General features: G+C 64.7%; 49 protein-coding genes and 1 pseudogene (1 of these 50 cut by a window edge). 33 read left to right on the plus strand and 17 right to left on the minus strand.

What is annotated here, in order from left to right:
• Window positions 1-1,111 precede the first annotated feature (1,111 nt).
• Window positions 1,112-2,149, minus strand: coding sequence for an Ldh family oxidoreductase (locus ACK2SD_RS13425; protein ID WP_412459994.1), 1,038 nt, complete (start codon window positions 2,147-2,149; stop codon window positions 1,112-1,114).
• Window positions 2,150-2,547: 398 nt separating this feature from the next.
• Here ACK2SD_RS13425 and ACK2SD_RS13430 point away from each other — a divergent pair, with 398 nt between their 5' ends.
• The 5 genes from ACK2SD_RS13430 to ACK2SD_RS13450 all read left to right on the plus strand — a co-directional run bounded on the left by ACK2SD_RS13430 (window position 2,548) and on the right by ACK2SD_RS13450 (window position 9,374).
• On the plus strand, window positions 2,548-3,360 hold the full coding sequence (locus ACK2SD_RS13430; RefSeq protein ID WP_412459995.1) for a gamma-glutamyl-gamma-aminobutyrate hydrolase family protein: 813 nt from the start codon (window positions 2,548-2,550) through the stop codon (window positions 3,358-3,360).
• Window positions 3,361-3,745: 385 nt separating this feature from the next.
• On the plus strand, window positions 3,746-4,657 hold the full coding sequence (gene kdgD, locus ACK2SD_RS13435; protein WP_412459996.1) for a 5-dehydro-4-deoxyglucarate dehydratase: 912 nt from the start codon (window positions 3,746-3,748) through the stop codon (window positions 4,655-4,657).
• A 100-nt stretch (window positions 4,658-4,757) separates the two neighbouring features.
• Window positions 4,758-6,113, plus strand: a complete 1,356-nt coding sequence (locus ACK2SD_RS13440) for an MFS transporter (RefSeq protein ID WP_412459997.1) — start codon at window positions 4,758-4,760, stop codon at window positions 6,111-6,113.
• Between the two features lie 56 nt (window positions 6,114-6,169).
• On the plus strand, window positions 6,170-7,723 hold the full coding sequence (gene garD / locus ACK2SD_RS13445) for a galactarate dehydratase (protein ID WP_412462315.1): 1,554 nt from the start codon (window positions 6,170-6,172) through the stop codon (window positions 7,721-7,723).
• A 70-nt stretch (window positions 7,724-7,793) separates the two neighbouring features.
• Window positions 7,794-9,374 carry an aldehyde dehydrogenase (NADP(+)) gene (locus ACK2SD_RS13450; RefSeq protein WP_412459998.1) on the plus strand — a complete coding sequence of 527 codons (1,581 nt, stop codon included), beginning with the start codon at window positions 7,794-7,796 and terminating at the stop codon, window positions 9,372-9,374.
• Between the two features lie 33 nt (window positions 9,375-9,407).
• Here the strand turns inward: ACK2SD_RS13450 and ACK2SD_RS13455 are convergent, their stop codons facing one another.
• Window positions 9,408-10,160: a FadR/GntR family transcriptional regulator gene (locus ACK2SD_RS13455; RefSeq protein WP_039583158.1), complete on the minus strand. Its 753-nt coding sequence runs from the start codon at window positions 10,158-10,160 to the stop codon at window positions 9,408-9,410.
• A 227-nt stretch (window positions 10,161-10,387) separates the two neighbouring features.
• Between ACK2SD_RS13455 and ACK2SD_RS13460 the strand changes: the two genes are divergently transcribed.
• Window positions 10,388-10,717 (plus strand): hypothetical protein, encoded by a 330-nt coding sequence (locus ACK2SD_RS13460; protein WP_412459999.1) that lies wholly within the window; start codon window positions 10,388-10,390, stop codon window positions 10,715-10,717.
• Between the two features lie 136 nt (window positions 10,718-10,853).
• On the opposite strand, the gene ACK2SD_RS13465 is transcribed toward ACK2SD_RS13460, so the two are convergent.
• From ACK2SD_RS13465 to ACK2SD_RS13475, 3 genes are all read right to left on the minus strand, one after another.
• Window positions 10,854-12,068: a YeeE/YedE family protein gene (locus ACK2SD_RS13465; protein ID WP_039577595.1), complete on the minus strand. Its 1,215-nt coding sequence runs from the start codon at window positions 12,066-12,068 to the stop codon at window positions 10,854-10,856.
• Between the two features lie 98 nt (window positions 12,069-12,166).
• Window positions 12,167-12,919 carry a methyltransferase domain-containing protein gene (locus tag ACK2SD_RS13470; RefSeq protein ID WP_412460000.1) on the minus strand — a complete coding sequence of 251 codons (753 nt, stop codon included), beginning with the start codon at window positions 12,917-12,919 and terminating at the stop codon, window positions 12,167-12,169.
• Between the two features lie 50 nt (window positions 12,920-12,969).
• On the minus strand, window positions 12,970-13,833 hold the full coding sequence (locus ACK2SD_RS13475) for a hypothetical protein (RefSeq protein WP_412460001.1): 864 nt from the start codon (window positions 13,831-13,833) through the stop codon (window positions 12,970-12,972).
• Window positions 13,834-13,989: 156 nt separating this feature from the next.
• On the opposite strand from ACK2SD_RS13475, the gene ACK2SD_RS13480 reads away from it, so the two are divergent.
• From ACK2SD_RS13480 to ACK2SD_RS13495, 4 genes are all read left to right on the plus strand, one after another.
• A complete protein-coding gene (locus ACK2SD_RS13480) occupies window positions 13,990-14,691 on the plus strand; it encodes an AzlC family ABC transporter permease (RefSeq protein WP_412460002.1) in 702 nt (233 codons plus the stop codon).
• Entirely contained in the window at window positions 14,688-15,002 is a 315-nt protein-coding gene (locus tag ACK2SD_RS13485; RefSeq protein ID WP_029614140.1) for an AzlD domain-containing protein, read from the plus strand. Before ACK2SD_RS13480 ends, ACK2SD_RS13485 begins: the two co-directional genes overlap by 4 nt.
• Window positions 14,999-15,832 (plus strand): AraC family transcriptional regulator, encoded by an 834-nt coding sequence (locus ACK2SD_RS13490; protein WP_412460003.1) that lies wholly within the window; start codon window positions 14,999-15,001, stop codon window positions 15,830-15,832. Before ACK2SD_RS13485 ends, ACK2SD_RS13490 begins: the two co-directional genes overlap by 4 nt.
• A 64-nt stretch (window positions 15,833-15,896) precedes the next feature.
• The gene (locus tag ACK2SD_RS13495; protein ID WP_029614139.1) at window positions 15,897-16,124 is read left to right on the plus strand and encodes a hypothetical protein; all 228 of its coding nucleotides are present in this window, start codon (window positions 15,897-15,899) and stop codon (window positions 16,122-16,124) included.
• A 47-nt stretch (window positions 16,125-16,171) separates the two neighbouring features.
• Here ACK2SD_RS13495 and ACK2SD_RS13500 read toward each other — a convergent pair whose 3' ends face one another.
• Window positions 16,172-16,654: a copper chaperone PCu(A)C gene (locus ACK2SD_RS13500; RefSeq protein ID WP_304484946.1), complete on the minus strand. Its 483-nt coding sequence runs from the start codon at window positions 16,652-16,654 to the stop codon at window positions 16,172-16,174.
• Window positions 16,655-17,263 carry an SCO family protein gene (locus tag ACK2SD_RS13505; protein ID WP_029614138.1) on the minus strand — a complete coding sequence of 203 codons (609 nt, stop codon included), beginning with the start codon at window positions 17,261-17,263 and terminating at the stop codon, window positions 16,655-16,657. It lies immediately after the preceding gene.
• Window positions 17,264-17,537: 274 nt separating this feature from the next.
• Here ACK2SD_RS13505 and alkB point away from each other — a divergent pair, with 274 nt between their 5' ends.
• On the plus strand, window positions 17,538-18,182 hold the full coding sequence (alkB, locus tag ACK2SD_RS13510; RefSeq protein ID WP_412460004.1) for a DNA oxidative demethylase AlkB: 645 nt from the start codon (window positions 17,538-17,540) through the stop codon (window positions 18,180-18,182).
• A gap of 10 nt (window positions 18,183-18,192) precedes the next feature.
• Here the strand turns inward: alkB and ACK2SD_RS13515 are convergent, their stop codons facing one another.
• Window positions 18,193-18,666, minus strand: a complete 474-nt coding sequence (locus ACK2SD_RS13515; RefSeq protein WP_412460005.1) for a YbjN domain-containing protein — start codon at window positions 18,664-18,666, stop codon at window positions 18,193-18,195.
• A gap of 158 nt (window positions 18,667-18,824) precedes the next feature.
• Here ACK2SD_RS13515 and ACK2SD_RS13520 point away from each other — a divergent pair, with 158 nt between their 5' ends.
• A complete protein-coding gene (locus ACK2SD_RS13520; protein ID WP_412460006.1) occupies window positions 18,825-19,832 on the plus strand; it encodes an aldo/keto reductase in 1,008 nt (335 codons plus the stop codon).
• A 13-nt stretch (window positions 19,833-19,845) separates the two neighbouring features.
• Here ACK2SD_RS13520 and ACK2SD_RS13525 read toward each other — a convergent pair whose 3' ends face one another.
• The 3 genes and pseudogenes from ACK2SD_RS13525 to ACK2SD_RS13535 form a co-directional block, all read right to left on the minus strand.
• Window positions 19,846-20,151, minus strand: coding sequence for a DUF6555 family protein (locus tag ACK2SD_RS13525; protein WP_052192032.1), 306 nt, complete (start codon window positions 20,149-20,151; stop codon window positions 19,846-19,848).
• Window positions 20,152-20,246: 95 nt separating this feature from the next.
• A complete protein-coding gene (locus tag ACK2SD_RS13530; protein ID WP_412460007.1) occupies window positions 20,247-21,470 on the minus strand; it encodes a zinc-dependent alcohol dehydrogenase in 1,224 nt (407 codons plus the stop codon).
• 73 nt (window positions 21,471-21,543) lie between these two features.
• Window positions 21,544-21,702, minus strand: a pseudogene (locus ACK2SD_RS13535) (general stress protein); the annotation flags it as partial.
• 391 nt (window positions 21,703-22,093) lie between these two features.
• Here ACK2SD_RS13535 and ACK2SD_RS13540 point away from each other — a divergent pair.
• Window positions 22,094-26,236 carry a CheR family methyltransferase gene (locus ACK2SD_RS13540; protein ID WP_412460008.1) on the plus strand — a complete coding sequence of 1,381 codons (4,143 nt, stop codon included), beginning with the start codon at window positions 22,094-22,096 and terminating at the stop codon, window positions 26,234-26,236.
• 9 nt (window positions 26,237-26,245) lie between these two features.
• Here the strand turns inward: ACK2SD_RS13540 and ACK2SD_RS13545 are convergent, their stop codons facing one another.
• Window positions 26,246-26,797, minus strand: a complete 552-nt coding sequence (locus ACK2SD_RS13545; protein WP_039577571.1) for an ATP-dependent Clp protease proteolytic subunit — start codon at window positions 26,795-26,797, stop codon at window positions 26,246-26,248.
• A gap of 203 nt (window positions 26,798-27,000) precedes the next feature.
• Here ACK2SD_RS13545 and ACK2SD_RS13550 point away from each other — a divergent pair, with 203 nt between their 5' ends.
• Genes ACK2SD_RS13550 through ACK2SD_RS13570 form a run of 5 tightly spaced genes read left to right on the plus strand, consistent with a single transcriptional unit; the run spans window position 27,001 to window position 31,835 of the window.
• Window positions 27,001-27,918 (plus strand): DUF72 domain-containing protein, encoded by a 918-nt coding sequence (locus ACK2SD_RS13550; RefSeq protein ID WP_412460009.1) that lies wholly within the window; start codon window positions 27,001-27,003, stop codon window positions 27,916-27,918.
• Window positions 27,915-28,700, plus strand: a complete 786-nt coding sequence (locus tag ACK2SD_RS13555; protein ID WP_295487223.1) for an endonuclease/exonuclease/phosphatase family protein — start codon at window positions 27,915-27,917, stop codon at window positions 28,698-28,700. Before ACK2SD_RS13550 ends, ACK2SD_RS13555 begins: the two co-directional genes overlap by 4 nt.
• Entirely contained in the window at window positions 28,697-29,902 is a 1,206-nt protein-coding gene (clsB, locus tag ACK2SD_RS13560; protein ID WP_412460010.1) for a cardiolipin synthase ClsB, read from the plus strand. The genes ACK2SD_RS13555 and clsB overlap by 4 nt, the downstream gene beginning before the upstream one ends.
• Window positions 29,902-30,870, plus strand: coding sequence for a lysylphosphatidylglycerol synthase domain-containing protein (locus ACK2SD_RS13565; protein ID WP_412460011.1), 969 nt, complete (start codon window positions 29,902-29,904; stop codon window positions 30,868-30,870). The genes clsB and ACK2SD_RS13565 overlap by 1 nt, the downstream gene beginning before the upstream one ends.
• A 53-nt stretch (window positions 30,871-30,923) precedes the next feature.
• Window positions 30,924-31,835: a LysR family transcriptional regulator gene (locus ACK2SD_RS13570; protein WP_304484955.1), complete on the plus strand. Its 912-nt coding sequence runs from the start codon at window positions 30,924-30,926 to the stop codon at window positions 31,833-31,835.
• 742 nt (window positions 31,836-32,577) lie between these two features.
• On the opposite strand, the gene ACK2SD_RS13575 is transcribed toward ACK2SD_RS13570, so the two are convergent.
• Window positions 32,578-33,198 carry a pentapeptide repeat-containing protein gene (locus tag ACK2SD_RS13575; RefSeq protein WP_412460012.1) on the minus strand — a complete coding sequence of 207 codons (621 nt, stop codon included), beginning with the start codon at window positions 33,196-33,198 and terminating at the stop codon, window positions 32,578-32,580.
• Between the two features lie 157 nt (window positions 33,199-33,355).
• Window positions 33,356-34,675 (minus strand): Na+/H+ antiporter family protein, encoded by a 1,320-nt coding sequence (locus ACK2SD_RS13580; protein ID WP_317870655.1) that lies wholly within the window; start codon window positions 34,673-34,675, stop codon window positions 33,356-33,358.
• A 254-nt stretch (window positions 34,676-34,929) separates the two neighbouring features.
• Here ACK2SD_RS13580 and ACK2SD_RS13585 point away from each other — a divergent pair, with 254 nt between their 5' ends.
• A complete protein-coding gene (locus tag ACK2SD_RS13585; protein WP_412460013.1) occupies window positions 34,930-37,074 on the plus strand; it encodes a methyl-accepting chemotaxis protein in 2,145 nt (714 codons plus the stop codon).
• A gap of 45 nt (window positions 37,075-37,119) precedes the next feature.
• Here the strand turns inward: ACK2SD_RS13585 and ACK2SD_RS13590 are convergent, their stop codons facing one another.
• Both ACK2SD_RS13590 and ACK2SD_RS13595 read right to left on the minus strand, forming a co-directional pair.
• Window positions 37,120-38,262, minus strand: coding sequence for a glycerate kinase (locus tag ACK2SD_RS13590; RefSeq protein WP_412460014.1), 1,143 nt, complete (start codon window positions 38,260-38,262; stop codon window positions 37,120-37,122).
• Between the two features lie 122 nt (window positions 38,263-38,384).
• On the minus strand, window positions 38,385-39,482 hold the full coding sequence (locus ACK2SD_RS13595; RefSeq protein ID WP_412460015.1) for a sugar diacid recognition domain-containing protein: 1,098 nt from the start codon (window positions 39,480-39,482) through the stop codon (window positions 38,385-38,387).
• A 161-nt stretch (window positions 39,483-39,643) separates the two neighbouring features.
• Between ACK2SD_RS13595 and ACK2SD_RS13600 the strand changes: the two genes are divergently transcribed.
• Entirely contained in the window at window positions 39,644-40,963 is a 1,320-nt protein-coding gene (locus ACK2SD_RS13600; RefSeq protein WP_412460016.1) for an MFS transporter, read from the plus strand.
• Between the two features lie 43 nt (window positions 40,964-41,006).
• Here ACK2SD_RS13600 and ACK2SD_RS13605 read toward each other — a convergent pair whose 3' ends face one another.
• Complete coding sequence (locus tag ACK2SD_RS13605; protein WP_412460017.1) at window positions 41,007-42,707, minus strand: sulfatase-like hydrolase/transferase; 1,701 nt, start codon at window positions 42,705-42,707, stop codon at window positions 41,007-41,009.
• Window positions 42,708-43,088: 381 nt separating this feature from the next.
• On the opposite strand from ACK2SD_RS13605, the gene ACK2SD_RS13610 reads away from it, so the two are divergent.
• The 13 genes in view from ACK2SD_RS13610 to ACK2SD_RS13670 are tightly spaced (at most 17 nt apart) and all read left to right on the plus strand, a layout consistent with a single transcriptional unit that may run on beyond the window.
• Window positions 43,089-44,453 (plus strand): UDP-glucose dehydrogenase family protein, encoded by a 1,365-nt coding sequence (locus tag ACK2SD_RS13610; protein WP_412460018.1) that lies wholly within the window; start codon window positions 43,089-43,091, stop codon window positions 44,451-44,453.
• On the plus strand, window positions 44,450-45,514 hold the full coding sequence (locus tag ACK2SD_RS13615; protein WP_412460019.1) for an NAD-dependent epimerase: 1,065 nt from the start codon (window positions 44,450-44,452) through the stop codon (window positions 45,512-45,514). The genes ACK2SD_RS13610 and ACK2SD_RS13615 overlap by 4 nt, the downstream gene beginning before the upstream one ends.
• A complete protein-coding gene (locus ACK2SD_RS13620) occupies window positions 45,511-46,257 on the plus strand; it encodes a sugar transferase (protein WP_304485140.1) in 747 nt (248 codons plus the stop codon). Before ACK2SD_RS13615 ends, ACK2SD_RS13620 begins: the two co-directional genes overlap by 4 nt.
• Before the next feature lies 1 nt (window position 46,258).
• The gene (locus ACK2SD_RS13625) at window positions 46,259-46,906 is read left to right on the plus strand and encodes a CpsD/CapB family tyrosine-protein kinase (RefSeq protein WP_412460020.1); all 648 of its coding nucleotides are present in this window, start codon (window positions 46,259-46,261) and stop codon (window positions 46,904-46,906) included.
• A 13-nt stretch (window positions 46,907-46,919) separates the two neighbouring features.
• Window positions 46,920-47,987, plus strand: coding sequence for a polysaccharide biosynthesis/export family protein (locus tag ACK2SD_RS13630; protein WP_295485224.1), 1,068 nt, complete (start codon window positions 46,920-46,922; stop codon window positions 47,985-47,987).
• 17 nt (window positions 47,988-48,004) lie between these two features.
• A complete protein-coding gene (locus tag ACK2SD_RS13635) occupies window positions 48,005-49,579 on the plus strand; it encodes a GumC family protein (protein WP_039577546.1) in 1,575 nt (524 codons plus the stop codon).
• Complete coding sequence (locus ACK2SD_RS13640) at window positions 49,576-50,694, plus strand: glycosyltransferase family 4 protein (protein ID WP_412460021.1); 1,119 nt, start codon at window positions 49,576-49,578, stop codon at window positions 50,692-50,694. The genes ACK2SD_RS13635 and ACK2SD_RS13640 overlap by 4 nt, the downstream gene beginning before the upstream one ends.
• Window positions 50,691-52,061, plus strand: a complete 1,371-nt coding sequence (locus ACK2SD_RS13645) for an O-antigen ligase family protein (protein WP_317870662.1) — start codon at window positions 50,691-50,693, stop codon at window positions 52,059-52,061. The genes ACK2SD_RS13640 and ACK2SD_RS13645 overlap by 4 nt, the downstream gene beginning before the upstream one ends.
• A complete protein-coding gene (locus ACK2SD_RS13650) occupies window positions 52,058-53,023 on the plus strand; it encodes a glycosyltransferase (RefSeq protein WP_412460022.1) in 966 nt (321 codons plus the stop codon). Before ACK2SD_RS13645 ends, ACK2SD_RS13650 begins: the two co-directional genes overlap by 4 nt.
• The gene (locus ACK2SD_RS13655; protein ID WP_412460023.1) at window positions 53,016-54,152 is read left to right on the plus strand and encodes a glycosyltransferase; all 1,137 of its coding nucleotides are present in this window, start codon (window positions 53,016-53,018) and stop codon (window positions 54,150-54,152) included. Before ACK2SD_RS13650 ends, ACK2SD_RS13655 begins: the two co-directional genes overlap by 8 nt.
• Before the next feature lie 9 nt (window positions 54,153-54,161).
• A complete protein-coding gene (locus tag ACK2SD_RS13660) occupies window positions 54,162-55,172 on the plus strand; it encodes a polysaccharide deacetylase family protein (RefSeq protein WP_412460024.1) in 1,011 nt (336 codons plus the stop codon).
• The gene (locus ACK2SD_RS13665; RefSeq protein ID WP_412460025.1) at window positions 55,169-56,473 is read left to right on the plus strand and encodes a lipopolysaccharide biosynthesis protein; all 1,305 of its coding nucleotides are present in this window, start codon (window positions 55,169-55,171) and stop codon (window positions 56,471-56,473) included. Before ACK2SD_RS13660 ends, ACK2SD_RS13665 begins: the two co-directional genes overlap by 4 nt.
• Window positions 56,470-56,886, plus strand: partial view of a hypothetical protein gene (locus ACK2SD_RS13670; RefSeq protein ID WP_412460026.1) — the beginning only. The gene runs 1,494 nt beyond the window's last position; the window shows 417 of its 1,911 coding nt (coding positions 1-417); it begins with the start codon at window positions 56,470-56,472; its stop codon lies off the right edge, out of view. The genes ACK2SD_RS13665 and ACK2SD_RS13670 overlap by 4 nt, the downstream gene beginning before the upstream one ends.

Here is a 56,886-nt window from a genome sequence, read left to right on the forward strand (position 1 = left end):
AGGCCCGAGCATACCTGCAGGAGCGAGCGAGGAACATCACTGGATGTGCAAGGTGGGTGTGCGGCGTTGCAATGCCGAGGGTTATGACAGCATGGAAAATTGAGCGGAAACGCACCACGGATCTTTCAGAAAGGGCCGTCTTGCTGTGCCTCCGCAACGATTTATCTTGTTGTCGTTGCAGTATCGACGTTATACAGGCCCCACCAGGAGAGGTCATGAAACCTGAAAGGACGCATCACTCTATCGGTCGTTACGCCATAGCGTTTGATGTAAGTGTATTTATCATAAGACCTGGGGAATGCTGCGACTTCCCCGAAACCAATCTCCCCTCCGTCCATGGAGCACACTATAAAGTGGTGAGTGCCATGCGAGAGCTTTATGAGCGGATGCTTGCTGATGAACGTGTTTGCACCCTGCAAGTCTCTGTTTCCAGGCCTCTCAGCAGACAGCAAGCCGACAGACTTAACGAAAACAAAATCACCGTTGCATAACTGGTCGGCTTGATCGTTGCCCGGGGCGCCGGGTGGGCAATGCCGAAGGTATCTGGCAAATTGGCCAAGGGGGCGGTAGGTGGCGTATCCGGTAGTGCCGCGGGACTCGCGACTCGGAAAGCGTTGACGCCCTACCATGCCGGCGATGTTATGGTAGTTCTCCAGGCTGAGGTTAAAGGTGGTATCGGACCTCAAGTATCAACCACCATGCTCATTATCTAGATTTGAAATGACTGAAATCTACCTGGCACTTGCACTACTACTGATAGGTTTCCTGCTGGAGTGGCTGTGCGAATCGCCTCGCATTCGTAGGCATTTAGGTCTCGCATTAATCATGGTTGGTATAGCCCTTTGGTCAACACTGGGCGTTAAACGATTTCTTCACTTGGACGGTGCTTGGTGGGGCTGGGCTTTGATACTCCTCGGCAGTTTCCTATTGTCTAAGCGTGCCAAGTTTTTTGATCGCTCAGGTGCCAGTTCCCACTGAAATTCCCAGTGCGCATCAGCACATACCTTGCGAACTTTGGCACGAAAAGTCGAAGGCCTGCGCCTTGCTGGAATCGACCAAGAGACCGAGCTGAAGTCATGCTGTCTTGAGCCACTAAAATCAAGCGAACCATTCACTCGTCGACTTGCCTCTCCAGCATCCCTTGCAGCTCCAGCCACTGTACCTCGGTGACCGCTACGCCTTGGTCTGCCGACAACTCACGCTCGATGAACCGCCGCTGCCCCGGCAAACGCGACAAGCCGGCCGCGTGCATCTGCTCCACCAATGCTGCGCTGCGGTAGGAAAACGGTGTGGCTGTGCTCTTGGCCAGGTCGATGACGATGATCAATTGGCCGGTCCAGGGCGTCTTCGCGCCGGGGTGCTGAGACCAGTCGAACTCCCACGAAAAGTGCCCGCCCGTCAGCCCTGCGGCCAGGAGCTCGACCATCATCGACAGCGCCGACCCCTTGTGTCCGCCGAACGGCAGCAAGGCGCCGCCGTCGAGCATCGCCTGGGGATCGGTGGTCGGCTCACCGGCGGCATCAACCCCCACGCCGGTCGGCAGTTGTTCACCCTGACGCGCAGCGATCTGCACATCGCCATGGGCCATGGCGCTGGTGGCCATGTCGAAGACGATCGGCGGATGCCCGGCGCAGGGCGCGGCGAAGGCAATCGGGTTGGTGCCGAACAAGGGTTTGCGCGCGCCATGGGGCACCACGCAGGTCATGCTGTTGACCACGCTCAGGGCGATCAGGCCCTCTTCGGCGAACGGTTCGACGTCCGGCCACAGCGCCGCGAAATGATGGGAGTTGTGTATCGCCAGCACCGCAATGCCAGCACTACGCGCCTTCTGCACCAGCAGTTGCCGGGCCGCAGCCAGGGCCGGCTGGGCAAAACCGCCCTTGGCATCGACCTGCACGAATGCCGCCGCGACATCGTTGACCTCAGGCACCGCACGCCCGTCGACCCAACCGCTGGCCAAGGTCGAAACGTATCCCGGCATACGGAACACGCCATGGCTGTGCGCGCCGTCACGCTGGGCGCTCGCGCAATTAGCGGCGAGCACACCGGCCACCGCTTCGCTGCAGCCGTGACGCTGGAAAACCTGCTGCAACAGCGCCTGCAACTCGGCCAGAGGCACACGAATCAAGGGTTCGATGGACACGGACATACACGGCTCCTTGCAGTGATAGCGGGTCGGTGGCATGGCAGACACTCTTCGGCCAGCACCGCCACATTGTCAAATCTGACGATCACCACATGCGGTCATTGCGCTTCATTGCAACGCTGCAATGATCCAACTGCGTCGTTAATTATTATTGACCCGCGCCCCTGGCAAACCCCTACAGCCTCGGGCATGCAGCCCTGCACACCCCGGAAAACCGCGTTAAACCGCCCGCTCAGTCGTTTGACATATCGAACGGCTCTGGCAAGCTAGATCCCATGCCCCGACCGGTTTCGCAGCCAATCGCTGCGCCGGCAGTGCTCGGGGCTTCAGGCCGCGCACTTCAGGCTTCAGGCCGCGCGCCTGCATAACAACGACAGGTAGTACCTGTCCCAAGGTGACATATGTCCAACAGCAACATTGGCAACAAGCAACCCGCCCTGCGCAAACCCGTCGTCCTGATGACCATGGGCACCCAAGAGCGCAAAGGTCACGACTACCAGGTCATGACCCACAAGTACATCACGCCCCTGGTCGACTTCGCCGACTGCATCCCGGTTCTGGTCCCCACTTGCTGTGGTACCGAGGCGCTCGAAGCCTACCTGGATATGGCAGATGGCGTGTACCTGACCGGCGCTGGCAGCAACATCGATCCGACCCTGTACGGTCAGCAGAACGAAACGCCCGGCAAAGCGCAGGACAAGGATCGCGACCTGTTCGACATCCCCCTGGTACAACTGGCCATCGCCCGTGGCCTGCCCATCTTCGGCATCTGCCGTGGCATGCAGGAAATCAACGTGGCCCTCGGTGGCGACATCTATCAGAAGGTCTACGCCGAGCCCGGTTTCAACGACCATCGGGAAAATCCTGATGATCCGGTCGAGGTGCAGTATGCCGCTTCCCACAGCGTCACCATTGAACCAGGCACCTGGCTGCGCGACACCCTGGGTAGCGATCAGATCCGGGTGAACTCGCTGCACGGTCAAGGCTTGCGCAACCTCGGGGAAGGCTTGCAGCCCATTGCGCGTGCCGAAGACGGTCTGGTCGAGGCCATCCATGCACCAAGCCTTTCGCCCTTCCTGTTCGCGGTGCAGTGGCATCCGGAATGGCAGGCCGCGAAGAACCCGGATTCGATCAAATTGTTCCAGGCCTTTGGCGAGGCGTGCCGCGCCCAGGTACGTAAAGCTCAGGCCGGAAAACGCCATCAGGCGGCCTGATCGCGTGCTTGACACCCTGATCGCGGGACGACGCAATGTCGTTCCGCAGTGGGACTGTCTGCCTTTAACGTGCGAACCAGACCTGGTCAGCACTCATCACGGCCCTACGACTTAGACATACGATGACCTGGCCTAGTCTTGCTTGAACCTTCAAGTAGTCGATCTAAACCTGGACACACGCCTACCCGCCCTTCCCAAATAAATGCAACCGTGCGCACTTAGCTGAAAATGCTCGGTGCTCGTCGAACAGCGGGCCTGCTTGTCATCCTTCCAATCTCCGTCGCCTGGCATCGAAATTTTTCAACAGACCTCTTTGCAGAATTTCAGTTGTACGATAACTTACCTCTAGCCTTGAACCCTCTAGCGCCATAGGATGCTTCCAACAATGAATCCACAAGAACTGAAATCCATCCTCTCCCACGGCTTGCTGTCCTTCCCGGTCACCGACTTCGACGCTCACGGCGACTTCAATCCCGCCGGTTACGTCAAGCGCCTGGAATGGCTCGCCCCCTACGGCGCCAGCGCGCTGTTCGCCGCTGGCGGTACCGGCGAGTTCTTCTCCCTCGCTGCCAGCGAATACAGCCAAGTGATCAAGACTGCCGTGGACACCTGCGCCACCTCGGTTCCGATCCTGGCCGGCGTCGGTGGCGCCACTCGCCAGGCCATCGAATATGCACAGCAAGCCGAGCGCCTGGGCGCCAAAGGGCTGCTGCTGCTGCCGCACTACCTCACCGAAGCCAGCCAGGACGGGGTAGCCGCCCATGTGGAGGCGGTGTGCAAGTCGGTCAAGATCGGCGTCGTGGTGTACAACCGTAACGTCTGCCGGCTGAACGCAACCCAGTTGGAACAGCTTGCCGAGCGCTGCCCGAACCTGGTGGGCTATAAGGATGGCCTGGGCGACATCGAGCGCATGGTGTCGATCCGCCGTCGCTTGGGCGATCGCCTGAGCTATCTGGGCGGCTTGCCGACCGCTGAAGTCTATGCAGCGGCTTACAAGGCACTGGGCGTGCCGGTGTATTCCTCGGCTGTGTTCAATTTCGTGCCCAAGACCGCCATGGATTTCTACAACGCCATCGCCCGCGACGACCACGCGACCGTCGGCAAACTGATCGATGACTTCTTCCTGCCGTATCTGGACATCCGCAACCGCAAGGCTGGCTACGCCGTGAGCATCGTCAAGGCCGGTGCCCGTATCGCCGGCTACGACGCCGGTCCCGTGCGCACACCGCTGACCGACCTGACCGACGATGAATACCAGATGCTCGCCGCACTGATGGACAAGATGGGCCCGCAATAGGCGCAGCCCTGCGGCCAGCACAGGCCGCCGCCGGAGCACAGCTGCTCCGGCCTACAATTCGACCGCCCCGCACAACAATAACTAGTGGGAGTTCAACCGCATGCAAGCGACGAAAACAACGCACGTGCGCTACTTGATCCTGTTCATGCTGTTCCTGGTGACCACGATCAACTATGCCGACCGCGCCACCATCGCGATCGCCGGCTCCAGCCTGCAGAAGGACCTGGGCATCGACGCAGTCACTCTGGGCTACATCTTCTCGGCATTCGGCTGGGCCTACGTGGCCGGACAGATTCCCGGTGGCTGGCTGCTCGATCGCTTCGGTTCGAAGAATGTCTACGCCTTCAGCATCTTCACCTGGTCGCTGTTCACCCTGCTGCAAGGCTTCGTCGGCGGCCTGCCGGTCGCCTGGGCGGTGGTCACGCTGTTCACCCTGCGCTTTCTGGTCGGCTTCGCCGAAGCCCCGTCGTTCCCGGGCAACGCCCGCATCGTCGCGGCCTGGTTTCCCACCGCCGAGCGTGGCACCGCCTCGGCGATCTTCAACTCGGCGCAGTATTTCGCCACCGCCCTGTTCGCCCCGCTCATGGGCTGGATCGTGTTCAGTTTCGGCTGGGAACATGTGTTCGTGGTCATGGGTGGCCTGGGCATCTTGTTCTCGGCGGTGTGGATGAAAACCATTTACAACCCACGTCAGCACCCACGTATCAGTTCGGCCGAACTCGAACATATCGAACGCAACGGCGGCCTGGTGGACATGGACCAGAAACGCGGCAACGACGGACCGAAATGGGGCTACATCAAGCAACTGCTCACCAGTCGCATGCTGCTGGGCGTCTACCTCGGCCAATACTGCATCAATGCCATCACCTACTTCTTCCTGACCTGGTTTCCGGTGTACCTGGTGCAAGAGCGCGGCATGACCATCCTCAAGGCGGGCTTCATCGCCTCCTTGCCGGCCATCTGCGGCTTCATCGGTGGTGTGTTGGGCGGCGTACTGTCGGATTGGCTGCTGCGACGCGGCAACTCGCTGACCTTCTCGCGCAAGCTGCCGATCGTCTGCGGCCTCATGCTCTCCACCACCATGGTGTTCTGCAACTATGTCGAGGCCGAGTGGATGGTGGTCGGCTTCATGACCCTGGCCTTCTTCGGCAAAGGCATCGGCGCGCTGGGCTGGGCCGTGGTCGCCGATACCTCGCCCAAGCAGATCGCCGGACTCTCGGGCGGTCTGTTCAACACCTTCGGCAACATCGCCTCGATCACCACACCGATTGTCATCGGCTACATCATCAGCGCCACCGGCTCGTTCAAGTGGGCACTGGTGTATGTCGGCGCCAACGCGCTGGTGGCGGTGTTCAGCTACCTGGTGATCGTTGGGCCGATCAAGCGTATCGAGCTCAAGGATCCGCCCAAGCCTGCCGCAGCGCCTACTGGCGGGCTGGCGGCCGCGCGCCGATAAGCTGAAGCAAGAACGCCGGATGAACGCCTGAGATGAATGACAAAAAGGGCCTGAGCATGCAGTTGATCGAACATTCCGAGTCGCCCCGCTACGTCCGCCTGCACGACGATGACAATGTCGTGGTGGTGGTCAACGACGGCGGGCTGGGCGAAGGCGCGCGGTTCGCCGATGGCCTGACCCTGATCGAGGGCGTGCCACAAAGCCACAAGGTGGCCACCGTCGACATCCGCCAAGGCGAGCCGGTGCGGCGTTATGGGCAAATCATCGGCTACGCCCTGCAGGACCTGCGCCAGGGCAGTTGGGTCCAGGAAACCCAGTTGTCGATGCCTGCCGCGCCTGAGCTCGACAGCCTGCCCCGGTGCAATGCCGTGCCAGCGGCCTTGCCACCTCTGGAGGGTTTCACCTTCGAGGGCTATCGCAACGCCGATGGCACCGTCGGCACCCGCAACATCCTCGGCATCAGCACCACCGTGCAGTGCGTGACGAGTGTGCTCGACCACGCCGTCAAGCGCATTCGCGCCGAGTTGCTGCCGCGCTATCCCAATGTCGACGACGTGGTCGCCCTCACCCACAGCTACGGCTGTGGCGTGGCAATCAATGCCCGCGACGCCTATATCCCCATCCGCACCGTACGCAACCTGGCACGCAACCCCAATCTGGGCGGCGAAGCGCTGGTGATCAGCCTGGGCTGCGAGAAATTGCAGGCAGGACAGGTCATGCACGAGGGCGACCCCTCCGTGGACCTCGCCGAGCCCTGGCTGTACCGCCTGCAGGATGCCTCGCTGGGCTTCGTGGAGATGATCGAACAGATCATGCACCTGGCCGAAACAAGGCTGAAGAAGCTCGATCAGCGCCGCCGCGAGACGGTCCCGGCCAGTGAGCTGATCCTGGGCATGCAGTGCGGGGGCAGCGACGCCTTCTCCGGCATCACCGCTAACCCGGCGCTGGGCTTCGCCGCCGATCTCTTGGTGCGCGCCGGGGCCACGGTGCTGTTCTCGGAGGTCACCGAAGTACGTGACGCCATCTATATGCTCACCTCGCGCGCACAAACCCCCGAGGTGGCCGACGCGCTGGTGCGCGAGATGGACTGGTACGACCGCTACCTGCAACAGGGCGCAGCCGACCGCAGCGCCAATACTACGCCCGGGAACAAGAAAGGCGGCCTGTCGAACATCGTCGAAAAATCCCTGGGGTCGATCGTCAAGTCCGGAAGTGGCGCCATCCAGGGCGTCATCGGCCCAGGCGAGCGAGTCACCGGCAAGGGCTTGATCTTCTGCGCCACACCGGCCAGCGATTTCGTCTGCGGCACCCTGCAGTTGGCGGCGGGCATGAACCTGCATGTCTTCACCACGGGCCGCGGCACCCCGTATGGCCTGGCCATGGCGCCGGTGGTCAAGGTGTGTACCCGTAGCGAACTGGCGCAACGCTGGCCCGACTTGATCGACATCGACGCCGGACGCATCGCCAGCGGCCGCTCGAGCATCGAGGCGCTGGGCTGGGAGCTGTTCCACTTCTACCTGGACGTGGCCAGTGGCCGCAAACAGACCTGGGCCGAGCGCCACAAGCTGCATAACGACATCACCTTGTTCAATCCAGCACCCATCACCTGAAAATGGCCTGCATCTTCCGCACCTGACGGGGCGGTGAGCAGGCATCCAGCGTCAACCACAGGAGCACCCCATGCCTGAGATCCTCGGCCACAATTTCATCGCCGGCCAGCGCAGCGCCGCCGGCCAGCAACGTCTGCAGAGCCTGGACGCCAGTACGGGGCAGGCACTGCCCTTCAGCTTCGCGCAGGCCACCGACAGCGAAGTCGATCAAGCTGCTCGCGCGGCAGCGGCCGCCTTCGCCGAATTCCGTCAGTTGCCTGGGACACGGCGTGCCGAATTTCTCGACGCCATCGCCGACGAGCTGGATGAACTGGACGACCGCTTCGTCGCCATTGTCTGCCAGGAAACCGCACTGCCCGCCGCGCGCATCCAGGGCGAACGCGCCCGTACCAGCGGTCAGATGCGCCTGTTCGCCCAGGTATTGCGCCGTGGCGACTACCTTGGCGCTCGCATCGACCAGGCCCAGCCACAGCGCCAGCCGCTGCCACGCGTCGACCTTCGACAGATGCGTATCGGCGTGGGTCCGGTAGCGGTGTTCGGTGCCAGCAACTTCCCGCTGGCCTTCTCCACGGCAGGTGGCGACACGGCCGCTGCGCTGGCGGCCGGTTGCCCAGTCGTGTTCAAGGCGCACAGCGGGCACATGGCTACCGCTGATCTGGTCGGCTGCGCCATTGTTCGCGCCGCCAGGCGCACCGGCATGCCTGAGGGCGTGTTCAACATGGTCTTCGGTGCAGGCGTGGGCGAAGGGTTGGTCAAGCACCCCGCCATCCAGGCGGTCGGCTTCACCGGCTCGCTCAAGGGCGGCGATGCTCTGTGCCGCATGGCCGCCGAACGCCCCCAGCCCATTCCGGTGTTCGCTGAAATGTCGAGCATCAATCCGGTGATCGTCCTGCCCGCGGCACTGACCCAGCGCGGGGAAGCCATTGCCCGAGAACTTGCAGGGTCGGTATGCCTGGGCGCCGGTCAGTTCTGCACCAATCCGGGGCTGGTGATCGGCCTGAAATCCCCCGCGTTCAGTCAGTTGTTGAGCGAAGTCGGTCAGCAGTTGCAACAGCAAGCCGCACAGACCTTGCTCAATACCGGTGGCCTGCGCAGCTACGAAGAGGGGCTGACGCACCTGCATGCGCATCCTGGCATCGAGCACCTGGCCGGTCAGGCCCAGACCGGCACCCAAGCGCATGCGCAACTGTTCAAGGCAGACGCCCATTTGCTGGTGGCGTCCGACCCGGTGCTGCAGGAAGAAGTGTTCGGCCCGACCACGGTCGCGGTCGAAGTCGCTGACGACGCTCAGCTACGCGCCGCGCTGCTGGGCCTGCGTGGACAACTGACGGCCACGCTGATTGGCGAACCCGAAGACCTCGAGGCCTACGCCTGGCTGGTGCCGTTGCTGGAGGAAAAGGTCGGCAGGATCTTGATCAACGGCTATCCCACGGGGGTCGAGGTGTGCGATGCGATGGTCCATGGCGGCCCCTATCCCGCCACGTCCGACGCACGCGGCACGTCGGTCGGCACACTGGCCATCGACCGCTTCCTGCGCCCGGTGTGCTACCAGAACTACCCGCAGGCGCTGTTGCCACTGGCCTTGCAGGACGCCAATCCACTGCGGCTGCGGCGACTGGTGAACGGCCAGTGGAGTGACGCACCGCTCTGACGCGACGGCCAGGGGCCTCGAGGCCCCTGCCCACTACCCCGCGTGCTGCTCTTCGGCTGCGGCATGGGCCTGGCGCAGACGCTCGCGGCTATTGCTCAAGTGCAAGCGCATGGCCAACTTCGCGCCCTCGCTGTCACTGCGAGCGATGGCTTCGTAGATGGCCTCGTGCTCATGACTCAGGCGGCTGAGGTAATGGGCCTGGTCATCGTGGGCCAGACGCGCGGAATTGAGCCGGGTGCGAGGGATGATGCTGGTACCCAGGTGGGCGAGGATATCGGCGAAATAATGATTGCCGCTGGCCTGGGCGATGCGTAGGTGGAACTGGAAGTCCGCCGAGACCGCATCGCAGGCCTGTGCGGCGCCTTCATTGAGCTCGTCCAGCGCCGTGCGCATGCCCTGCAACTGCGCGTCGCTGCGCCGCTGGGCGGCCAGTCCGGCCGCCTCGATCTCCAAAGCGATGCGCAACTCCAGCACCGCCAACACCTCGCGCAAGGTGACGACGGTCGCAGGATCGATCCGAAAGCCGGTAGCGCTCGGTGCGTCGAGCACGAAGGTGCCGATGCCATGACGGGTTTCGACTTGCCCGGCTGCCTGCAAGCGCGAGATGGCTTCCCGCACCACGGTGCGACTGACCCCCTCCTCGAGCATGATCTGCGACTCGGTCGGCAACTTGTCGCCGCGCTTGAGCTGGCCGTTGCGGATACGCTCGGTGAGCACCGTGACCAATTCCTGAGCCAAACTACGCGGCTTGCGTCGTGTCCGCGGCTGTACGTGCTGCTCTGTCATGCCGTTCAGATTCATCGTGAAAAGACAGCGGCCATCATAACGCATGCAGTTGTACGATCACATCGATACACCCGATATTCCTCGCCTCACATGAACCAGCCCATGCTCGCGCGGCCATGGTCCCTGGAAGGGGTATGACAGTCCGTCGCCTGACGGCAATTTGCTGGCCCCGATGCCGTAGAAGCGAAGGCAAACTCCCTTTTTCTTCAGATGCTTAGGACAGCAACATGCGCGTATTTCTAGCAACCCTGGCCAGCTGTGCACTGGCCTTCGTGGCATGGGACGCCCAGGCCAGGCCGTTGAACCAGAACGATCGCAGCGTCTGTGGATGGGGCGCTCAGATCGCCGCTGAAGCGCAGCAGTCCAAACTGTCGGGGGCCACGCTGTATGCAGCGCGCAAGAAACTGCAGGTACGCCGCTTCGCCAAGCCCTGGATGCGCATGACCGCCATGGGCATCACTGAACAGACCTACAACAGTCGTTCAAGGCTGCCGCCCAAGGCGATCAAGCAGACGTACTACGAACAGTGCGTTCAGCATGCCGTAGCCCGTCGATGATTCGCAGCAGAGGCTCTGCCGATCAGAGCCTCAAGCCAAGAATGTTTTTTTAATCAATAGTTTAAGATGAAAACCTAAAGCTATTTATCGATAAAGCTCAGGTAGTTTCTTAGCTTCACGATTGACGATCCGATGCTCAACACCCGGTCAGCTTGTCAGCACGTCGCTCACCGGCGAAGAACAGCGGACGCAGTCGCACACCGATCACGTTGCCGACATAGGCGGCCACCAGCCATAGCCAGCCGTGCAGGCTGCCGGACGCGATGCCACTGAAATAGGCGCCGATGTTGCAGCCGTAGGCCAAACGCGAACCATACCCCAGCAACAGCCCCCCGATCACCGCAGCGACGAGCGAAGGCAAGGGAATCCTCAGGCTAGGCGCAAACCGACCCGCCAGTCCGGCGGCGAGCAAGGCGCCGAGCACGATGCCCACATCCATGACCGTAGTGATGTCCTGCCACAGCGGCGATGCCAGGGCCTTGGCGTTGGCCGGTGCCTGCCAGAAGACCCAACTGCCGACATCAACGCCCAACCCACTCAAGGTCTTGGCGCCCCACAGGGCGAAGGCAGAGGTGATGCCCCACGGGCGGCCGGCCAATGCCAGGGTGGCGTAGTTCAGCAGCGCCAAAGCGATGGCCCCCCACAGCAGCGGCCACGGCCCGCGCAGAAAACGCCGCACGCCGTGGTGCTCGCTGCCCACAGGCCGCTCCAGCACACCATGGCGACGTCGCTCCAGGATCACCGTCACGCACGCGATCAGCGCGAACAGCCCAAGGCTGGCGACCAGTGCCGGTCCGACACCCCAGGTCTTGACGATCGAGGTGGCCGGGAACGACGGCAAGGCGAACCACCAATCGGCGTGGTGAGTCGCGGCGACCGAGCCGATGATGAAGAACAGCAAGGTCACCAGCATGCGCGCGTTGCCGCCGCCCACCGTGAACAAGGTGCCGGATGCACAGCCGCCGCCCAGTTGCATGCCAATGCCGAAGATGAAGGCGCCGAACACCACCGACACTCCGGCGGGCGCCACCAGTCCGTTGACTGGATTACCGAACAGGCTGCCGGCAGACAAGGCCGGGAAGAACAACACGACCGCCAGTGCCAGCATGACCATCTGCGCACGCAGCCCTGCGCCGCGCCGCTCGTTGATGAACACGCGCCAGGCCGATGTGAAGCCGAAGGCGGCGTGATAGAGGGTCAGCCCCAGGGCCGCGCCCACCAGCAGCAACAGCATCTGCTTGAAGCTGGCATTGAGTTGGAGAAACCAGGCGCCGGTCAGCAACAGGACCAGGGCGATGAGCGGCGCGCCCAGACGGCGCGGCTCGGAAGTGGCGGTAGTGGAAAGACCCATTGAAATACTCGGATAACAGTCGAACGGACCGCGAGTATACCGCTATGCGGGCGTTGGCGAGATGCCTGTACCGTCACGCAGTCGTGACACCGGCCTGTTCAGGGCTTGTGTGCCCAAATCCCAAAGGCCATGTCGCCAATGTAGATGCCCGTGGAGGCGGTCCGCTCGGCGTCCAGACGCGCCTGCAGGGTGTCGATGTTGACCTGTCGCGCGGTGGCAATGCCGTGCTCGATGATGCGGGGAAGGCAGGCGCGAATGATCGCCGCCAGCCCGTAGGGGCTGTCAGGCGTCTGCAGCAGGCATTCGGCGCGCAGGTGACCGACCCGCAACCCGGCCTGGCTGAAGATCCGGTGCAGATTGAAACCGATGTGCAAGTCGGCGCCTTCATGCGCGATCATGCGCTGCAACCAGCGCTGGGCACGGCGATGCAAGGGGAAAGGGTCGAGGCTGGCGGGCGTCAGCGTGCTGTCATGTTCCTGGAACACCAGCACGCCACCGGGCAGCAGCAGCCTGGCCAAGTGGCGCACGGCAATCACGGCATCGGGCTGGTACATGAGCACTCGACGCCCGACGATGGCGTCGAACAGCCCCAGAGACGCCGGCAGTCGATGCAGGTCACACTCGACGAATTCGACGTTGGCAGCATGCCCATCTACCTGACGCTGGCGCGCGTGCGCCAGCGCGGCGGCAAACGGGTCGATGCCCACCACCGCCCCGTCCGCCGACACCAGCTCGGCGAGCATGAAGCTGACATCGCCCATGCCGCAGCCGACATCCAGTACACGCATGCCGGGGCCTATGCCGGCATCGACCAGCAGCCGGGTGGTGAAATCGGTCGAGGAAAGCGCCATGCCCTGCTCCTGATCGGGGTGGTCAGTGTGGCGGGACAGGCCGCCGAGCGCTACTGCGCAGATGGCGACAAGCGTAGTACACGATCCCGTCCACCTTCGGCGAGCAGATAACCGCCCTGGCCGTCGGGCACGATCGACTGTGGCGCCTTGAGGAACGACAGGACGGTGTGCTGCTGACCATCGGCATCGATGCGCAGCAATCGGGCGCGGTGGGTCGAGTCTTCGCTGATCCACAACCCGCGTTGGTCGCAAAACAGGAAGGTTGGATGGCGCAGGCCCTCGGCCACCACCGGATCCTCGCCCTTGTCACCCAGTGCGCGAATGCGCCCGGCCGCTTTTTCGGTATAAAGCAGACGACCACCTTCACAGCGGGTAAGGCCCTCGCCTTCGGTGAGCGCCGCGCGCAGCACCTGCACCTGGCCAGTGCTCCAGTCGTAGCGCATCAGGCGACCTTCGCCTTTGCGGTCCTCGATGGCATAAAGGTGCTCGCCCTCGTTCCACAGCCCTTGCACGCCCTCGCCTTCGAAAAGGGCCGTGATCTGGCCGTCACGGGACAGGTTGACCGGCGCCAGCCCACCCTCCTGGCTGAACACCCAGCCGCCCTCCACCGCTGTCATGCCGTCAGGCTTGGACAGGCCATCAATCAGGACCTGACGTTCGCCTTGAGGGGTGATCTTGAGAATGCTGCCTTTGCCGTCGTCCAGCTCACGGCTGACCAGCAGACTGCCATCGGCCAGCGGCAGCAGCGACGCGGCCTTGTCCAGGTCGTCGTGCAGCACCTGAACCTGCCAACCATCGGCGGCCTGGACGGGACAGAAGCTCTGCCAGGCGAAGAAAACTAAAGCACTGACGACAACGCCTGCCGTGGCCGCCAAGGTCAGTTTTACCGCGCGCGTGCGCAACACTTGAATCATCGATCGCTCCTTTGAGGTCGCGGCGATCCTAACAAGGGGATGTGAAAAAAATGTCATCAGCTCGGCCCGGGCCAGCGCCCAGGCAGCAAGATCGTTCAAGCCTTGCCGCCTTGGCTCTGGCATGCTGGCTACCCCTGCCCTACGTTCGAAGTCACCATGCCCAGCCCTGCACTGCATCACCGCCAGGCGTTCGTCCAAGGCAGCCTCGCCATCGTCCCACTGTCCCTGGCCGTGGCGCCTTGGGGCCTGCTGGCCGGCTCCATGGCCATCGAAGCCGACCTCAGCGCCTGGCAAGGCCAGGGTCTTTCAGCCATCGTCTTTGCCGGCGCCGCACAACTGGTCGCGATTGGCATGCTCAAGAGCGGCGCCGGCGTGCTATCGATCCTGTTGACGACCCTGCTGCTCACCTCGCAGCACCTGCTCTACGGGCTGTCCATGCGGCCGGTGATCTGCGGCCTGCCGACGCGCTGGCGGCTGGGCCTGGGTTTTCTGCTCACCGATGAACTGTTCGCCCTGACCAGCCATCACGACCGTCAACAGTTCGACCGCTGGTACGCCTTGGGTGTAGGACTCACCTTCTATGTGGCCTGGAACCTGTTCACCCTGGCCGGCATCGTGCTCGGTCAGAGCATCCCGCACCTGGATCGGTTGGGCCTGGACTTCTCCATCGTCGCCACCTTCGTCGCGCTGATCGCACCCCGCGTGAACAATCTGCCGACCTTGGTGTGCGTGGCGGTGTCGCTGTTCTGCTCGGTGCTGTTCAGCACCTGGCACTGGGAAACCGCCTTGGTCCTGGCCGGCCTGTTGGGCATGGCGGCGGGCTTCGTGTGCCAGAAGTTGACAAGGAGCCGCCCATGATCTGGTTACTGATCGTCGCCATGGGGCTGCTGGTGTTTCTCAACCGCTACGTGTTCCTCGAACCGCGACTGCCGCTGCGGTTGAGCTCCAACGTGCGGCAGTTCCTCGGATTCGCCGTACCGGGCATGCTCACCGCAATCTGTGGGCCGATCATTTTCCTGCCCGGCCATCAGCTCGACCTGGACCCGCTGAACCCGTACCTGCTGGGCGCCTTGGTGGCCATCGCACTCGTTCTGTTGACCCGCAGCGTACTGCTGAGCATGCTGGCGAGCATGTTGCTCTTCATCCTTCTGCGCAGTTGGCTGGCATGAGTACGCCCCTGCGCGAACAGATCCACCTGTGGCAGGCGCCTGCGCTCGGCGATGTCGAGATGCTGCACGCCCGCTACGTGCAGCAGCGCTTCGCGCCCCATGTGCACGAAGGCTACGTGTTCACGGTGATCGAGTCCGGCGCGCAGTGCTTCTGGCACCGTGGCAGCGACCATCTGGCGCCGGTCGGCAGCGTGGTGCTGATCAATCCTGACGAGTTGCACACCGGCGCGAAGGCCCACGAGGCCGGTTGGCGTTACCGGGCGTTCTACCCCGAGCACCAACGGGTCACTGGGGTGCTCGACGAGCTCGAACTCAGGCGCGGTGGCCTGCCACATTTTCGCCAGAGCGTGGTCCAGGATCCGCTGCTGGCAGCCGCCCTTAGCCAACTGCATCGCCTTTGTGAACAGGGCGCCAGCGCACTGCAGCAGCAAACGGCCTGGCGCGAAGCCGTGCTGGGACTGGTGCAGCGCCATGGCCACGGCGCCGAACCTGCTGCACCGGGCCACGAGCCGCTGGCCGTGGCGCGGGCGCGGGAACTGCTGGAAAGCCAATTGGCCAATCCTCCTTCCCTGGAGAGCCTGGCAGCGGCCGTCAACCTCTCGCCTTTCCATTTCGCCCGCGTGTTTCGCCAGGCCACTGGACTGCCGCCCCATGCTTGGCTCAAACAACGGCGCCTGGCGCGGGCCAGGGAACTGCTGCGTCGCGGCCTGCCGGCACTGGAGGTGGCCTTTACCCTGGGCTTCGCCGACCAGAGCCACCTCAACCGTCAGTTCAAGCAAGCCTATGGCGTCACGCCCGGGGCCTACCGTCTGGCCTGTGTGCAGCGCTGAGCGCGCACCCGGCGAGATGGCCAGGCGCTGCTACACTGATTGGGGCTGAATGGAGGATGCAGTCATGTCTGAACGCGAACTCACCACCCTCATCAACTTGATGAACCAGCGCCAGGCCTGCCTGAGCAGCGCCTGCAAACAGATCGCCGACTGGATCGACCGGCAGGGCGATGTCCCGGCGGCGGGTAAGATCCGCGCCAGCCTCAAGGCGCTTGAGGCCGACGAAGCGCAGGTGCGGCGCACGCTGACCTCGCTCACCGTCGACCGACCACTGCCGCGCTTTCGCAGTTGATTCCTCCAACCCGTTGGCGGATGGGCGGCCAACGGGTATCAAGGCGATCAGTGCTTCATGTGCATATGGTCGTGGCCGCCGCTCATGTCGGCGGTCAATGGCTTGACCGGGGCTTGGACGTCCAGGATTTGCTTCTGGCCTTGCGCATCTTCGATGGTCAGGGTCAGCGGCACCTGCTGCCCTTCCTTGACCTGGTCCTTGAGCCCCATCAGCATCACGTGGTAACCGTTCGGGTCCAGGGTCACCGGTTTGCCGGCCGGCAGATCCACGGCCTTCACCTCACGCATGCCCATCACGTCGCCTTGCATGGTCATCTCGTGTACTTGCACGGTCTTGGCCACGGGTGACGCGACCCCGACCAGCTTGCTGTCGGTCGTCGCCGTAAGGGTCATGAACGCCCCGGTGGATTGCTGGTGGGGGACGCTGGCACGTACCCAGGCGTCCTTGACGCTGGTGTCGGCCAACGCCGGCAGGGTCAGGCCCAGCAGGGCGAATGCGGCTAGGCCGCGCTTGATCGGTTGCATCGACATTCAGCAGATCTCCATCAATGTGCGCAGGTCTTCGACGCATTCCTTGGCGTTCAGGGAATGGCCGAGACTCAGGCGCAGGGTGCCACGGGTATCGTAGACGTAGCTGGTGGACGAGTGGGAAATGGTGTACGTGTCGCCGGTCGGGATCTTCTCGTAGAACACCTTGAACTCCCGGGCAACAGCATCGATCTCTTCCGGCGTGCCGGTCAGGGCGACGAATGAAGGGTCGAACGCCTTGACGTAGGCGTCGAGCACCTCCGGGGTGTCGCGCTCCGGATCCAGGGTGATGAACACCACCCGGAACAGATCGCGATCACGGCCCTTGAGCTGTTGGCGGATCTGCGCTGCGCGTGCCAGCGCGGTCGGACACACAGCCGGGCACTGGGTGAAACCGAAGAAGATCATCGGCATCGAGCCGTAGAAGCTCGACAAGGTCCGCTCGTTGCCCTGAGGGTCCTTGAGCTTGAACTTGCGCCCGAGAATCTCGTTGCTCATGTTCTTGCCGTACTTGAAGTCCAGGCCACGGGCCGGGCTGCAGCCGGCCAGCAGACCGAGCCCCAGTACACCCATCCCGGCGACGACCGCGCGCCGAGTCAGTAGATCAGTCATGGAACCATCCTTTACAGGAGAGGCGCCGGTCCTCGCGCAGGACCGGTCGAAAACCGCGGCATTCTGGCATGACACCCCGTCAGCGGCCACACGACGACACGGCGATTGCCCCGCAGCCCCGTATTTACGGGCTGCGGCCTGTTGTCGCAGGGCTTGAAAGAGTAACACTTTGTTGCTAGAGATCAGTGCGGCGAAGGCCTACGGACGACCGGAGGACATGGGCGCTGCCCGGCCATGACGCTACACTGAGCGCCTGTCCCCGCCCGTGAGCGCCATGATCCAGTCCGACCTCGACCTGTTCGGCCAGCAGCCGCAGCGCTTGGCCAGCCACACCGTATTGCTCCCCGGCTTCGCCCTGCCGCAGATCGAAGCGTTGCTCGACGCGCTGCGCCCGGTATTGCGCGCGGCACCCTTCAGGCACATGCGCACGCCCGGCGGGCTGCACATGGCCGTGGCCTTGAGCAACTGCGGCACGTTCGGCTGGGTCAGCGATGAGCGCGGCTACCGCTACAGCCGCACCGACCCGCGCACTGATCGACCCTGGCCGAGGCTACCCGAGACGTTATCGTCCCTGGCAACCCAGGCAGCCGCCGCAGCCGGCTTCGACGGTTTTATCGCCGACGCCTGCCTGATCAACCACTACCTGCCCGGCACCCGGCTGACCCTGCACCAGGACCGTGACGAACGCGACTTCGCCCAGCCGATCGTGTCGATTTCACTGGGCCTGCCAGCCACGTTCCTGTTCGGCGGCCATCAGCGCAGCGACCGCCCGCAACAGGTGCCGCTCAGTCATGGCGATGTCCTGGTCTGGGGCGGCGAGGACCGGCTGCGATTTCATGGCGTGTTGCCGATCAAGCCGGGACGCCATGAACGAATGGGCGAGCGACGCATCAACCTGACCTTGCGCAGGGCCGGCTGAAGCACAGCCTTCAGACCGCAGCCGTGTCGTCGCTGACCGACTGCGCGGCCTGTACCGGGTTATTACGCCCGTAGTCGCGCAGATAAACGATGAACTCCTGCAACACCCGATCCCACAGCAGCAGGCTACCGAGCAGATGCTTCGGGGTGACGCCATCGGCCACCACGACATCCATTTCCATCACCAGAAATTCACCTTGTAGCGACAACCGGGCGAACCGCCGGCTCGCATTCCAGCGTTCAGCCAAGCCGTCCGGCAGGTCACCCTGGATGCGCAGCGCACAGCTGAAGGTAAAGTCGAGAAACTCGCCGTCCTTGCCTGGCGCGCGGTTGCCGAAGCGCACCGCATAGCCCACGCCCTGACTGGCGCTGAGCAACTGCACCACAGCGCTCTGCTCGTTGCGGTTGACCCGACAGCCGGCATCCTGCAGCAGCTCGGTCAGCGACTCTACGCTCACGGTTTCAATAAGGGTCACATCCGACATGCACACGCTTCCTCATCATCATTACGTCGCTATCAAGTAGTAGCACAGCGCTTCTGATTGGCCAGGACGACACCCAGGCACGCGCGCCCAGCCTTTAAAAGCCACGACGTTGTGTGTAAAACGGACCGATCCCCTCCCCCGATGCAAGGACCTTCAGCATGCGCTACCGCCCCCTCGGCCGCTCCGGCCTGCACGTTTCCGCCCTGACCCTGGGCAGCATGATGTTCGGCGAACAGACCGACACCCCGACTGCGCTGAAGATCATCGGCCAGGCCTGGGACCAGGGCATCAACTTCATCGACACCGCCGATGTGTACAACGCCGGACGCTCCGAGGAAATCGTCGGCCAGGCGGTGGCGCATAATCGTCAGGACTGGGTGGTCGCCTCCAAAGGCGGCTATGGTCCGATCGACGGACTGCCCAACCGTAGCGGTCTGTCGCGCAAGCACCTGTTCAATGCCCTGCACGCCACGCTCACGCGCATGAACACCGATTACCTGGACATCTACTACCTGCACCGCGAGGACCACCAGGTGCCGCTGGAGGAAACCGTGCGCGCCATGGGGGACCTGCTGCAGCAAGGCAAGATCCGCTACTGGGGCGTGTCCAACTTCCGCGGCTGGCGCATCGCCGAGATCTGCAACCTGGCCGAGCGCCTGGGTGTGGCCAAACCGGTGGTCAGCCAACCGCTGTACAACATCGTCAACCGCCAGGCCGAGCCCGAGCAGCTCACGGCAGCCGCCTACCATGGCTTGGGCGTGGTGCCCTTCAGCCCGCTGGCGCGCGGCGTGCTCAGTGGCAAGTACGCACCGGGCGCCACACCTGAGCAAGGCAGCCGTGCGGCGCGCCAGGACAAACGCATCATGGAGGTGGAATGGCGGCAGGAATCGCTGGCCATTGCCCAGAAGATCCACGCCTACACCCAGGCCAAAGGGGTCGGCATGGTCGAATTCGCCATTGCCTGGGTACTCAACAACCAATTGATCAGCTCGGCCATCGTCGGCCCGCGCACCGAGGCGCAGTGGCAAACCTACGCCGGCGCGCTGGAGGTCCAGATCAGCACTGAAGACGAAGCCTTCGTCGATTCACTGGTCACCCCAGGGCATGCTTCGACCCCGGGATTCAACGATGTCGCGCATTTCGTCAGCGGGCGGCTGCCGCGCTGACTTAACCCGGTGATCACACCAGCACACGCATCTCGCCGCCAGACAGCGGCTCGGTGCGTTGCGGGCTGTCGCTGCCGTTGCGTCCGGCACCGCTTCCGGACAACCGCCAGGTCACATCGGTAATGCCGTAGCGCTCAGCCATGGGCCGGCTGACTTTCTTGATCTTCTCTCGCCCGAACTTGGGAATGATGCCCACCCCCGCATCGCAACTGGCCCAATGCCAAGCCTCGGCATTGTCCATGCGCTCCGATCGAATGATGAAGCTGCGCAGCTGCCCATGCTGCTTGTATTCGATGACGTACAACTGTGGAGCTGGCATTTCTGGGCCTCCTGTTCTCCATGGATGACCCTAGATTGATCGGGCTTCATCGCGAAGATTCAGAAAATTGTCGAACAAGTGGATAAACAGTGCGTTCAGTCCTGCCCCGCCAAGCTTCGGCGCACGGCCTCGATCTCGGGATCCGGCACCGCACCGGGCTGCAGGATTACCTTGCGGCAGCGCTCCTGCATCTCGTCGAACAACTCATAGCCACGCGCAGCGTCCTCCAGCGCCAGGCGATGGGTGACGATCGCCTCCGGATTCAACCGCCCCGCCTCGATATGCTCCAGCAACTCGGGCAGATAGCGCTGGACATGGGTCTGCCCCATCTTGAAGGTCAGGCCCTTGTCGAAGGCGTCGCCGAACAGGAAGCCATGGACGAAACCGGCATACACCCCCGGCACGCTCACCACTCCGCCGCGCCGCACGGCAGCAATACTCTGGCGCAGCGCCTTGCCGCTGCTGCCTTCGATCTTCAAGGCGGTGAGTACCGACTCGGTAGCGCTGCCCTTGGCCTCGAAGCCTACTGCGTCGATCACCGCGTCCACCCCGCGCATGCCGGCGGTCTGGCGGATGATGGTGTCGGCCGGATCGTCATCGTGGGAGAAATCGATGGGAATCACACCGTAGGCCTGGCGGGCGTAATCGAGCCGATAACCGCAGTTGTCGACCATGAAGATGCGTTCCACGCCCAGCATGCGTGCGCACGCCGCCGACAGTAGGCCGACCGGGCCGGCCCCGTAGATGGCCAATGAAGAGCCTTCGCCCACGTCGGCATTGACCACCGCCTGCCAGGCCGTTGGGAGGATGTCGGAGAGAAACAGCACCTTGTCGTCAGCCAGATGCCCCGGCACCTTGAACGGGCCGACGTTGGCCTTCGGCACCCGCACGTAGTCGGCCTGCCCACCCGCGATGCCGCCATACAAATGGCTGTAGCCGAACAACGCCGCCCCCGGCGGGATGGCCTTCTTGTTGAGGATGGCGCCGCGACCCGTGTTGGTGGTCTCGCACGCCGCGAACAGTTCGTGCTGGCAGAAGAAACAACCACCGCAGGCGATCACGAAGGGAATCACCACCCGGTCCCCGCGCTGCACCGCCGTCACGCCGCTGCCGACTTCCTCGACGATGCCCATGAACTCGTGCCCGAGGATATCGCCTTGCTCGACCATGGGAATCTTGCCGCGATAAAGGTGCAGGTCCGAGCCGCAGATCGCGGTCGCGGTCACGCGTAGAATCAGGTCGTCGGGGTCTTGCAGAATGGGATCGGCCACCGTGTCTACCCGCACATCACCGGCGCCGTGATAGGTCAATGCACGCATGATTCGCTCTCCAGGGCTGAGGATTGCCACTGGCCCGGCCAAGAGATGGCCGGGCCTGTTCAGAGTCTAGCCATCAAGCATCGCGTGCGCCGCCGCGGCTGTTCTGCCCGCCCCGACGCCCGGCCTCGGAGGCACGCTCGCGGTCGTTGGCGAAGTTGCCGCCAGAGTTCTGTCCGCCCTTTTGACCAGCTCGCGATGCGCGCTCGGGATCGTTGGCGAAATTGCCCGGATTGGTCTGCCGGGTGCCGCCGCGCTTGCTTGGGCGGTCCTGCTCATGTTCATGTGCCATGTCATGTCTCCTGTAAGGATTCTGTGGCCAGCCGGTCCTACCCTGGTTCCGACAGTCGCCTGACACTGCGCTCCATCATTTTGATGAATCTCTGACCGGCGGCGCTAAAGGCGCCGGGGCCTGACTTTAGCGCCCCAGTATTGGCCGTTCTGCATGCCACGATGAATATTGCCGCTATACCAGCACTTTCCTGCGCGCCTCAAGTCGAAGTCCCAATCCCGGAGAAGCGAGCCTAAGCCACCGCTTTCGCCCTCGACGCTGCGAAGCCTATACTCCCTCACCCTGTCCGATTCCCCTCTCTGGGTGGTCCCCTCGCCCTGTACAAGGCCGTGCCATGACGTCGTCTTCCAACCAGTCCACCGCCTCACCGATCAATCGCAAACTGATGCCCAGTCACCTCGACTTTCCGGTGGTGGGCATCGGCGCATCGGCCGGCGGCATCGAGGCCATCTGTACCTTCTTCGAACAGATGCCTGCCGACTGCGGCATGGCATTCGTGGTGGTACTGCACCTGTCCCCGGACCATCAGAGCATGGCGGACCATATCATTCAGGGCGTAACGCGAATGCCCGTGCGCCAGGTGACAGCGCCAGTGCCGATCGAGCGCAACCACGTCTACGTGATCTCACCGGCCAACCGGCTTTCCACCAACGACGGCTATCTGCGCGTCAGCCCGGCCAATCGCCGTCGTGGCGACCATGTGGCCATTGACCTGTTCTTCCGCGACCTGGCCGATGTGCACAAGGACCATGCCTTCTGCGTGGTGCTTTCGGGCACGGGCGCCGATGGTGCAGTGGGCCTGTCGCGGATCAAGGAACAGGGCGGCGTGACCCTGGTGCAAACACCAGACGACGCCCTGCACGACAGCATGCCCCGCGCCGCTATCGCCACCGGCCTGGTGGACTTCGTCATGCCGGCAGCCGACATGGCCCAGAAGTTGATGGAAATCTGGCTCAAGGCCAAGCAAGTGCGCCTGCCGGAAGTGGACGAGCAGAACATGCCGCCGCCGCTGGGCATCCGCGAGGGCGACCCGCAGCAGGCCGAACCGCTGCTCGAGGAAATCCTCCTGCTGCTGCGCGCCAACACCGGCCATGACTTCCAGCACTACAAGCGCGCCACCGTGTTGCGTCGCATCGAACGGCGCCTGCACGTGACCGCGCAGACCGACCTGCCCGGCTACTACCGTTACCTGGAGCAGCATCCGGAGGAGTCCGATGAGTTGCTAGCCGACATGCTCATCGGCGTGACCAACTTCTTCCGCGACCGCGAAGCCTTCGAAGCCCTTGAGCGGCATGTGTTGCCCGAGTTGGTCAGCGACGGCGAAAGCGGCGAAGGCCCCGCCGACATTCGCGTCTGGTCCGCAGGCTGCTCCACCGGCGAAGAAGCCTACAGCCTGGCCATGCTGGTCAGCGAGCAACTAGCCCTGGAGAAGCGCGAGGCCAAGGTCCAGGTGTTCGCCACCGACCTGGACGGGCGCGCCATCACGCAAGCGCGCAGCGGCAACTATTCCGAAGCGATCGTCACCGATGTGCCGCCCGGGCGGCTACGCCAGTTCTTCAGCAAGGAAGACCAGCACTACCGGGTGCGCAAGGAGGTGCGCGAGCAGGTGCTGTTCGCTCGGCACAACCTGTTGTCCGACCCGCCGTTCTCGCAGATCGACCTGGTGGTGTGCCGCAATCTGCTGATCTACCTCGACCGTGAGGTGCAGCGCGACATTCTGCAGATGTTCCACTTCGCCCTGCGCCCCGGCGGTTACCTGTTCCTCGGATCCTCCGAATCGGCCGACCTGGCCGGCGAGTTGTTCGCCCCGGTGGACAAGCGCAACCGCATCTTCCGCGCCCGCGAAATGCCCAGTGGCCTGCGCCACTCCGGACGCCGGCTGACCGGCGCCGACCTGCCGCCCGCCACCCCGGGCACCCCGGTCAAGACGCGCACTGCGCGCAAGCCGTCCTACGCCGAAGTCCATCACCGCGCCCTGGCCCGGCGCAGCCCACCAAGCCTGATCGTCGATGGCGAAGGCATGATCCTGCACATGAGCGACGGCGTCGGTCGCTTTCTGCAACTGACCGGCGGCGAGCCGAGCCGCAACCTGATCAATCTGGTGCTGCCCAGCCTGCGTCTGGCCTTGCGCAGCACCCTGTTCCAGGCCCGCCAGGGCTCCCAGGCAGTCACTTCGCGCCCGGTCGAACTGGGCGAAGGCGACGAGCGAATCCAGGTGGAAATCGTCGTCCACCCGCACAAGGACGACCCCAGCGTCAGCGAGTGCCTGCTGGTGGTTTTCGAGGAACGCGCCCCGGACCCTTCCATTGCCCTGGCCGGCGGCATCCGCCAGACCGACAGCATGGTGCTGACCAACCTGGAGCGTGAACTGCAGCGCACGCGCTTGCAGTTGCAGGAAACCATCGAGCAATCGGAGATTTCCAGCGAGGAACTGACCGCCTCCAATGAAGAGATGCAGGCCATCAACGAGGAGCTACGCTCGGCCAGCGAAGAACTGGAAACCAGCAAGGAAGAGTTGCAATCGATCAACGAGGAATTACTGACGGTCAACTACGAACTCAAGAACAAAGTCGAGGAAACCGACAAGGTCAACGACTACCTGAGCAACCTGATCGCCTCCACCGACATCGCCACGGTGTTCGTCGACCGCAACCTGTGCATCCGCTGGTTCACCCCGCGCGCCACCGACATCTTCAACATGCTGCCGGTCGACACCGGCCGCTCGCTGCTCGACATCACGCACCGCCTGAACTACCCGGAGCTGGCCGACGACGCCCGCGCCGTGGCCCAGGGCGGCACCAGCATCGAGCGCGAGGTCAGCGGCCAGGACCAGCACTGGTACTTCACCCGGCTGCTGGCCTACCGCTCCAGCGAGCAGAAAATCGACGGCACGGTGTTGACCTTCATCGACATCAGCAAGAGCCGCGCCACCGAAGAACGCCTGCGCCTGGGCGAGGAACGCATGCGCCTGGTGGCCGAAAGCACCCATGACTTCGCTATCATCCTGCTCGACGAGCAGGGCTCGATCAGCGACTGGAACACCGGCGCTACCCTGATCTTCGGCTATACCAAGGAAGAAGTCCTGGGCCGGCACTACGAGTTGATCTTCACCGAGGAGGATCGCCAGGGCAGCGTGCCCGAGCGCGAACTGCACAGTGCCCGGGTCAATGGGCGCGGCCAGGACGAACGCTGGCACGTGCGCAAGGACGGCAGCCGTTTCTATTGCAGCGGCGAGGTCTCGCTGCTCAAGGGCAGCAGCCTGCGCGGCTACGTCAAGATCGCCCGCGACCTCACCGGCCACAAGCGCCTGCACGATGAGCAGAGCAAGCAACTGGCCGAGTCGCAAACCTCCAGCCACCTGAAGGACGAGTTCTTCGCGGTGATGTCCCACGAGCTCAAGCATCCGCTGAACCTCATCCAGCTCAACGCCGAAATCCTCCGCCGCCTGCCCGTGATCAAAGGTGCAGGCACCGCGAGCAAGGCGGTCAGCACCATCTGCGAAGCGGTGTCGAGCCAGGCCCGGATCATCGACGACCTGCTCGATGTGGCACGTATCCGTACCGGCAAGCTCAAGTTGCGGACCGAATCGGTCGATCTCACCGCGATCCTGCTGGGTATTCATGCGGTGGTGTCGAGCGAACAGCACAACTGCACGGTACGCCTGAGCGTGCCGACCGATGGTCAGCCGCTGTACATCGAAGGCGACAGTACGCGGCTGGAGCAGATTATCTGGAACCTGCTGAACAACGCCCTGAAATTCAGCCCCGACGGCGGCGAGATTCATCTGCTGCTCAGCCGCGAAGACGACCAGGCCCTGCTGCAAGTCATCGACCAAGGAGTAGGCCTGCGCGAGGACAGCCTGGAAAAGATTTTCGACCTGTTCAGCCAGGCCGCCCCTGCCGCCACCAGCCACAACCGCGAAGGACTGGGCATCGGCTTGTCGTTGGTCCGCCAACTGGTCGAAGCGCATGACGGCACGGTGCGCGCGCAGTCGCCGGGCTTGGGCCAGGGCTGCGTCTTCAGCGTACGTCTACCGCTCAGCGCAGCACGCCAGGACGAGCCCGCCGATGCCCCGCCGCAACAGACCGAGGGCCGTCTGCATGGCATCTGCGTGCTGTTGGTGGACGACTCGATCGAGGTGCTGGACGTGATGCAGCAATTGCTGGAGATGGAAAGCGCCGTGGTGCACGCCTACAGCGATCCGCGCAAGGCGCTGGAGGCGGCCGGGCAGGACCGCTACGACATCATCCTCTCGGACATCGGCATGCCGGGCATGGATGGCCATACCTTGATCAAGGCCCTGCGCAGCCTGGAACACCTGCGCAGCACACCGGCCATTGCCTTGACCGGCTACGGTGCCAGTGCCGATCAGCACAAGTCGCGGCAGTCGGGCTTCGACCGCCACCTGAACAAGCCCGTGGGCTACGACGAACTGATCGAGGTGATCGAGTCGTTGAGCGGGTCGGTGCCTTACTGAGGCCTGGCCTCAGGCATGCACGCTCCACTGCACCACGTCACCGGCCAGCGGCAATTCGTCGATGGCGTGGATCATCCCGCTGGCCAGCGCCTCGGCGGGGCCAAGGATACGCGGGTACGCCATCAGGTAGCGGGTGACGTCCAGGTCTTCGCGCGATCCCTGCGTGCGTTCGGCGACAATTTCGGCGTACAGCCTCAGGTCGTAGTCCAGGCTCATGGCGTATTCGGCCATGCGCGAATGGTCCACCGAGCCGTGCAGCGTCCAGTGAAACGGGTGGAACAGGAACTTGCTGTAGCGGCAGGCGGTACGCCGGCTGCCTGCCAGGAACAGGATGTTGCCCATCGACTCGACGGTGCCGAGATTGTGGGTGTGCACCGGTATCGGTTGAGCCAGGAGGAAGTTGTACAGAGTAAAACCGTAGCTGCACTCCCCGCCCATGGTCGCGATGTTGATCTGCAGCGCCTCGGCACCTTGCTGGACAGCGCGCGAGCAGGTGTTGATCAAGTTGCCGCAGGTCGAGGAATTGATCGGGCCGGTGAAGTGGATGATATGTCGGGCCATGAGCACCTCCAGAGTGGTCCGGGCGCCTCGGGCATCCGGCTCTCGGTGGAATCGTGCGCAGCGACAAAGTTCCCCGCAACCACCGCCCGGCGACCGTCGCTGACCGGCGCTGCACCGTCCAGCGCGCGCTGACCATCCATTCGGAACCCCCGCCCCTTCGTTTCAGTCGCACACACTGTATCGACCGATTCCAAGGAGACCCCGTGAGCGACATTCGCATCGGCATTTCTGGCTGGCGCTATGCTCCGTGGCGCAAGGACTTCTACCCCTCAGGCCTGCGTCAGGACGACGAGCTGGCATTCGCCTCGCGTGCAGTGAACAGCATCGAGATCAACGGCTCGTTCTACGCGCTGCAAACCCCGGAACGTTACCGGCAATGGCGCGACGAGACGCCCGAAGACTTCGTGTTCTCGGTCAAGGCACCGCGCTACATCACCCACGTGCGCCGGCTCAAGGACATCGACGAAGCCATGGCCAACTTCTTCGCCTCCGGCCTTTTACTGCTGGGCGACAAGCTTGGCCCCATTCTCTGGCAGTTCCCGCCGAACCTGAAATTCGACGAGGCGCGCTTCAGCCACTTCCTCGAGCAGCTGCCGCGCGACCGCAAAGCCGCGCGCGACTGCGCACGGCACTGCAGCGAACGCCTCGAAGACAACGGCGGCCTGGCCATCAAAGGCAACGCACCGCTGCGTCACGCCATCGAGATCCGCCATGAGAGCTTCCTGTGCGAGGCGTTCATCACGCTGCTGCGCAAGCACAAGGTGGCCCTGGTGGTCGCCGACAGTGCAGGCAAGTGGCCGTGCGTCGAAGACATTACCGCCGATTTCGTCTACCTGCGCCTGCATGGCGATGTCGAGCTGTACAGCAGCGGCTACACCGCACGGGCGTTGCGCCACTGGCGCCTGCGCATCCAGGCCTGGAGCCGTGGCGAGCAGCCGGCCGATGCGCACTGCGTACTGGGCAAACCACCGCGCAAGCGGATGAGTCGCGACGTGTACTGCTATTTCGACAATGATCAGAAAGTGCACGCCCCCTTCGATGCGCGACGCCTGCTGAGCAAGCTGGGGCTGGACGGCGAGTTGGTCACCGAGCCCGGCGTGGAAACGGAGGTGCCGCTGTGATCGAGCCGCTGACCCAGCCTAGCCCCGCCGTCGACACCCGCGCCGCCGTGCGTCGCCTGAACGTGCTGACGCTCAACGTGCACAAGGGCTTCGCGCCGTTCAACCGCCGCTTCATCCTGCCAGAGCTGCGTGAAGCGGTGCGCGCTACCGGAGCCGACCTGGTGTTCCTGCAAGAGGTGCATGGCAGCCATCACGCGCATGCCCAGCGGCATCCGGGCTGGCCGCAGACGCCGCAGTACGAATTCCTCGCCGACAGCATGTGGCCGCAGTTCGCCTATGGTCGCAATGCGGTCTATCCGCACGGCGACCACGGCAACGCACTGCTGTCGAAATTCCCGATTCTCGACCATCGCAACCTCGATGTGTCGATCAAGGGCAACGAGGAACGCGGTTTGCTGCACTGCCGCCTCGACGTGCCTGGGCACGACCAGGTACATGCCATCTGTGTGCACCTGGGCCTGCGCGAAGCGCATCGCCAGCGTCAGGTCGAACTGCTGCTGGAACTGCTCGACAGCCTGCCGGCCAGCGCGCCTGTAATCGTCGCTGGCGACTTCAACGATTGGCGCCTGAAGGCCGACGACGTGCTCAGCCAGCACTTGGTCGAAGCCTTCGGCGAACGCTTCGGCACTCCGGCGCGCAGCTTCCCGGCCCGCTGGCCAGCGCTGCGCCTGGACCGTATCTACCTGCGCAATGCCATGCCCAGCCAGGCGCAGGTCCTCTCCAAATACCCCTGGTCGCACCTCTCCGACCACGCACCGCTCGCAGCGGAGGTGAACCTTTGAAGCAACCATCCTGGGTCGACGGCAACCATGTCGAGCTGCTGATCAACGGCGAGCAGTACTACCCGCGCGTATTCGAGGCGATGGCGGCCGCGCGCACGGAAATCCTTCTGGAGACCTTCATCATCTACGACGACAAGGTCGGCCAGCAGTTGCGCCAGACGTTGATCGACGCCGCCCAGCGCGGGGTGCGGGTCGAGGTGGTCGCCGATGGCTATGGCGCTGGCGAGCTGCCCGACGCCTTCGTCACCTCGATGGTCGAAGCCGGCGTGCACTTCCATGCCTTCGACCCGCAGCCGATGCTGGCGGGTATGCGAACCAATCTGTTTAGGCGGCTGCACCGCAAGATCGTGGTCATCGATGGCCAGCGGGCGTTCGTCGGCGGCATCAACTACAGCGCCGATCACTTGGGCGACTTCGGACCCATGGCCAAGCAGGACTACGCCGTGGAGGTCACCGGCCCGGTGGTGGCCCAGGTTCATACCAGCAGCCGTCGCCTGATGGCCCCGGTCCTGGACCGCGCCGACACCGTCGAGCCGGTGACCGCGCCCACCGGCGCTGCGCAGGCCACGCTGGTGCAGCGTGACAATGTCCGTCACCGTACCGACATCGAGGAGCAGTACCTGCAGATGTTCCGCCAGGCCGAGCGGCGCATCGTGGTGGCCAACGCCTACTTCTTCCCCGGCTACCGACTCCTGCGCGAGCTGCGCAATGCCGCCCGACGCGGCGTGGAGGTGACGTTGATCCTGCAAGGCCAACCGGACATGCGCTGGGTGCGAGCCATCTCGCGGCTGCTGTACAACTACCTGCTGCGCGACGATGTGCGCATTCACGAATACTGTCGACGTCCGCTGCACGGCAAGGTCGCGCTGGTGGACGAGCAGTGGTCCACCGTCGGCTCCAGCAACCTCGACCCCCTGAGCCTGTCGCTGAACCTGGAAGCCAACCTGATGATCCGCGACCGCGCATTCAACCAGCAGTTGTACCAGCACCTGAGCGAGCTGGCCGGCGAGCAGTGCAAGCCAGTCACCCTGGAGCGCATGATTCGTGGCTACTGGTGGCGAGCGCCGCTGATCTTCCTGGGCTTTCACTTCACTCGCTATTTTCCGCGCATCGCTGGCTTGTTCCCGGCTCATCGACAGCGCTTGAAGTCGGTCCTGCCTTCGGTTCAGGAACAGGGTGAGCTGCACGAGGGCAATGTCTGATGGCCGAAAAGTCATGGAAGGTTTGGGGCAAGCGGGTACTGACCCTGTGCTTCATCATCCTCATACCCACCCTGCTCTATACCCTGGCGCGCAATCTGGACTGGGACGAGGTGCGCCAGTCGCTGTTGGCCTACAGCCCGGCAACCCTGGCGCTGGGCCTGTTGCTGGCGCTCACCAGCTACCTGGTGTTCGCCAGCTACGACCTGCTCGGGCGCGCCTACACCGGACACCGCCTGCCTGCCCGCCAGGTACTGCCGGTGGCCTTCGTGTGCTATGCCTTCAACCTCAATTTCACCACCTGGGTGGGGGGTGTTGCCTTGCGTTATCGGCTGTACGGCCGGCTGGGCCTGGACACCGCCACCATCACCCGGATCCTCACGCTGGGCTTGCTGACCAACTGGATGGGCTACCTGCTGCTGGCCGGCAGCGTGTTCGCCCTGCGCCTGGTGAAGTTGCCGGAGGGCTGGGCGGTCGGCGCCAGCGGTCTGCAACTGATCGGCGTGGCCATGGTGGCCGTCGCCCTCGCCTACCTGTGTGCCTGCGCGTTCGCCAAGCGCCGCACCTGGCATATTCGTGGGCACGAAATCACCTTGCCATCCTGGCGCCTGGCGCTGTGCCAAGTGGCTCTGGGCGCGAGCAACTGGGCGTTGATGGCGGCGCTGATCTATCTGTTGCTGCCGCACGAGCTGTTTTATCCGTCGATCCTGGGTGTGTTGCTGATCAGTTGCATCGCTGGGGTGGTCGCGCACATTCCTGCTGGCCTGGGGGTGCTGGAGACGGTGTTCCTGGCGCTGCTTCACGGGCAATTGAGCCAGGGCACGCTGGTCGCCGCGTTGCTGGGCTATCGCACGCTGTACTACCTGATTCCGCTGTTGCTCGCCTTGATCGCTTACGTGGTGCTGGAAAAACGCGCCAAGGCGTTGCGCCAACAGGATCGGAACCGGCCGCAGGAAGCGGACGCGCGCTGATCGTCGGCCCAGGCTGTGGCATGATCGGCGCTCCCGGATAACGAGCGCCGTGCATGTTGATCGACGAAGAGCTGACCCTCAAGAAGCTGGAGACGTTCCTGGCCTTCATGCGCAGCGGCAGCTTGGGCCGTGCGGCGAGTGAGCTGTCGACCAGCGCGGTGAGCGTGCACCGCGCCATTCATTCGCTGGAAAACGCGCTGCGCTGCCCACTGTTCAAGCACGAGGGTCGCCAGTTGATCCCATTGGAAAGCGCTTACGTGCTGGAGAAAAAGGCCCGCCAGTTGCTGCAGGACGCCGAGCAGATGGTGCGCCAGACCCGCGAGGCAGCCGGTTTCTATGCCGAGCGCTTTCGGCTCGGTGCGTTGTACTCGCTGACGGTCAAGACCGTACCGAAGCTGGTGATGGGGCTGAAGCTGCGCCGCAGTGAGCTCAATATCGATCTCACCTTGGGCTCGAACGTGGATTTACTGCATCGCCTGAAAAATCACGAACTCGATGCGATTCTGGTGGCGCTCGACGAGAGCATCGAGGACCCGGCCTGCGCGCACCTGGCGTTGTTTTCCGACGATATCTTCCTGGCCGTGCCAAGCGATTCGCCGTTCGCCGAGCAGGACGAGGTGGATCTGGCGGACTTGGCTGACTCGACGTTCATTACCCTGACGCAGGGGTTTGCGACTCACCGGGACGGGGCGCGGGTGTTCGGCCAGGCGGGGTTCGAGCCGAAGGTGGCGATGCAGGTGAACGATATCTTCACGCTGCTGAGCATGGTCAGTTCGGGGGTGGGGTATGCGTTGTTGCCGGGGCGGATTGCGGCGGTGTATGAGAATCGGGTGAGGTTGATTGCGCTGCGCGAGCGGTATCGGTTGCAGCAGGATATTGGGGTGGTGTTTTTGAAGGCGCGTGAGCGGGAGCCGAATTTACTGGCGTTGTTGGCGGAGTGTCGGATGTATCGGCGGGAGGGTTGATGATTTGGGATTTGGGGATTTGGGGATTTGGGGATTTGGGGATTCAGTTAAGTCTTTGAATTTTTTGTTGATTTTTAGTCACCTTTTCGCCTTTACGGCGACCCTCTTTTTTTCTTGGAAAAAAGAGGGGCAAAAACCGCTTGCTCCCGCATACGGCCCCTGCGCTGCGCGCAGGGGTTCCCTCGCGCCGGCGTCGCTCCGGGAGGACCGCGCTTAGGGGCCGTCCTGGCCCCAAGCGCTTGACGGGCATCCATGCCCGTCACCTCCCTGCGCAACGCCTCTGCTCGGCCTCCTGAAGTCGCGGTTGGCGGTGATTGGGCTACCGCGCACTAAGATCAAGATCAACGGCAACGGCAACGGCAACGGCAACGGCAACGGCGGTTTGATCGCGCAGCGCTCCAGAACATCTGCCCCACCGCCCTGCTTCTAAGCGCGCGCCAGTTCAGACGCCGCCCATCGCGACCTCAGGAGGCCGAGCAGAGGTGGCATGGAGGGGGTTGACGGGCATGGATGCCCGTCAAGCGCTTGGGGCCATGGATGGCCCCTAAGCGCGGTACCCCCGGAGTGCCACCGGCGCGAGGGAACCCCGAAGCGCAGCGAAGGGGCCGGATGCGGGAGCAAGCGGTTTTTGCCCCCCTTTTTTCCAAGAAAAAAAGGGGGTCGCCGTAAAGGCGAAAAGGTGACTAAGCCTCACCACCGAAAACGGATAAGCCCAAAAAAATCTGTCCTCCCCTCGACTGATTCAGCGCAAACCCACGTCAGGTACGTCCATAGATTCAAACTGGTGAGCGAGCGGCAAAGTCCCACCTTGAAACTTAACCCCGCGAAAGTCGCATCGCTTGAATACCGCGCCAGTAAACGTGCAATCAATAAACTTAGAAGCCCTAAACTCAACCCTGTCGAAAACCGCTTCTGTAAAATCACAGCCAATAAATGTCACCCGACGCCCGCCATACTCCACCCCAGATCCCCCCCCCAAGAATCTGGCGCGAACAAAGGCGGTGTCCTCACAGACAGCATCATCCATGTTGATCACGAGCCTGCTCTTCGAGAAATCACAACCTTTCATTTCGACATTACACATCAGTGCCCTATCTAAGGATGCGCGCTCAAAGTTGACACCCACAAACACGCTGTCACTCAGACTCCCCGATATTTTCGAGCCAGACAGATCAACCCCACGTAGTTCTGACTCAAAGAGATTGACAGCCTTCAACTCGTTCAATACAGCGCCCGGACCAATAACAATTCCCGAGAGATCAACATGCTCAATAACTGCCCGCCCCGCCACAATCGAATCAACACAGCCAGCCACACTGTCCAGGTACTCACGATTGCGCCACTTGTCTTTTACCTGATTCACACAACAAGCCTATAAACGCTCAATCGAAACACCATAGCGACCTGCTGCTTCAGTTCAAGGGACAAGCCACAAGCCACAAGCCACAAGCCACAAGCTAAAAGCTAAAAGCTAAAAGCTAAAAGCTAAAAGCTAAAAGCTAAAAGCTAAAAGCTATCCCCTAGAGCACCATCGCCGCCACCCACCCAAAGCCCAGCAACGGCAAGTTGTAGTGAATGAACGTAGGCACCACCGTGTCCCAGATATGATGATGCTGCCCGTCCACATTCAACCCCGAAGTCGGCCCCAACGTAGAATCGGAAGCCGGCGACCCCGCATCGCCCAAGGCCCCCGCCGTCCCGACAATACACACGGTAGCCAACGGATCGAACCCCAGTTGCACACACAGCGGCACGAAGATCGCCGCCAGAATCGGCACCGTGGAAAACGACGACCCAATCCCCATGGTCACCAGCAACCCCACCAGCAGCATCAACAAGGCGCCAATGCCCTTGCTATGATCGATCCACTGCGCCGCCGTCTCGACCAGGCTCTTCACCTCACCCGTCGCTTTCATCACCTCGGCAAACCCGGAAGCAGCGATCATGATGAAGCCGATCATCGCCATCATCTTCATGCCTTCGGTGAATAGATCGTCAGTGTCCTTCCAACGCACGATCCCCGACAGCGAGAAGATCAGGAACCCCACCATCGCTCCAATGATCATCGAGTCCAGCCACAGCTGAACGATGAACGCCGCCGCGATGGCTACCCCCGCCACCAGCAAGGTCACCGGGTTGTAGCGCACGCTGACCTGCTCCACCTCTTCGATCCGCGCCAGGTCATAGTCACGCTTGCGCCGGTAGCTGACGAACACCGCCAGCAGCAAACCGACCAACATGCCCGCCGCTGGCAGTGCCATGGCATGGGTGACGTTGATCCCGCTGACATCCACGCCCGCACGGCTGACGTTGGCCAGCAGAATCTGATTGAGGAAGATGTTGCCGAACCCAACCGGCAGAAAAATGTAAGGCGTAATCAGCCCGAAGGTGATCACACAGGCGATCAGCCGACGGTCGATGCGCAGGCGCGTCAGCACGTACAGCAGCGGCGGCACCAGCAGCGGGATGAAGGCGATGTGGATCGGCAGCACGTTCTGCGACGCCACCGCCACCACCAACATCAGGCCAATCAGCAGCCACTTCAGCCGACCGCTGTGGTCATGGCCCTGGCGGTCGATCATCGCCAAGGCGCGGTCGGCCAGGGCATGGGCCAGCCCCGACTTGGCGATGGCCACGGCGAAGGCGCCCAGCAGCGCATACGACAGCGCCACCGGCGCGCCGCCGCCCAGGCCGCCATTGAACGCGGCGAGCGTGCCCTCGATGCCCAGGCCGCCGACCAGTCCACCGGCCAGGGCGCCGACGATCAGCGCGATGACCACATGCACGCGGGACAGGCTCAGTATCAGCATGATCCCGACCGCGGCAATCACTGCATTCATGGTGTGCAATACCTCGTTGACGACAGACGAAAAACCAGCGTCCGGCGACAGACTGCGCGAGGCAGTGGCCGGAACAGGGGGTGTGGTTCTGGAGGGCGCACACTCTGAAGCACTCGACCAGGGATGTCAAAACTGCCGACCCAGGGCATTTACGCCAAGCACGCCCACGTCATCGAATATTCACGTAAAGAAACCAGCGTCCACGCCGACATATCCGGCGACCCCCGCTCTGTTCCTATAAGGGATGATTCACCATGCCGCTGCGTCAACTGTCCATCCAATGGAAGATCACCCTGCTCGCCGGGCTGTGCCTGGCCAGCATCGTCACCCTGCTCGTCGGCCTGTCGCTGTACCGCATGCAGCACAGCTCGGCGCTGGTCAAGGCGAGCAGTACGCAGATGCTCACCGAGTCGGCCCAGGCCCGTATCGAAGCTCAGGGCGAAGTGCAGGCACAACGCATCCGCCGTCAGTTCATGGACGCCTACCAGTACGGCGCAGGCTTCGCCCGCCAGGTGCTGTTCCTGCGCGAGCAGGCGGAAAAGCGCTTCATCGACGCCTATGACCTGCGCCAGGATCTCACCGCCCAGGTGCGTGCCGCGCTGCAGGCCAACCCCGACCTGCTCGGCCTGTCGCTCACCTTCGAGCCCAACGCGCTCGACGGCAAGGACAGCCTGTTCGGCGGCCAGGCCGAGCTGGGCAGCAACGAGACCGGCCGCTTCGCCCTGTACTGGTCGCAGCCCAAGGCCGGCCAACTGACCTCCATGGCCCTGCCCGAACACGACATGGCCGACACCACCACCGGCCCCAGCGGCGAGCCGGCCAACACCTGGTGGACCTGCCCGCGCACCACTGGCAAGGTCTGCATCGTCGAGCCCTATTTCTACGAAATCGCCGGCCAGCAAGTGTTGATGACCAGCATCGTCTTCCCGCTGTCGGTCGACGGTAAAGTGATCGCCACCCTGTCCATCGACACCAACCTCAACAGCCTGCAGGCGCTGACCGAAAACGCCAGCCGCGAGCTGTACGAGGGCCGCACCCGGGTCGGCATTCTCAGCCCCGCCGGGCTGCTGGCCGGCTACAGCGCCGACGCCAGCGAGTTGGCCAAGCGCTTTGACCAGGTCGACACGCGCCAGGGCGCAGAGCTGGTCAGCAAGCTGGCCGAAGGCAAACTGCAGGTGCTGCAGGGCGAGAAGCGCCTGAAAGTGCTGGCGGCCTTCGCCCCGATTCCCGGCGGCAGGCCGTGGGGCGTGCTGCTCGACGCGCCGCAAAGTGCCCTCACCGGCCCGGCCGACGCCCTCAAGCAAGAGCTCGATACCCTCAACACCAGCGGCACCCTGCTCGAACTGGCCCTGGGCGTGGGCGCCGCCCTGGCCGGGCTGCTGGCGGTGTGGTTGATGGCGCGTGGCGTGACCCGACCGATTCTCGGCGTTGCCGCGATGCTCGAAGACATCGCCAGCGGCGAAGGCGACCTGACCCGCCGCCTGACCTACGACAAACGTGACGAACTGGGCCTACTGGCCGGCTGGTTCAACCGCTTCCTCGACAAGCTGCAACCGACCATTGCCGAGGTCAAACGCTCGGTGCAGGACGCACGCGGCACCGCCGATCAGTCGGCGGCCATCGCCAGCCAGACCAGCGCCGGCATGGAGCAGCAGTACCGCCAGGTCGATCAGGTGGCCACCGCCTCCCAGGAGATGAGCGCCACCGCCCAGGACGTCGCCCGCAGCGCGGCCCAGGCAGCGCAGGCGGCCCGCGAGGCCGATCAGGCCACCCGTGAAGGTCTGGCAGTGATCGACCGCACCACCGACAGCATCGGTGCCCTGGCGACCGACATGAGCAACGCCATGTCTCAGGTCGAGGGCCTGGCACAGAACAGCGAGAAGATCGGCTCGGTGCTGGAGGTGATCCGCTCGATCGCCGAGCAGACCAACCTGCTGGCACTCAACGCGGCCATCGAAGCCGCCCGCGCCGGCGAGGCCGGGCGCGGCTTCGCGGTGGTCGCTGACGAGGTGCGCAACCTGGCCCGACGGACCCAGGAGTCGGTGGAGGAAACCCGCCAGGTGATCGAGTCGCTGCAAGCGGGCACCCGCGAGGTGGTCGGTGCCATGGACAGCAGCCACCGCCAGGCCCAAGGCGGCGTCGAACAGGTCGGCCATGCAGTCAGCGCCCTGCGCCGTATCGGCGAGGCGGTCACGGTGATCAGTGACATGAACCTGCAGATCGCCTCGGCCGCCGAGGAGCAAAGCGCGGTGGCCGAGGAAATCACCGGCAACGTGGCGACCATCCGTGACGTGACCGAGTCGCTGTCGGGCCAGGCCAACGAATCGGCACGGGTCAGCCAGTCGCTGAACAGCCTGGCCAATCAACAGCAGGCGTTGATGGATCAGTTCCGTGTGTGAGTGCCAAGGCGCGCCTGAACAGGGCGCGCCGACGTGCAGAAAGGGTTAGCCGCGGCTGCGCGCCACCTGCCACAAGCGCGCGATGGCCTCGGCCCGCGCTTCGAGCAGCACGCCCGCCTCGCTGCAGGCGCGCTCCAGGCTGGTCGGGCCGCTGGCCAGGGCGAATGCCGCGTCGATGCCGTGGGCGTACAACGCTTCGAACCCTTCGCCCAGGGTGCCGGCGATCACCACCACCGGCACGGCGTGGCGTTTGGCCACTCGCGCCACGCCCAACGGGGTCTTGCCGCGCAGGGTCTGGGCGTCGAAGCGCCCCTCGCCGGTGATCACCAGGTCGGCGCCCTGCACCACGGCCTCCAGGCCCGCCAACTCGGCCACCACCTCGACCCCAGGACGGAACCGCGCGCCCATGAACGCCTTGGCCGCAAAGCCCATGCCGCCGGCCGCGCCGCAGCCGGGGAAATCACGCAGGTCTTCACCGAGCAACTGCGCGCAATGGTCGGCAAAGTGCCCCAGCGCCTGATCCAGTGCCTGCACCTGCTCGGGTGAGGCGCCCTTCTGCGGGCCGAACACCGCCGACGCGCCATTGGCGCCGCACAGCGGATTGTCGACATCGGCCGCCACCTCGAACTGCACTTCGCCCAGGCGCGGGTCGAGATCGCTGGCGTCGATTCGCGCCAGAGCGGCCAATGCCAGCCCACCCTCGGCCAGCGCCTGACCGTCGGCGTCCAGCAGGCGCAGGCCGAGCGCGCGCAGCATGCCGCTGCCCGCATCGTTGGTGGCGCTGCCGCCGATCGCCAGGACGATGCGTCGGGCGCCTGCCGCGAGCGCCGCCGCCACCAGTTCGCCGGTGCCCCAGGTGCTGCTGCGACAGGCGTCGCGCTCGGCGCTGGGGATGCACTGTATCCCGCTGGCCTGGGCCATCTCGATGACCGCCGTGCGCTCCTGCGCCAGCCAGCCCCAGCTCGCCTCCACCGGCGCCCCCAAGGGGCCGCGCACCATTTGCCGGCGCAATTCGCCCTGGGTGGCCGCGACGATCGCCTCCAAGGTACCCTCGCCGCCGTCGGCCATCGGGCACTCGATGCGCTCGGCCTGAGGCCACACCTTGGCCAGCCCAGCGCTGATGGCCCGGGCGACGCCGGCGGCATCGAGGCTGTCCTTGAACGAATCGGGGGCGATGACGATTTTCATGGGGATTCTCCTGTCCTGTTGCAGGGCATGCTGACAGTTGCCGATCGGCGCGGCTTCTGTCCGCTGCACAAAAGCGCCTGGCCGGGTTTGGGCAAATGCCCGTGAGTATCAGGCCGTTGGCGCTACTCGGCCGGCAGCAACTGCAAGCCGAGGTACAGGCTCAACATGCCGTCCAGGCGCAGGGGGTCGACCTCACTCAGCTCGGCGATGCGTTCGAGCCGGTAGCGCAGGCTGTTGCGGTGGATGCCCAGGGCATCGGCGCAGGTCTGGCTCTGCCCATCATGGGCGCACCAGGCGCGCAGGGTGGCCAGCAACTGCCCGCTGGCGTCCTTGACGGCAATGCGCCGCAGCGGCTCGAGCAACTCGTCCAGCGCATCGTCATGGCGATGGCGCCACAACAGCGCCGGCAGGCGATACCGCGACAGGCTCAGCAAACGCTCGCCAGGCACCACCTCGCGACCATAGGCCAACAGGTCACGCACACGGCGATAGCCCCGACGCAGTTGGTCGAGACTCTGCGCCGCGCCGCCCAAGGCCAGGCGCTGCACCTGCCAACCGTGACGCTGCAAGCGTTCGAGCAGGCGCGCCTCATCCAGCGCCACCGAGGCTGGCCGACACCACAACAGCGATTGGCGCGCCGGGCTGACGCACCAACTGTCGGGATAGCGACTGCTCAGCCAGGCCGACAACAACTCGGCCGGCGGCCCGGCTTCCAACTCGAACAGACACGGGATACGCGGCAACTGCGGCTTGAGCCCCAATTGCCGGGCTTCGTCGACCAGTCGGGGCGATTCGCCGCTACCGCCCAGCAGCAAGGCCAGCAGGTCATCGCAGCGCTGACGTCGCCACTGTTGCTCGACCTGCTGGTTACGTTGCGCCAGCAGCATTTCGGCGGTCATGCGCACCAGTTCGGCGTAGGTGCGCAGGTGCTGCGGATCGCCGGTCAGCCCCAGCACGCCGATCAACCGCTCATCGAGCATCAGCGGCAGGTTCACGCCCGGCTGCACACCTTTGAGGCACTTGGCCGCCTCGCCGTCGAGTTCGACGATGCGTCCGTTGGCCAGCACCAGTTGCGCCCCTTCGTGGCGGGTGTTGATGCGCTCCGGCTCGCCACTGCCGAGAATCAGGCCCTGGCTGTCCATGACGTTGACGTTGCAGGGCAGGATCGCCATCGCCCGGTCGACGATGTCCTGGGCCAGCTCGTGGTCAAGTTCGAACATGTGGGTTCCTTGCAGTGGCAGACTTCGTTGCGCGGCACAATCGTCGGCGCCCGGCGCTGTGCAGACGCACAAAGACAGCAGTGCCTGGCTCGCCGAAACTCGTTCGGGCGAGCGTCGGTACAGGCGCCGCGGTGACAATCATAACAACAGAGAATTTCATCATGGCACACAGCCCAGCCCCTGACCAAGGCCACGACGCCAGCCGCGATGCGCTCTACCGGCGCATCACCCTGCGACTGATCCCGTTCATTTTCATCTGCTACCTGTTCAACTACCTGGACCGCGTCAACGTCGGTTTCGCCAAGCTGCAGATGCTCGACGCGCTGAAATTCAGCGAGACCATCTATGGCCTGGGCGCCGGCATCTTCTTCATCGGCTACGTGCTCTGCGGCTTGCCCAGCAACCTGGCGCTCAACCGCTTCGGCCCGCGGCGCTGGATCGCGGTGATGATGATCGCCTGGGGCAGCCTGTCGACCTGCCTGCTGTTCGTCACCACGCCCATGGAGTTCTACGTGCTGCGCCTGTTCACCGGCGCCGCCGAAGCCGGCTTCTTCCCCGGCGTGGTGCTGTACCTGTCGCGCTGGTTCCCGGCGGACCGTCGCGGTCGCATCATGGCCCTGTTCATGTCGGCGATTCCAGTCTCGGGACTGCTCGGCGGACCCTTCTCTGGCTGGATCCTCGATCATTTCGCCGCCGGTCAACACGGCCTGGCCGGTTGGCAATGGATGTTCCTGATCCAGGGCCTGCCCACCGTGGCGCTGGGCATCCTCGCGGTGTTCCTGCTCAGCGACGGTTATCAGAAAGCCACGTGGCTCAGCGAAGCGCAGCGCCAACTGATCGCCCGCGACCTCGCCCGTGATGCGGCCAGCAAACCGTCCACGGCCGGCGACAGCGTGCTGGCGGTGCTGACCAACCCACTGATCTGGACCTTCGGTTTCGTCTATTTCTGCATCCAGAGCGGCGTCTACGCGATCAACTTCTGGCTGCCGTCGATCATCAAGACCCTGGGCTTCGACAGCCCGCTGCTGATCGGCTGGCTGAGTGCAATTCCCTACCTGCTGGCCGGGGTGTTCATGATCCTGGTGGGGCGCTCGGCCGACCTGCGCAACGAGCGCCGCTGGCACTTGGTGGTGCCCATGCTGATGGGCGCCCTGGGCCTGTTGATCGCGGTGAATTTCGCGGGCAACCCCGCGATTGCCATCCTCGGTCTGTCGATCGCCACCATGGGCGCGCTCACTGGCCTGCCGATGTTCTGGCCGATGCCCACGGCGCTGCTCAGCGCCAGCGCGGCCGTGGCGGGCCTGGCGATCATCAACTCGGTCGGCCAGATGGCAGGCTTCCTCAGCCCCTACCTGGTCGGCTTCATCAAGGATCAGACCGGCTCGACCGACGCCGCGCTGTACTCGCTGGCCGGCTTGATCGTGGTCGGCAGCGTGGTGGCCTTGCGCGTGTCGCGCGCAGGGAATGCCCAGGCGTCCTGACCCCGAATCCCCGCCCGCCTTTGGGCGGCGGGGACTGACTCACTCAACGCGCGACATTCACCTCCTCGGCTTCGTGCGGCGGCGGCACCACGATCCGGCTCAGGTCGATGTGCCGGAAATCCGGCTTGCCGCCCAGGCGTGCGTTGTAGCGGGCGTTGAAGGTGAACGGGTCGTGGGTCGGCACATCCAGCGCCTGGCCATACGCACCCGCCACCGCCGAGGCGTCATAACCCATCAGCTTGAGCAAGGTCGGGAACAGGTTGTAATGACTTGAAGCATTGCGGTTCTGTGCCAGGTACGCCTGCCAGTCCAGCGCCTTGACCCCCTGCCCCTGGATGACCACCAACGGCACCAGGCCCTCCTCCATCACCGGATCGCTGTCGCAATGGGTGTTGAGCCCGGGATTGCCACGCTCGTGCAGGTCTTGGCCATGATCGGAGGTGTAGATCAGCACGGCCTGGCTCAGGTCGGCCTGGGCGAACAGGCGGCGGAAGAATTCGCCGACGTTCCAGCCCAGGGTATTGCGATAGGCGTTGCGGTATAGCACCCAGTCCTGCGCGGTGCCGCTGAAGCCTTCGCGCGAACCGGTATCGGCCACGTCCTGGAAGCGCCCGCGTGGCAGCGCCGGCTGATAAGCCATGAACGCGTCGGGGTATTTGTCGTGCACCGGAAAGTGCGCGCCGAGCTTGTTGATCACGATCAACTGCGGCTTGCCGTCGCCCAGCAGGCCGATCAACTGCTGCAACGCGGCCATGTCGCGGTCGACCACTGGCGTGGTGTCGAACTGGATGAAACGGTCGATGTCCTGCTTCTCGGTGTCGGTCATCAGGTTCTGCAGATTGCCACCGGTGCGCTGCGCGTCGATGTACACCGTACCCATGCCCGCACGCTTGGCGTACTGCCAGATCGACGGCTCCGTCGAGTTGATGCGCAGGTAGTCCTCACGGGTGCCGCCATAGCGCAGGGTGACGTTGGTGTCGGCGCTGCAATTGGCGGCCGAGGCGGCATAGCCGAAATTGACGATGTCCACGCCGGGGTATGTCTGCAGCAGATGACTGGGTACGCCCGTCGGTGTGTTCAGGTCCAGGTAGTTGCCGGAAATGCTTTCGTCGATCACCAGCACGATGTCACGCGCCAGCGGCGCGCTCGACTGCGCCAGCGTTACCGGCTCGCGCGGTCCCACCCGGTCGTGCAAGGCTTCGTAGCCGAACAGGCTCAGGTACGCCAGCGGCGTGTACATCACCGGCAGCCCACGGGCACCCTCGCCGGCACGCACGAACAGCATGCCGATCAGCAGCGCCAGCGCCAGCAGCGGCGCGCCGATCGGCAGCCACTGGGGCAGGCGCGGCGCCGGCCCAGGCCGCAGTCCGACGCCCAGCAGCACCAACACCGAGCTGGCGGCCGCCAGGGTGATCGCATAGTGGTACTGCTCCAGTGCCTCCTGGACGAAGCCGCCGGCATACACCATCGAGACGAACGCGCTGTAGGTCAGGTACGAATCGGTGATCCGCAGGTAGGCGTCGAAGAACAGCCCACCGACCGCGAACGCCAGCGCCAATGGCCAACGCAGCCAGGCCTGACGGATCCACGCCGACAGCAACAGACCCGCCGTCAACAACGCCGCCAGCCCCAAGTACAGCACCAGCGGTACGCCCAGCCCCAGCGCTTCGACGCGCTCGGCGTAATACCCATGAAAACTCGCCAGATAGGCCAGCAGCAGGGCCCATTTGATCCATCCGCGCATGATCCCAACGCTCCGGTGACGGGGTGATTTTGCCAACCGTAGCACTGTTGAAACAAATCTCAACATGAAAAAGTCAATTTTCCGTCGATATCCTGACGCCATATTCCGGCCTGAAAAAAATCTTTCACATTGTTCCTTCTATCAACGCAACCCTTGATATTCGTGGCTTGCAACCGTTCATCGGCTAAACGTTTCACCTCTTTTCTCTCGCTTTTCAGCCCAAAGCCGCGTCATACAAGGGGTTAGTGGCAAGTGGCCTTATCGTTAGCGCTTGTAAGTTTGACGAAACATGCCATTGCTTTGACGCATTTCTGTTAGGGTGCGCTATACCGACAACACAGTGTTTCACCCCCCTTACTCATCCTCATGAGAGAAGCCGACATGGACGTGAGCGTTTTTGGCACAGGTTACGTAGGTCTGGTACAAGCGGCGGCACTGGCCGACGTGGGTCACCGGGTCCTGTGCGTGGACGTCGATGCCCACAAGATCAACCAACTACGCCAAGGCGTCCCGCCGATCAGCGAGCCGGGCCTGTCCTCGCTGCTGGAAGACAACATCCGCGAAGGCCGCCTGCTGTTCAGCACCCAGGCCAGCGACGCGGTCAGCCACGCCGAGCTGATCTTCATCGCCGTCGGCACCCCGCCCGACGAGGACGGCTCGGCCGATCTGAGCCATGTGCTCGACGTCACCCGGCAGATTGCCGAACTGATGGACGCCGACCGCACCCTGATCGTCAAATCCACGGTGCCGGTGGGCACCGCCGACCAGGTCATGAACTTGGCCCGCGAACGCCTGCACAGCCTGGGCAAGGACCACCTGCACGTGCGGGTGGTCTCCAACCCGGAATTTCTCAAGGAAGGCAGCGCCCTGGCCGACTGCATGCGCCCGGACCGAATCATCGTCGGCACCCGCGATCCGCTGGCCCACACCCAGCTCGCCGAGCTCTATGCGCCGTTCTGCCGCAACCATGAAAAGCTGATGTTCATGGACAACCGCAGCGCCGAGCTGACCAAGTACGCCGCCAACGCCATGCTCGCCACCCGTATCAGTTTCATGAACGAGCTGGCCAACCTCAGCGAGCACCTGGGCGCCGACATCGAAGCGGTGCGCCGTGGCATCGGTTCCGACCCGCGCATCGGCTACCACTTCATCTACCCCGGCTGCGGCTTCGGCGGCTCGTGCTTCCCCAAGGACATCAAGGCCCTGCTGCACACCGCCGAGCACAGCGGCATGCCGCTACGCCTGCTGCAAAGCGTCAACGACATCAACGATCACCAGCGGCGCATCCTGTTCGCCAAGCTCAAGCAGCGCCTGGGCGGCCTGGCCGGCAAGTCCATCGCCCTGTGGGGGCTGGCCTTCAAGCCCAACACCGACGACATGCGCGAAGCGCCCAGCCGCTACCTGATGGAAGCGCTGTGGGCCGAAGGCGCCACGGTGCGCGCCTACGACCCTGAAGCGATGGACGAATGCCGGCGCCTGTACGGCTACCGGGACGACCTGCAACTGTGCGCCACCCGCGACGACACCCTGCAGGACGCCGATGCCTTGGTGATCTGCACCGAGTGGAAGAACTTTCGCGTGGTCGACTTCGCGCTGCTGGCCAACAAGCTGCGCAGCCGCGTGATCATCGACGGCCGCAACCTCTACAACCCCGACCAGGTCGCCGCCCACGGCCTGCATTACAGCGGCATCGGCCTGCGCCAGGTCGCGCCGGAGCAGGCCGACTGGCAGGTCGGCGCGCCATGAAAGTGTTGGTCACCGGCGCAGCCGGCTTCATCGGTGCGCACACCTGCCTGCGCCTGCTGCGCGACGGCCACTTGGTACTGGGGCTGGACAACTTCAACGACTACTACGATCCGGCGCTCAAGCAGGCCCGCGTGCAGTGGGTGCAGCAGAAGGCGGGCGACTTCCCGCTGCACCGCCTGGACCTGGCCGACCGCGATGCCGTGGCGCGGCTATTCGCCGAGCAGCGCCCGGACGTGGTGATCCACCTGGCCGCCCAGGCCGGCGTGCGCTACTCGCTGAAAAACCCCCAGGCCTACCTGGACAGCAACCTGGCCGGCTTTCTCAACATCCTCGAAGGCTGCCGGCGCAATCCGGTGCAGCACTTGCTGTACGCCTCGTCCAGCTCGGTCTACGGCGCCAACCAGCGCACCCCGTATCGGGTCGAGGACGGCGTCGATCACCCGCTGTCGCTGTACGCCGCAACCAAGAAGGCCAACGAGGCCATGGCGCACAGCTACAGCCACCTGTTCGGCATTCCCAGCAGCGGCCTGCGTTTCTTCACCGTGTACGGCCCCTGGGGCCGCCCGGACATGTCGCCGATGCAGTTCGCCCGGGCGATCAGCGAAGGGCGACCGATCCAGTTGTTCAACCACGGCCGCCATCAGCGCGACTTCACCTACATCGACGACATCGTCGAAAGCCTGGTGCGGCTGATGCCCCATCCGCCCCACGCCGACCCGCAGTGGGACGCCTTCGCCCCGGACGCGGCCAGCAGCCAGGCGCCTTGGCGGCTGTTCAACATCGGCGGCCAACGCCCGGTGGAACTGCTCGACTACCTGGCCCTGCTGGAGCAGCACCTGCAGCGCAGCGCGGTGATCGAGCTGCTGCCGCTGCAACCGGGCGATGTCCTGGCCACCTGCGCCGATGCCAGCGCCCTGGCCCGGGTCACCGGTTTTACCCCCCAGGTCAGCCTCGACGAAGGCCTGGGGCGCTTCGTCGCCTGGTTCCAGGCCTACTACTCGAACGCCGCGGCAGACGGCGAACCTGCTGATGAGCTGTCGCAACAACGGAGGGTGATATGACAGGACAACCGAAGAGCGCCCCGCTACAGGCGCTGTACCAGGACAAACGCATGGATCCGGCGCACCGCCAGCGCATCGATGCGGCCATCCACATGCAAGGTCGAGGCTGGATCACCGGCCGCATCGGCGGGCGCCCGTGGACCTTGTCGCGCACCAACCGCGTGTTGTCGTGCGTGGCCGCGCTGCTGCTGCTGGTGGTCTTGTCGCCCCTGTTGCTGGCGCTGGCGCTGCTGGTCAAGCGCTCCAGCCCAGGCCCGGTGTTCTTCGTGCAGCAACGCACCGGCTACCGCGGTCGCCTGTTCGGCATGTTCAAGTTCCGCACCATGGTCGCCAACGCCGAGGCCTTGAAAGACTCGGTGCGCCACCTGAACAAGCACGGCGCCGACGCCATCGACTTCAAGATCGACAAAGACCCGCGCATCACCCCCGTGGGCAGTTGGCTGCGCCGCAGCAGCCTGGACGAGTTGCCCAACCTGATCAACGTGGTCACCGGCGACATGCGCCTGGTCGGCCCGCGCCCCACCTCATTCAACACCTACCGCTACAAGGACAACCACCTGGCGCGGCTGGCGATCTACCCCGGCATGACCGGCCTCTGGCAGATCTCCGGGCGCAGCGACATCGATTTCGACCAGCGCGTCGAGCTGGACCTGAACTACATCAACGAACAGAGCCTGATGCTGGACCTGAAGATCCTGCTCAAGACCCCGTTCAAGGTATTCACTGGCCATGGAGCAAGTTGAGATGGACGGTTCCACTTCTAGAAGCCTGCGTATCGCCAACCCGAGCGAGACCAACCTCACCGCCACCGTCCTGGACCTCGACCAGCGCACCCTGCTGCTGACCGCCGCCAACACCGGTACCGGCACCAGCACCAGCGCCCTGGCCTTCGCCAGCCAACTGGCGCAGATGAGCGCCGGTGCCGTGCTGCTGGTCGACGCCAGCGCCAGCAGCGCCAGCCTCAGCCAGCAACTGGGGCTGGGCAAACTGCGCGGCTACAGCGACCTGCAATTCGACCTGGACACCCCGCCGCTGGCCCAGGACTGCGTGGTGCACCTGGCCGATCAGCCGTTCGACGTGCTGCCGGCAGGCACCTTCAAGCGCGGCCGCCAACGCCTGGACCCGGAGCGGGTGCGCGTGCTGCTGCGCCAGTTCGCTGCCCAGTACCGCTTCGTGGTGATCGACGGCGAGGCGATCTACGCCAGCGCCGACAGCCTGACCCTCGGTCCGCTGGTGGACGGCGTGATCCTGGTGGTGCGCGCCGAGGACACCCGCTTCGAAGTGGCCCAGGCCGCCGCCCAGCGCCTCGGCCAGGCCGGCGCGCGGCTGATCGGCAGCGTGTTCAACCAACGCAAGTACTACATGCCCAAGTGGCTGTACGACCACCTCTGAGAGGACGCACACGATGATCGCCCTGAGATACCCCACGATTGCCCTGTGCGTACTGGCCCTGGCCGGTTGCAGCAGCCCGCAGGGCCGGCAGATGCCGGTGCAGATCCTCACCGCCCCGCCGACCGAGAACCAGGCCACCGAGGTGGCCCGGCGCGAACAGGTGCTGCGCCCGCAGGACGTGCTGGAAGTGATCTTCCATGTCAGCAACCGCACCGCCGGGGTCTACCGCATCCAGTCCGGTGACACCCTGGACCTGAGTTTCATGGCCGCCAGCAGCCTCAACGGCCAGCAACTGGTGCAGCCCGACGGCAGCATCACCCTGCCCTCGACCAACGCCTCGGTGCGCGTCGAAGGCCTGACCCCGAGCGACGCCGAGAACGCCATTCGCCAGGCCTACAACGACAAGCGCGTGTTCAAGCCCAACCGCGACCAGGTGACGGTACGGGTGCTCAGCCCCATGACCGACGAGATCAACCTGAAGAACGCCCTCACCCATCCGGGCACGGGTATGAGCCGCGACATCACCGTGGGCAACGACGGCCGCGCGACCTTCCCGGAAATCGGCTCGGTGCCGCTGCAAGGCATGACCGTCAATCAGTTGCGCGACTACCTCAACGAGCGCTACGCGCAGTTGCCGGGACGCATGAGCGTGGATGTGCTGCTCAAGTCCACGGCCGCCAACGAAATCTACGTGCTCGGCGAAGTCGGCCAGCCTGGGGCGTTCGAGATCCGCCGTCCGGTGTCGGTGCTCGAAGCGCTGACCCTGGCCCGCGGCCCGACGATCAAGGCCAAGCTCGGCTCGGTGATGATCATGCGTCGCACCGGCAACACCGTGCAGGCTTACCAGTACGACGTCGACCAGGCCCTGTCGGGCAAGAGCCAGAGCATCGCCTACCTGCAGCCCGAAGACATGCTCTACGTGCCCAAGACCGCCCTGGCCAGCGCCGGCGAGCTGTCGCGCCAACTGGCTGACGTGATCCTGTTCCAGGGCATCGGCGTGAGCTTCGGCTACCGACTGGACAACAAGGACAACAACGACCGCCGCAGTTCAACCGCCAATGGCGCGGCATCAGGCCAATGACCGGGGACGGAGCCACCATGACCACGCAACCGAAAGAGAACTACGTGCACGAGTTCTTCCGCATCTTCTTCGCCAACCGCCAGTTGGTGAAACGGGTGTTCCTGATCTTTGCGGTGATCGCGCTGATCCTGCCGCTGGTGCTCAAGCAGAGCTTCGACATCACCGCCGAGGTCATCGTCCAGTCCAAGAAACTGTCGCAGAGCGACACCAGCTCGTCCCTGGCGCAGCAGGCGGACCAGTTCATCCCGCCGTCGCTGGCCGACATGGAGACCGAAAGCAACATCCTGCGCTCGCCCACGCTGATCCGCCAGACCATCGGCCAGTTGCGCCAGGAAGGCCAGTATCCGGTAGAGCCGGGCCTGCTGCGCCGGACCCTGATCGACCCGCTGCGCCATGCTGTGATCGAGCCGTTGCAACGGGCGCTGGGCAAGAACGTGGCCGACGAGCGCGACACCCAGCTCGACGACCTCACCGACCAGGCGGTCAAGGACCTGAAGGTGGAGACCCTGCCCGGCTCCAACGTCATCTCCATCACCTACAGCGCCGACGACGCCCATGTCGGTACCCTGTTCGTCGCACGTCTGCTGGACAACTTCCTGAAGAACCGCCAGGACCTGCAGTCCAACGAACTGCCCGAGACCTTCTACGAGCAGAAGAAACTGCACTACCAGGCGCGCCTGGACGACCTCGAAGGCCAGCGCCTGGGCCTGCTGACGGCCGTGGCCTCGTCCGATCCCAAAGAGGAGATCACCTTCCGCCTCAACGCGATCAACACCGAGGAACAGGCGCTCAACCTGCAACGTGATCGCCAGTTGGAAAACCAGCAGTGGCTGGACTACCTGCAAACGGCGCTGGCCTCTGCGAGCAAGGCGAAGATGGCCGATTACGCCTTCCCCTACACCTTCACCACCACGGTCGACAACATCGCCTTCGAAGACCGTGAGATCAAGCAACTGGGCGAGCAACTGACCACCCAACTGGCCCGCTACAACGGCGACGCCACGGTGTTCCAGCCCGGCGCCGAGCAAATGGTCATCGCCCGCCAGCAGATCGCCCAACTGCGCGCGCAATTTCTGAAGATCGTCGAGAACCGCATCCGCGAACGCCAGCAGGACCTGGCCGTGACCCAGCAGGTGATCGACCAGAAGACCCAGCGCATCGCCGACTACAAGCAGCGCATCACCGAACTGCGCGAAACCCAGAGCAAGACCCGCCAGCTCGACACCGAGATCGACGCCCTGCACAAGGCCTTCTCCACCTATGCCCAGCGCTACGAGGAAAGCCGTGGCCAGGGCCTGCTCGACGGCAGCCAGTCCAATGCGCGGATTCTCAGCGCGCCCTACGAGCCGGCCAATGCCTCGTTCCCCAAACCGGGCCTGATCATTCCGTTCGGTCTGGTCACCGGGCTGTTGCTGGCCATTGCCCTGGTCTACGTCAAAGAGTTCTTCGACCACCGCTTCAAGCACCCGGCGCAGATCGGCCAGGCGCTGAACCTGCCGGTGCTGCTGGTGATCAACGACCAGAACCCGGCGCAGCCCAATCCGCATAAAGGCTGGTCGTTGCCGCGCCTGCTGCATTGGGTGCGGCATTGAACGCCGCCCTGCCCGCCGCTGGCCGGCCGATCCTGCACCTGCTCGGCAGCGGCGGGTTCTACGGCGCCGAGCGCATGCTCCTGGACCACTGCCTGGCGACCCCTGGTAGGCACCAGGTGCTGTTCCTCGGCGCGCCGGACGCCTTGCTGGCGCGCTTTCGCCAGGCCGGTGTCCAGTGCCAGGTGTGCAACGGCCTGGGCGAAGTGCTCAGGGTGGTGTCGGCGCAGCGCGGGGCCCGGCCGTTGCTCAATAGCCACAACTTCAAGGGGCTGCTGTTCGGCTGGCTGGCGGCCACTGTGTGGCGCTTGCCCTTGGTAACCACCCAGCACGGCTTCACCCCGCGCAGCCGCAAGCAGCGCTTCTACACTTGGCTGAGTCTGCAACTGTGCCGCACGCCGACGGTCACCACCGTGGTGTGCGTGGCCCAGAGCATCGCCCGTATTCACCGCCAGGCCGGGGTGGCCGCCAGCAAGATCCAAGTGATCCCCAATGGCCTGCCGGAGCCCGTCGGCTTGGGCGCGCCCCAGGAGCGGGTCCAAGCGCATGGACACAGCGCACGCACAGGTCACTGGCTGGCAGGCTACGTCGGCCGGCTGTCCAGCGAGAAAGGCCCGGACCTGTTCCTCGACGCGCTGATCCCGCTGTGCCAACGCCAGCCGCACGTGCACGCTGTGATGCTCGGCGAAGGCCCGGAACGCACTGTTTTGCAGGCACGCATCGACGCAGCCGGGCTCAGCGAACGCATCACCCTGCCCGGTTTCCAGCACGACATGCAGGCCTGGATGCAGCGCCTGGATGCCCTGGTGATCAGCTCGCGCACCGAAGGCACGCCGATGATCCTGCTCGAAGCCATGCAGGACGGGGTACCGGTGGTGGCGTTCGGCGTCGGCGGCATCCCAGACGTGATCGAGCACGGGCGCAGCGGCCTGCTCGCCGCGCCGCTCGCGGTCGAGGAACTGGGTGCTCACCTGCAAGCCCTGCTGGACGATCCGCAGCAGGCTGAGGAACTGGTCGCCCGCGCCCGCCAGACCCAACGCGAGCGCCATCACCTGCCCACCCTGGCCCAGCACTGGGCCTTGGTGTACCGAGGTGCCACCCAGGAGGTCGTCGCATGATCGTGCCACTGTCGCTGGTGGGCCTGGCGGCCCTGCTGTCGCTCGGTTTGCTCGCCAGCCCCTACCCCTTCCTCGCTCCGGGCGCCGTGGTCGGCCTGGCCGGTGCGCTGGTGCTGTACCGCAAGCCCGCCTGGGGTCTGCTGGCCATCGCGGCGCTAGTACCGCTCGAAGGTTTGCTCAAGGACAGCCTGGTCTCCGGGGCCAAGCTGATCGGCCTGGGCCTGGTGCTGATCCTCACCCTGCAACTGGCGGTGCGCCAACTGCCGGGCGAGCGCCTGCGCAGCAATCAATGGCGCCTGCTGCTGCCGTTCATGGCCCTGTACCTGCTGAGCCTGTGGACCAGCGACAGCCTGGCCCTGTCGCTGGTGCACCTGCGCGAACTACTGGTGGGGCTGATCGTGTTCGTCATCACCTTGCTGGTGGGCCGTGACCTCAACCTGCCGATGCTGGCCAGGCTGATCACCGTCAGCGTCTGCGTCACCTGCCTGTTCGCCATCTTCTCCACCAAATACCAGGAGCAAGGCCGCGCCTCGGCCATGCTCGATCCCAACGCCTTCGCCCTGCTGATCACCATCGCCATGCCGCTGGGGCTGTGGCTGACGATCAAGACCCGGCAGATCCTGCTCAAGCTGTTCTGGGCTGGCTGCTGCGTGCTGCTGCTGGTGGGCATGACCAAGACCGAGTCGCGCTCGGGACTGGTGGTACTGCTGATCAGCCTGGGCATCGTGCTCTACAACTACCGCGAACAGCTCACCCGCATCCGCCCCCGACACCTGGGCTTCGCCCTGCTCGGCATCGCCGTGGTGCTGCCGCTGGGCGCAGCGCTGATGCCGGCGGGCTACGCCGAGCGCATCGAGTCGCTGATGCTGCTCAAGTCCGGGGTCAACGCGCACCAGGACGAGTCCCTGGGGCGGCGTTCCTCTTACCTGGTGGTCGGCCAGCGCATGATCAGCCACAGCCCATTGCTCGGCACCGGCCCCGGCACCTTCCCGCTGCACTACGCCGACACCGGCTTCTCCAAGGCCTTCGCCCCGGAGAACAGCAAGACCACCGACCTCTACCGCCGCGCCCACAACACCTATCTGGAGCTGTTCAGCGAAACCGGCGTACCGGCCGGGCTGGCCTTCGTCGGCATGATCGCCCTAGCCCTGCGCAATTTCTGGCAGGCCCGCGCGGCCTGGCGCGCGACGGGCGATGTGGCGCGCGCCGACCTGATGACTCACCTGACCATGTGCATGCTGGCCATCGGGCTGTTCCTGATGTTCCTCAGCGCGCCCAGCCACAAATACCTGTGGATGATGCTGGCGCTGTCCAGCGTGCTGCTGCGCCAGGCCCGTGAACCCCAGCTGGCGGAGGCCAAGGCATGAGTGTGGTCAGCATCGTCATCCCCATGTTCGACGAAGCCCGGCACATTGGCCGGACCTTGGATGCCGCGCGCCAGGCCGCGCGTTTCGCGGGGCTGGAGTGCGAGCTGATCGTGGTCGACAACGGTTCGCGCGACAACGGACCGGCGATCGCCCACCGCCATGGCGCGCAGGTGCTGAGCCTGCCGGGCGTGTCCATCGGCGCACTGCGCAACCGCGGCGCCGACGTCAGCCGTGGCGAGTGGCTGGCGTTCGTCGACGCCGACATCGAGGTGCCCGCCAACTGGCTGGCCTTGCTGATGGACCTGCAACAGCAGGAGCGCGGCGACGTCTTCGCCCTGGACTGCGCCACCCCAGGCCAGGCGCCGTGGTTCGCCCACGCCTGGCAACGCCGTACCCTGCGCAGCGGCCAGCCGGTGCAGTCGCGCACCTGGCTGCCGACGCCGAATCTGCTCATGCGCCGCACTTGGTTCGTCCAGGTGGGCGGCTTCGACGAGGCCCTGCGCACCGGTGAGGACAAGGACTTCACCCTGCGTCTGCACGAGGCTGGGGCGCGGCTGCGCCTGGTGTGCCAACCGGCGGTGCTGCATTGGGGCTTCGAGGGCAGTTGGGGCGAATGGCTGGGCAAGGAGCTGTGGCGCCAGGGCAGTCACCTGCAACTGTTGCGCAGCCACGGCGCCAGCTTACGGTTGCTGCGCTTTCCGCTGCTGTCGCTGGGCGTGTGGTTGATCGACGCGCTCGCGCTCTCGGCGCTGCTGTGCGGGTTCGCCGGCCTGGCCCTGGGGTTGCTGCTTGGCGGCGCCCTACCCGCCGTGGCCCTGGCGGTGCGCCAGAGCCTGCGCCAGCGCGATGCCCTGTTCACCCTGCAACTCTTTATTCTGCACTGGCTGCGCCTGCACATCGCCGGTGCGGCCTTCGTGCTCAGTCTGCTCAACCGCAGCGCAAGGAGGCCCGCCCGTGGCTGAGTTCATCTTCTGGCTGTGCCTGTCGCTGCCCCTGTACGCCTGGGTCGGCTATCCGCTGCTGCTGTCGCTGGCCGCGCCGTTGTTCCCCAGGCGCAGGCGCGCAGCGCTGCCCGCCCAACGGGTCAGCGTGGTGATCGCCGCACACAACGAGCAACGCCATATCCAGGCCAAGCTCAACAGCGTGCTGAACCAGGATTACCAGGCCGCCGAGTTGCAGGTGCTGGTGGCCAGCGACGGGTCCAGCGACCAGACCGTGGCGCTGGCGCGGGCCTTGAACGACCCCCGGGTGCAGGTGCTCGACCTGCCGCGCCTGGGCAAACCCGGCGCGCTGAACGCGGCGGTGGCGCACTGTCGGGGCGACATCCTGGTCTTCACCGATGCCGACAATCAATGGGCCGGCAACACCCTGGGCCTGCTGCTGGCGCCCTTCGCCGATGCTGACGTAGGTGCCAGCGCCGGGCACATGATCATCCCCGACCCCGGCAAAGGCCTGAGCCTGGGCGACAGCCTGTACCGCCACTACGAGGCGTGGGTGCGTAAGGTGGAAAACCGCACCGGCTGCATGGTTTCGGCCGACGGCGCACTGCTGGCCCTGCGTCGCGCGCTGTTCCAACCGATCCCGCCGCAGGTCAACGACGACTTCCACATCAGCACCTGTGCGCCGGTGGCGGGCAAACGCATCGTCTACGTGGCGCAGGCGATCGTCCTCGACCAGGGCGTCGACGAGGCCGACAAGCAGTTCCGCCGTCGCCAGCGGGTCACCGTCGGCGGTCTGCAGAGCCTGGCTGCGCGCCGCGAACTGCTCAATCCCCTGCGCCACGGCCTGTACGCCATCGCCCTGATCAGCCACAAGCTGATCCGCCGCCTGGCCCCGGTGTTGCTGCTGCCGCTGCTGCTGGCCAACCTGTGCCTGATCGGCCAATCGCCCTTCTACCAACTGACCCTCGCGCTGCAGGTGCTGGGCTACGGCGCGGCGCTGGCGGGCCTGCTGTACCCCGCGGCGCGCCCGCCCAAAGTGCTGCGCCTGGCGGCGTTCGTGCTGGTGACCCTGGCCGGCATGTGCGTGGGCCTGTGGCAATTCCTGCGCGGGCACAGCTACAAGCAGTGGAACCCCGACCAGAATCGATGAGCGATGGACATGCCGATCAAGACCCGGATCAAACAGGCCAGTGGCTGGCTCTACCTCAGATCGCCCCAAGGGCGCGCCGAATTGCGCGGCGCCGGGGTGATCCTGATGCTGCACCGGGTACTGGCCGATGACGCCAGTGCGGCGCTGCCTCATCGCAACGAGCTGTGCGTCGGTCCGCGCGCCTTCGAGCGCCTGCTGCGCTGGCTGCCACGGCACTTCGACTGCGTCGGGCTCATGGACCTGCTGCAGCCTCACGGCCGCCCACGCGACGACCAGCGCCCGAAACTCGCCCTGACCTTCGATGACGGCTGGCGCGACAACGCCAGCCACGCCTTCGCCTTGCTGCACCAGTACCAGACCCCGGCGAGCATCTTCCTGTCCACCGACTACATCGGCAGCCGCCAGCGCTTCTGGTGGGAGAGCGTCGGCGAAACCCTGTGGGGCAGCCATGGCGAACCCGCCCGACGCGCCCTCATGGACGCTTTGCACGACCTCGGCCGCCCGCTACCGCCCGCTGCGGCGCTGGCCGAGCAGACGCCCGCGCGCAGCCTGGCCCTGGCGCATTACCTGCAAAGCCTCAAGACCCTCGATTCAGCGACCCTGCTGCAGTTGACCGACGCCTGCCCCGCAGACGCCCTGCCCCAGGCCATGGACTGGCATCAAGTACGCCAACTGGAAGCGTCCGGCCTGGTGCGCTTCGGCCCCCACGGAGCCAGCCATGCGCTGCTGCCGGGCCTGGACGACAACGGCCTGGACGCGGAGATCCAGCGCAGCCACCACGCCTTGCAGCAAGGCTGTCGCCAGCCGCTGCCGGTGTACTGCTACCCCAATGGCGACCATGACCCACGCGTACGCGCGCGCATCGCCGCCCACCACTACCCCTTTGCCCTGAGCACCCGCCCCGGCATCTGCCAGGGACGGGACGATGCCCTGGCGCTGCCACGCATCGGCGTCAGTCAGCGCAGCGCCAGCCACCCTTCGCTGCTGGGCTGGCGTATCGCCCGGGGCAGCCGCCCATGAGCCGCAACCACTACCTGCGCCACCTGGCGCTGAGCATGGGCACCAAGCTGGCGATGATCGCCCTGCGCCTGCTGCGCAATGTGTTGCTGGCGCGGATCCTCGGCCCCAGCGAGCGCGGCCTGTTCGCCCTGCTCAGCACCCTGCCCGAGCTGATCAGCGCCGCCACCAGCGGCGGCTTGAACAGTGCCCTGGGTTACCAGGCGGCCAAGCAGCGCGACATGGGCCTGCTGCTGGCCCAGGTGCTGATCTACGGCTGCCTGCTGGCCGGCCTGCTGACCTTGGCCTGCGTGGCGCTGGTGCGCACCTTCGGCGGCGAACTGGACATCACCCTGCAACTGGGCCTGCTGGCCTGGCTGTTGCTGCTGGCGGTGCCGATGACGGTGCTCAAGAGCGGGCTGCTGACCCTGCACAACGCCAGCGGCGACGTCGGCGCCTTCAACCTGCTGCGCCTGAGCGAATCGCTGGCGCCGCTGCTGCTGTTTCTCGGGCTGTTCTGGATGTGGCGCGAACAGGCGCTCGAGGCGGCGCTGATCAGCTGGCTGGCCGGCATCGCGCTGGTGCTGGTGCTCGGCCTGTGGTGGCTGCGCCGCCAGCACCCCTTGCGCCTGCGCTGGGACCGCAGCGGCCAGCGCGAACTGCTCGCCTACAGCGCCAAGAGCCACCCGGACCTGCTCTGTCAGCAACTGATCCTGCGCGCCGACTACCTGTTCATCGGCGCCCTGCTCGGCAGCACCGCACTGGGCCATTACGCCATGGCCAGCGCCGCTGCCGAACTGCTGTTGATCGTGCCCGAGGCGGTCACCACGCCGCTGATGAAACGCCTGCTGCAACAGGACGCCGGCATGGAAAAGCTGACGCCGCTGGCCCTGCGCCTGACCGCCACGGTGATGCTCGGTGCCTGCCTGGGCATGGCGCTGATCGGCGACTGGCTGATCGTCACCTTGTTCGGCATCGCCTACCAGCCGGCTTATCCCGCGCTGCTGGCCTTGCTGCCGGGCCTGCTGGGGCTGTGCTACGCGAGCATCCTGCGCCTGGACCTGCTGGGCAAGAACCGTCCTGGCGCGGTGTCGCTGATGATGGCGGCCGGCGCTGCGCTCAACCTGCTGCTCAACCTGCTGCTGATTCCTCACTGGGGCATCGTCGGCGCGGCCGCGGCGTCCTCCATCGCCTACCTGGCGGTGACCCTGGCCATGCTGGTGCTGTACTGCCGGCTCAGCGACGTGCCGCTGTGGCACACGCTGATCATGCTGCCCAGCGACTGCATCCCATTGCGCCAGTTGCTGCAACGGAGGCCGGCATGAAGCGCTGGCTGCTGCTGATGGTCCTGGGTGCGCCATGGCTCCAGGCCGCCGAGCTGCAATGGGGCGACATCCGCGACGGCAGCCTGTACCTGCAACCGAGCGCCGAAGACACCCTGCTGGTGCGCTGGCGCCCAGCCTGGCAGGCCGATGCCAACAGCGAGCACCTGTACCTGCTCGACGGCCACGGGCAACTGCGCGGCGAGCGCCGCATCGCCGCCGCCGAGGTGCGTGGCGAGCAGCGCTGGCCGCTGACGCCCGGCGCCGGACCGTACCGTCTGGAAGTGCCAGGCTACAGTTTTCGCGATTACCAGGCCGAGCACGCGGACAGCACCGGCGCGCAGTTCGCCCCGGCCAAGGTGCACTTCAGCGCCGAGGTCGGGCCGGACGTGACCCTGTACTTCCGGGTCAAGGCG

The organism is Pseudomonas sp. SC11, assembly GCF_047039205.1.
GTDB lineage: Bacteria > Pseudomonadota > Gammaproteobacteria > Pseudomonadales > Pseudomonadaceae > Aquipseudomonas > Aquipseudomonas boreofloridensis.

Excerpts from the sequence above, each read along its gene's own strand:
- ACK2SD_RS13425 (WP_412459994.1), bottom strand. The coding sequence starts at position 2,149 with ATGTCCGTGTCCATCGAACCCTTGATTCGTGTGCCTCTGGCCGAGTTG.
- ACK2SD_RS13430 (WP_412459995.1), top strand. The coding sequence starts at position 2,548 with ATGTCCAACAGCAACATTGGCAACAAGCAACCCGCCCTGCGCAAACCC.
- kdgD (WP_412459996.1), top strand. The coding sequence starts at position 3,746 with ATGAATCCACAAGAACTGAAATCCATCCTCTCCCACGGCTTGCTGTCC.
- ACK2SD_RS13440 (WP_412459997.1), top strand. The coding sequence starts at position 4,758 with ATGCAAGCGACGAAAACAACGCACGTGCGCTACTTGATCCTGTTCATG.
- garD (WP_412462315.1), top strand. The coding sequence starts at position 6,170 with ATGCAGTTGATCGAACATTCCGAGTCGCCCCGCTACGTCCGCCTGCAC.
- ACK2SD_RS13450 (WP_412459998.1), top strand. The coding sequence starts at position 7,794 with ATGCCTGAGATCCTCGGCCACAATTTCATCGCCGGCCAGCGCAGCGCC.
- ACK2SD_RS13455 (WP_039583158.1), bottom strand. The coding sequence starts at position 10,160 with ATGACAGAGCAGCACGTACAGCCGCGGACACGACGCAAGCCGCGTAGT.
- ACK2SD_RS13460 (WP_412459999.1), top strand. The coding sequence starts at position 10,388 with ATGCGCGTATTTCTAGCAACCCTGGCCAGCTGTGCACTGGCCTTCGTG.
- ACK2SD_RS13465 (WP_039577595.1), bottom strand. The coding sequence starts at position 12,068 with ATGGGTCTTTCCACTACCGCCACTTCCGAGCCGCGCCGTCTGGGCGCG.
- ACK2SD_RS13470 (WP_412460000.1), bottom strand. The coding sequence starts at position 12,919 with ATGGCGCTTTCCTCGACCGATTTCACCACCCGGCTGCTGGTCGATGCC.
- ACK2SD_RS13475 (WP_412460001.1), bottom strand. The coding sequence starts at position 13,833 with ATGATTCAAGTGTTGCGCACGCGCGCGGTAAAACTGACCTTGGCGGCC.
- ACK2SD_RS13480 (WP_412460002.1), top strand. The coding sequence starts at position 13,990 with ATGCCCAGCCCTGCACTGCATCACCGCCAGGCGTTCGTCCAAGGCAGC.
- ACK2SD_RS13485 (WP_029614140.1), top strand. The coding sequence starts at position 14,688 with ATGATCTGGTTACTGATCGTCGCCATGGGGCTGCTGGTGTTTCTCAAC.
- ACK2SD_RS13490 (WP_412460003.1), top strand. The coding sequence starts at position 14,999 with ATGAGTACGCCCCTGCGCGAACAGATCCACCTGTGGCAGGCGCCTGCG.
- ACK2SD_RS13495 (WP_029614139.1), top strand. The coding sequence starts at position 15,897 with ATGTCTGAACGCGAACTCACCACCCTCATCAACTTGATGAACCAGCGC.
- ACK2SD_RS13500 (WP_304484946.1), bottom strand. The coding sequence starts at position 16,654 with ATGTCGATGCAACCGATCAAGCGCGGCCTAGCCGCATTCGCCCTGCTG.
- ACK2SD_RS13505 (WP_029614138.1), bottom strand. The coding sequence starts at position 17,263 with ATGACTGATCTACTGACTCGGCGCGCGGTCGTCGCCGGGATGGGTGTA.
- alkB (WP_412460004.1), top strand. The coding sequence starts at position 17,538 with ATGATCCAGTCCGACCTCGACCTGTTCGGCCAGCAGCCGCAGCGCTTG.
- ACK2SD_RS13515 (WP_412460005.1), bottom strand. The coding sequence starts at position 18,666 with ATGTCGGATGTGACCCTTATTGAAACCGTGAGCGTAGAGTCGCTGACC.
- ACK2SD_RS13520 (WP_412460006.1), top strand. The coding sequence starts at position 18,825 with ATGCGCTACCGCCCCCTCGGCCGCTCCGGCCTGCACGTTTCCGCCCTG.
- ACK2SD_RS13525 (WP_052192032.1), bottom strand. The coding sequence starts at position 20,151 with ATGCCAGCTCCACAGTTGTACGTCATCGAATACAAGCAGCATGGGCAG.
- ACK2SD_RS13530 (WP_412460007.1), bottom strand. The coding sequence starts at position 21,470 with ATGCGTGCATTGACCTATCACGGCGCCGGTGATGTGCGGGTAGACACG.
- ACK2SD_RS13540 (WP_412460008.1), top strand. The coding sequence starts at position 22,094 with ATGACGTCGTCTTCCAACCAGTCCACCGCCTCACCGATCAATCGCAAA.
- ACK2SD_RS13545 (WP_039577571.1), bottom strand. The coding sequence starts at position 26,797 with ATGGCCCGACATATCATCCACTTCACCGGCCCGATCAATTCCTCGACC.
- ACK2SD_RS13565 (WP_412460011.1), top strand. The coding sequence starts at position 29,902 with ATGGCCGAAAAGTCATGGAAGGTTTGGGGCAAGCGGGTACTGACCCTG.
- ACK2SD_RS13570 (WP_304484955.1), top strand. The coding sequence starts at position 30,924 with ATGTTGATCGACGAAGAGCTGACCCTCAAGAAGCTGGAGACGTTCCTG.
- ACK2SD_RS13580 (WP_317870655.1), bottom strand. The coding sequence starts at position 34,675 with ATGAATGCAGTGATTGCCGCGGTCGGGATCATGCTGATACTGAGCCTG.
- ACK2SD_RS13585 (WP_412460013.1), top strand. The coding sequence starts at position 34,930 with ATGCCGCTGCGTCAACTGTCCATCCAATGGAAGATCACCCTGCTCGCC.
- ACK2SD_RS13590 (WP_412460014.1), bottom strand. The coding sequence starts at position 38,262 with ATGAAAATCGTCATCGCCCCCGATTCGTTCAAGGACAGCCTCGATGCC.
- ACK2SD_RS13595 (WP_412460015.1), bottom strand. The coding sequence starts at position 39,482 with ATGTTCGAACTTGACCACGAGCTGGCCCAGGACATCGTCGACCGGGCG.
- ACK2SD_RS13600 (WP_412460016.1), top strand. The coding sequence starts at position 39,644 with ATGGCACACAGCCCAGCCCCTGACCAAGGCCACGACGCCAGCCGCGAT.
- ACK2SD_RS13605 (WP_412460017.1), bottom strand. The coding sequence starts at position 42,707 with ATGCGCGGATGGATCAAATGGGCCCTGCTGCTGGCCTATCTGGCGAGT.
- ACK2SD_RS13610 (WP_412460018.1), top strand. The coding sequence starts at position 43,089 with ATGGACGTGAGCGTTTTTGGCACAGGTTACGTAGGTCTGGTACAAGCG.
- ACK2SD_RS13615 (WP_412460019.1), top strand. The coding sequence starts at position 44,450 with ATGAAAGTGTTGGTCACCGGCGCAGCCGGCTTCATCGGTGCGCACACC.
- ACK2SD_RS13620 (WP_304485140.1), top strand. The coding sequence starts at position 45,511 with ATGACAGGACAACCGAAGAGCGCCCCGCTACAGGCGCTGTACCAGGAC.
- ACK2SD_RS13625 (WP_412460020.1), top strand. The coding sequence starts at position 46,259 with ATGGACGGTTCCACTTCTAGAAGCCTGCGTATCGCCAACCCGAGCGAG.
- ACK2SD_RS13630 (WP_295485224.1), top strand. The coding sequence starts at position 46,920 with ATGATCGCCCTGAGATACCCCACGATTGCCCTGTGCGTACTGGCCCTG.
- ACK2SD_RS13635 (WP_039577546.1), top strand. The coding sequence starts at position 48,005 with ATGACCACGCAACCGAAAGAGAACTACGTGCACGAGTTCTTCCGCATC.
- ACK2SD_RS13645 (WP_317870662.1), top strand. The coding sequence starts at position 50,691 with ATGATCGTGCCACTGTCGCTGGTGGGCCTGGCGGCCCTGCTGTCGCTC.
- ACK2SD_RS13650 (WP_412460022.1), top strand. The coding sequence starts at position 52,058 with ATGAGTGTGGTCAGCATCGTCATCCCCATGTTCGACGAAGCCCGGCAC.
- ACK2SD_RS13660 (WP_412460024.1), top strand. The coding sequence starts at position 54,162 with ATGCCGATCAAGACCCGGATCAAACAGGCCAGTGGCTGGCTCTACCTC.
- ACK2SD_RS13665 (WP_412460025.1), top strand. The coding sequence starts at position 55,169 with ATGAGCCGCAACCACTACCTGCGCCACCTGGCGCTGAGCATGGGCACC.